The organism is Arthrobacter sp. SLBN-112 (genome assembly GCF_030944625.1).
GTDB lineage: Bacteria > Actinomycetota > Actinomycetes > Actinomycetales > Micrococcaceae > Arthrobacter.
This window is the reverse complement of record NZ_JAUSXY010000001.1, coordinates 1534893-1592563: the sequence shown is the minus strand read 5'-3', so window position 1 is coordinate 1592563 and position 57671 is coordinate 1534893. Positions and strand designations below refer to the sequence as shown.

Genomic DNA, 57671 nt, shown 5'->3' with positions numbered 1-57671 from the left:
GTCCCGCACCTTGACGCTGAGCCTGGGAAAGTCCTCCGCGCCGCCGTCGGACCACTTCACGTCAATGCCACGGAATCCGGGGTACTCGCGGGTGGTCTTGACGTATTGCTTGACGGCGCCGATTTCCCCGCCCACCGTGGCGTTGATCCCGTCCTTGGAAATGAGGATGCGGCCGGTCAGGCCGAGCTTCTCGCAGAGGGCGCGCTGCCAAAGCCGCACAGCGTCCGGATCCGCGATCGGGGTAAAGCCGTAAAAAAGCACAATTCGGTTCAAAGCCACGTATTTAAGGGTACCGCCGGGCTGGAGGCGGGCGCGTATCACAATTCCATAAGCACTTGGCCACCCCCTGTTGCTGGCGATCGGGCTGGAATAGTCTTCATGCCATGAGTCAGGAAACCCTGGTTGAAGACATCACTGGCCTGTTTCAAGTGTGGGTTGCGGGCTGGGCCGGATGTCGCGGCTACCGGACCTCAACGGAGGGCCGGTTCCCTGCCGTGCTCCGGGCTGATACCAGCGGGGACTGGGAAGTTTTTGCGTCCGAACCGACCCCCGAAGAATTCGCCGAGCTGGCCGCCAAGACGGCAGAAGCCCCCGCGCGGGTACTGACCGTCCTCACGCACGATCCCGCCCGGTTCACTGCTTTGGCGGCCAAGCACGGGCTGAACGTCACCTCGGATTCGCAGACGATGATGATCGTGGACATGGAGACCCAGGACGCCGAGGATCCCTGGCTTTCCGACGACGACCTGAGCCTGTCCACATTCGAGCAGGATGGTGTGCACTACGCAGAGGTCCGCTCCGGGGATGACATCGCGGCCAGCGGCAGGGTGTTCGTCGTGGGCGACACCGCGGTCTTCGACAAGATCATCACAGAGCCTGCATTCCAGCGCAGGGGCCTGGGCAGCTTCATCATGCGCGCCCTGGCGGCTCAGGCCTTCGGCCATGATGTGCGCACCGGACTCCTGCTGGCGTCCGCGGACGGGCAAAAACTGTACTCGCACCTTGGCTGGACCACGGTTGCCCGTGTCCTGATGATCTCGGCGTCCCATGACGGGGCGGATCTTTCGCTCAGCTGAATTGCCGCGGGCCCGGTTGTGCGTTTGGCGAACCGCGGCGGTCCGGCTTGGTCCCGGGTGAAAGAATGGTGGGGTGACCCCCCATGACTCCCTGATTCCCCTGCTGGGCCGCGGCCCGGAACCGGAACAGCTCCGTCATGTCCGCACCATCCCGGCGCGCGAGGCGGTTCACGAGCCCTGGCCGGAGTGGATGCACCCGGACCTGGTTGAGGCGTACGGGTCGCTGGGCATCCGGGAGCCGTACCGGCACCAGGTGGACGCGGCCAATGCAGCCCATGCGGGACAGCACGTTGTGGTGGCCACCGGAACAGCGTCCGGGAAATCGCTGGCGTACCAGTTGCCGGCGCTGGACGCGATCCACCGGTCCGAGTTGAGGGTGCTGGCGGATCCCGGAAAGATCCACGACGATGGCGCCGTGACGCTGTATCTCTCCCCCACCAAGGCGCTGGCCGCGGACCAGTTGAATGCCATCCGCGCCTTGAAACTGCCCACGGTCCGGGCGGAAACCTATGACGGGGATACAGATCCATCTGCCCGCCGCTGGATCCGGGACCACGCGAATTTCATCCTTGCCAACCCCGACATGCTGCACTTCGGCATCCTCCCCAACCATGCGTGGTGGGCTGCGTTCTTCCGCCGGTTGCGCTATGTCATCGTGGATGAGGCCCACAGTTACCGCGGCGTGTTCGGGTCCCATGTGGCCAACCTGATGCGGCGGCTGCGCCGGATCTGCGCCTACTACGGGGCGGGAACGTCGTTCCCGGAGCCGGTGTTCATTGCAGCGTCCGCCACGGCTTCGGAGCCCGACGTCTCCTTCTCGCGCCTGATTGGCGCCCCCGTCACGGCGGTGTCCCGCGACTGTTCGCCCCACGGTGCTACGACGGTGGCCCTCTGGGAACCGGCGCTGACGGACGTCCGCGGCGAGAACGGTGCCAAGGAGCGGCGGACGGCCGTGGCCGAGACCTCTGACCTCCTGGCCAACCTGGTCTCCGCGCAGGTGCGCACCATCGCGTTCATCAAGTCACGACGCGGCGCGGAGACCATCTCCGCCATTACCAAACGGCTCCTCGACGAAGTGGATCCCAGCCTCCCGCAGCGGGTGGCTGCGTACCGTTCGGGGTACCTGCCGGAGGAACGCCGGGCGGTCGAGAGGTCCCTGCGTTCCGGCCAGTTGCTGGGTGTTTCCAGTACGTCGGCCCTGGAGCTTGGAATCGACATTTCCGGCCTCGATGCCGTCCTGGTGGCCGGATGGCCCGGGACGCGGGCCTCCCTGTTCCAGCAGATTGGCAGGGCGGGCCGGGCCGGCCAGGACGCGATCGCCGCCTTCGTGGCAAGTGATGATCCCTTGGATACGTACCTGGTGAACCACCCCGAGGCTATCTTCGACGTATCGGTGGAAGCAACGGTCTTTGACCCGTCCAATCCCTATGTCCTGGGACCGCACCTGTGTGCTGCGGCGGCGGAACTTCCACTGGGACCGGCCGAACTCGATCTCTTCGGCGATACCGCGGAAATGCTCCTGGACCGGCTGGTAGCCCAAGGCTACCTCCGGCGACGACCTGCCGGCTGGTTCTGGACCCATTCGCAGAGCGCCGCCGCCATGGTCAACCTCCGGGCCGACGGAGGGGGCCCGGTCAGCATCGTTGACGCCGAAACCGGTTCGCTCCTGGGAACCATGGATTCACCCCAGACCCACTACCAGGCCCACACCGGCGCGGTGTACGTCCACCAGGGCGATACCTACGTGGTGGAGGACCTGAATGAAGACGACCACTGCGTCATGGTGCGGCGGGCCAACCCGGACTACTACACGACCGCCCGGGACGTAACACAGATTGAGGTGCTGGAGACCCAGAGAACCATGCAGTGGGGTGACGTGACGGTCCACTTCGGCGACGTGAAGGTCACCACCCAGGTTGTCTCCTTCCAGCGCAAGGCACTGATTTCCAACGAGGTGCTGGGCGAGGAACCGCTTGAGCTGGGCGCCCGGGACCTTTTCACCAAAGCGGTGTGGTTCGTGGTGGAAAACCGTTCCCTGACGGGGGCCGGCCTGATCGAGGCGCAGTTCCCGGGCGCCCTCCATGCGGCCGAACACGCGGCGATTGGGCTCCTGCCCCTGGTGGCGTCCAGCGACCGGTGGGACATCGGCGGAGTCTCAACGGCACTGCACGCCGACACCGGGGTGCCCACCATTTTCGTGTATGACGGGCACCCCGGGGGCGCCGGGTTCGCCGAACGGGGGTTCGACAAGGCCATGGTGTGGCTGTCGGCCACCCGGGGTGCCATCCAGGCCTGCGAGTGTGACACCGGTTGCCCATCGTGTGTCCAGTCGCCCAAGTGTGGCAACAAGAACAACCCGTTGGATAAGGCCGCGGCGGTAACCCTGCTGGACGTCCTGCTCAAAGACGCCACCGAAGCCACCCGAGTGGAGCAGCACGCCAAGAGCTGACCGGGACGTGCCGGGCTGAAGGATTGTGCTGGGAGGGTCTGGACCGACACGCCACGCGCCGGCGTCCCAAGGACGGCATCTTACGGAGGAGGGCCGGCCCGTGCATGGCCGGTGGCGGCGCCCAAGAGCGACCGTTCGTTAAGCTCGGTCCGCACGTCAACCGTCTGCCCCACACCCTCCACGCAACTGATCAGCGTTGCCGCATGGCGGGCCGACACGTCCGACGCAATGGTGCAGGGCTCCCCCGTGGTGATGCCGCGGAGGGCGTCGGCCGCGGCCAGGGCCGCCAAGTCCGCGGCCGTAGCTGCCCTGCTGGCCAACACGGCTGACTGGGCCAGCAACAGCATGACGGCCATGGCTGTCATGACCACCAGCGCCAGCCCTGCAGCCAGGACCGTCCCTGAACCACGCTCGCGGCCATCGTGCACACCCCGCCAGCAGGACGCGCTTCGCCAGTTCCCCGGACCGGCAGCTGGGTGGCGCTGCCCTACGGCCCAGCGGCACGCTCCGGCGGCAGCTGGGTGGCCCGTTCCCACCCCCGTCACCGGTTGCCCTTGCCATCGGTCAGGCCGCTGCCGTGAGCGGTCCCGCCTGCGGCTCCGGTTCCCGGCGCCTCACTCCGCGTGGATGCTCGGGCGGTGAGAGTCCACGGAATGGACGCTCCGAGGGGCCCCGACACGCGGTCGGTGACGGTGATGCTGAACCACTCGCCGTCAGCCGCAATGGACGCGGCTGCCGATCCGCCGGCAAGGGTCCTGACCGTCCGTTCCACAGCGCCGGGGTCTTCGCCCCGGGCCAGGGCCCGGGCACCGGCGCGGGCTCCTTCTTCGATCCGCAGTTGCGTCATGCCTGCGGCGGCCCCTGCCAGCAGCATGGCAAGCAGTGCCAGGACGGCCGGCAGAGCCACGGCGAACTCGGCTGTAACCGCGCCCCTGGCACTCCCCAGGGCCAGCGCATCGGCCGTGTCCGGCTTTCTCCAACTCACCACCGGGTTGGCCATCGGGGCTGGCTCGGTCCTCCGTGGGCTGCGACGGCGCCGCGCCCGCAGCAGACGTGTCACGGCAAGGCCAGCGCGGTCCGGATCAGGTTCAGCAGGAAGCCGCGTACTTCATCGCTGCGAAGGATGAACACGAGCAGCCCCGCGAAGCCGACGGCCGCCAGGGTGGCGATGGCATATTCCGCCGTTGCCATGCCTGCTTCAGAGCCCAGCAGCCTGGCCCGGCGCCTGCTCCCCTGGCGGGTGCGGCCCGATCCCGGGTAGAGCTCCACGACATTGCCTGGTGCGGCCGGGGAGCCGTGCCGGACAGAACCGGCTGGCGCAGAAGCGTGCTCGGTGCCGTCGGTGGCGAATCCTTGTCCGCCAGGTCCGGTGCCGGCCTTCGCGGATTCGGCGAGCGCAGACGTTCCGGCGGAGTAGTGGCGGTGCTGGGTGACTGACATGTTTTTCCTTTCGTTGGTGCCGGTGATTCCCGGCTGCCTCGACTCTTCCCGGCGGCGCTGCAGCCGGTAAGGGATGGGGTCTGCTAAGTGGAAAAGCCGGGCCGCCGCCCCCTTGTGGAGGAAAGGACCACGGCTTGTGGAATCCAGGAGCACGGCGCCGGTAATGTCGGCTGCGGCCTAGGATCCCGACGGAACCAAGGCGAGCAGCACCGGCACGACGCCCAGGCAGATGAATGCCGGGAGCGAGCACAGGCCCAGCGGGACCACCAGCTTCACGCCGAGCGAAGCGGCCCGTTTTTCGGCGGCACGGAACCGCTCCCGCCGGAGTCTTGCCGCCTGCGCGTAAAGGATCGCGGATGAGGGTGCGCCGGTCAGCGCGGCAAACCCCAATGCGTCCCGGAGCTCCAGGACCTCAGGGAGCCGAACGGCAGAGCTGCGCCACGCCGTCTCCCAGTCGGCGCCGATGGCCAGTGCGGAGACCACCGGGCGCAGTGAGTCCCTGTACTGGGGTGCGGCCGAAGCGGCCACCAGTTCCAGGGAGCGACCAATTCCGGCCCCGGCATCCAGCATCGCCGCCACAAGTTCGAGCATCATGGCCGTGTCCTTCAACCCGGTACCGCGGCGGACCTCGGTCCCCGCAGCCACAACACTGCGCTTCTCCCCCGCGGCGTCCAGGCGCAGGTGCCGCAGGCGTTGGCGCGACCGTTCGCTGCCGGAACATGCCAGCCATGCAGCCACCGTGAGGAGCAGGAACAGCGCCAGCCCCGGGGTCCATCCCGGCGTCACGGCCCGGCCTCCGCGGCCGCCGAAACGAGCCGGGCGGACCACGCCCGACCCGCCACGGTGAGGACTACGCCGCCCACCAGTGCTGCCAGTCCCAGGGGAGTGCCCAGCAGTGTGGCCAACGGATCAACGCCCAGGGCTGCACCCAGTCCAAGTCCCATCAATGGAAGCCAGGTCAGCAGGCGGACCGTGGCTTTGGGACCCGCGAGGGCCGTTTGCCTGGCGGCATCGGCGTCGTCCGCTGCCTCCAGCTGTGCCGCGAACCTGGTCAGCACGTCAGCGAGCGGGCATCCGCTGGCTTCAGCGATATCAAGGCAGGCCGCCAGCTCAGTCCATGTTCCGGCCTCACGATCACGGACCGGGAATGCCGTGGGAAGCACCCGCCGGATAGCCGCCGACACCGGAGCTCCGGTAGCCGCAGCTGCACGCGCTGACGCCAGGATTGTGGTTGACCCCGTCGACAGCACGGGCCCGGAGGGACGTGCGGCATCCTGGAGCCGCTGCGCCTGTTCGCCGGGGACGCCGTACACGGTCCACAGTTCGTCCCACAGCCGCCCGGGCGTCCGTCCGCCCCTGAGCAGCGCCGCCAACTGCTGCACCACCAGGGTCAGGCCCAACCCGCCCTTACCGCCCGAACCGCGGGCCGCCCGCCGAAGCCACGGCAACATTCGGCGCCGTGGGGAACGTTGTGTTCCCGGGGAATTGCGCACCACGGAGCGCAGCCTCGTCGCCGCATGCCGCGGCGGCCTGAGGAGCAGCACAGCGGCGCCCAGGACCACCGCAAGGATGAGCGTCACAGGGCTTCCCCGGGGTCCATCCCCAACCGGATGGCCAACGCAAGCCACGCCGGGCCTGGCTTTCCGGCTTCCTCGATGGCCGGCACAACGCGGAAGCCCTCGGGGCCGTCGCTGAGAAGTCCCACGCAGAGGACTTCCCTGCCCCGGGGCGTCCGGCCGAGATGGATGACCACGTCCAGGGCGCTGGCCGCCTGGAGCCGCACGGCCTCGGGTCCCAATCCGGCGAGGGCACCGAGTGCCGTGAGCCTGGCCGGGACCGCTGTTGCGGTGTTGGCGTGGATGGTTCCGCCGCCACCGCTGTGGCCGGTGTTCATCGCGGTGAGGAGCTCGCGCACTTCGGAACCCCGGCACTCACCCACCACCAGCCGGTCCGGGCGCATGCGCAGCGCCTGCCGGACGAGTTCCCCCAGGTCCACCGCCCCACCGCCCTCAAGGTTTCCGTGGCGCGATTCAAGGGCCACCACGTGCGGGTGGACGGGGTTCAGCTCGGACGCATCCTCGATCAGGACGAGGCGTTCAACCGGCGCACACAGCCCCAACAGGGTGGACAGCAGCGTCGTCTTGCCGGAACCGGTGGCCCCGCTGACCAGGAAGCTCAACCTCCTGGCCACCACTGCCTCCAGCACTGCCTGCACCTGCGGGCCGAACATTCCGGCGGAACGCAGCTCGCCCATGGTGAAGACCCGCTCCCGGCGGATGCGGATGCTCAACAGCGTCCCGGACGTGGAAACCGGCGGCAACACGGCGTGGACACGGTAGCCGCCGGCAAGCCTTACATCAACGCACGGTGAGCCGTCGTCCAGGCGCCGGCCCCCGGCAGCCACGAGCCTGCCGGCCAGTGCCCGCAGTTGGGCTTCACCGTCGAACCGGACGGAAACGCGCTCGATGCCCCGTCCCCGGTCCACCCAGACGGAGCCGGGCGCGTTGACGAAGATATCCGTGACGGCCGGGTCCCGGGTGAGCTCCTGAAGCGGCCCCAGACCGTTGAGCTCGGCGCTGATCCGCTCCACGGCGGCCAGCGAACCGGCGGTCCCCAGCAGTTTGCCGGTGGCCTGGACCGCTGCAGCCACCCGTGAGGGCGTCACGGCCCCTGCCTCGGCCATCATCGACTCGCGGACCGATTCCAGCAGCCCGGCGTCTACTGGCCTTCCCCCGCCTGCCTCCTTCGCCCGCGCGGTGCGGCCGGCCTGGTTGGCTTCCAGGATCCGGGCGCTCCGCCGTGCGCCGACGCTTCCTGCCACTGGCGCGCTGCCCGTTTCCCGGGCCGGGAATCCGGGAGTTCCCGGCGGCCGCATCATGCCACCTCCCCCGCCTGCAGGTCGTCGCCGAGCCAATCGAGGACCGCAGCGGCGAAGCGGCGGATGTTCCGCCGTTTCCCCAGGTCCAGGAGGCGCCCCGTTTCCGTGGCACCTGGTACGGCGCTCAGTTCGGGGATCCGGCCCTGCACCGGCAGCCCGACGGCGTCGGCGATCAGCGAACTGTCCAACGCGGCGCCGGGACGCCCGCGGACCAGCAGTGCTGCCTCCACCGGCGGAAGCTCCTGCAGCAGGCGTACGGCTGCCACTGTTGCCTTGAGTTGTGCCGGGACCACCACCATGATCCGGTCGCAGTCCCAGGCCACAGTGTGCAGCGGCCCGGTACCCCGACCCACGTCGATGACCACCAGTTCGTAGCCACGGCGGGCGGCGTCGAGGACACCCGCGGTGGCAACGGCGGGGACCGGGAGCGGTTGATCCCGGGTGGCAGGCCACGAGAGGAAGGAGAGGCCGCCCGCCGTTGGCAGGGAATCCACCAGTTGCAGGGGGTCGATGCTGCCCCTGGCCTCGGCGAGGTCCGGCCAGCGGAGACCCGGGGTATCCTCCGCGGCGAGCGCAAGCTCCAGTCCCCCGCCCCAGGGATCCCCATCGACCAGCAGGACGCGCACCCCCAGCCGCGCAGCTGCCTGTGCAATCCATACGGCTGCCGTGGTGGCCCCGGCCCCGCCGCAACCACCCGTGATCCCCAGGGTCACGCCGCCCGGGCCGGGCGAACGGGACCGGCTGAGGTGGTCTGCCAGCCAGGCGGCGGCGTCCGGAAGCACGGCAACCCGTTCGGCACCGAGGGCAGCAGCGAGGTGCCAGAGGCTGTCCCCCTCGCCGTCCAAGCCAACCATGACCGCCGGCGTGCGCCGGCGCGGTGGCAGTTCGTGCACGTCACTGCCCACCAGAACGGCTGCCGCAGCGTCCCAATACCGCCCAGCCTCGACGGCGTCCGGGACAACACGCAAGTGCGCACCGGCGGCCGCCACAATGCGCTCCACCTCGGAACGGAGAACATCGGAGGAGGTGACCAGCAGCACCTCACCGGACCCGTCCGGCAACCAGGCAGCACCTCGTAACCCAGCGCCATCAGCCGCAGGCCCTGCGGCGGCTGATGCCACGTCCGGCGGGCGCCACGAAGGTGTCCCGGAATGTCCCGGCCCGGATTGGGATGCGTTCAGCTGGTGCCTGCTCATGGAGCCACTCTGCCCACGTCCCGCGTCCCGGATAAGGGAGCACATCCTCTATGTGGACAACCCGCGTCGGGGCCAGCCCGGCAGACAAGGCAGAATTGGAGCATGTACCTGCTGCTCGCCGCCCATCCTCGCGGAGCGGCCCTCCAGCAAGTGAACCAGGCGGGACATCCGGAGCCGGCCAACCCCGAACCCCGGCCGGTGGCACTGACGGACCTTGCCGCCGTCGTCCGCGACATGGAAGCCCGGCGCCCCGGCGGGCAGCCGCCCCGCTGGATCTGGCACCGCACGCAGGACTGGTACCCCGCCCTGCTCGCATCCGGAGTGGAGGTGGAGCGCTGCTACGACGTCAGCCTCTGCGGCAACATCCTGGCCTTCTCGCAGTTCAGTGCGCACACGGAGTACGCCCGGCACACGGACAGGGTCCCCGTTGAGGATCCGCTGCTGCCCCCGAAAACGCTGCAGCCGCCGCGTCCCCCGGCGGACCAGGGTGCGTTGTTCGATGACCCCGGCGTCGGGGCCGCGTCCGGCTGGTCGCTGGAGGAACTCCGTGCCGAATACGCCGCGCAGCAGGCCGCAGTGACTGCCGTGGACGCGGCGGAAAACCGCCGGAACCGGCTCCAGCTGCTGCTCGCGGCGGAGTCCGCGGGCGCCATGGTGGCAGCTGAGATGCAGCACGCAGGCGTTCCGTGGCGGGAAGACCTGCACGAACAAATACTGGCAAAGCATTTGGGTCCCCGACCCGCCACCGGACAGCGTCCGCAAAGGCTGGAGACGCTGGCCGCGGAACTGCGTACCCTGCTCAATTCCCCGGGGCTGAATCCGGACTCGCCGCAGGACCTGATGCGCGCCCTGCACCGCAACGGGATCGAGGTGAAGAGCACGCGGAAGTGGGAGCTGAGGGAGTCCAGCCACCCGGTCATTGAGCCTCTGCTGGAGTACAAGAGCCTTTCCCGGCTGCACACCGCCAACGGCTGGTCATGGCTGGATGCCTGGGTGGACGGCGGCCGGTTCCGCCCCGAGTACGTAGTGGGCGGCGTGGTCTCGGGCCGCTGGGCTTCCCGCGGCGGCGGCGCACTGCAGATTCCGCGCCAGGTCCGCGGTGCCGTGCATGCCGATCCCGGCCACAAACTGATCGTCGCGGACGCGTCCCAGCTCGAACCCCGGGTCCTCGTGGCCCTCGCGCAGGATTCTTCCATGGCGGAAGCGGCCCGGGACCAGGACCTCTACGCCGGCATCGCCGCCAAGGGCTTCGGCGGGGACCGGGCCAAGGCGAAGATGGCGCTGCTGGGCGCGATGTACGGGGCAACATCCGGTGAAGCAGGCCGGCTGATGCCACAGCTGGCGCGTACCTATCCACGCGCCGTCGACTTCGTTGAGCGGGCGGCACGGGCAGGCGAAGCCGGTGGAACGGTAACTACCAGGCTGGGCCGCAGCAGTCCTCCCCCGTCCGAGCACTGGTTCCTGAGCCAGCGCTCGGCAACGGCTGAGGAGCAGCGGCGGGCGGAGTCGATCGCCCGGTCACGGGGCCGCTTCACGCGGAACTTCGTGGTCCAGGGCTCGGCGGCGGACTGGGCGGCATGCTGGCTGGCGGAATTACGACGACGGCTGCGCACCCTTCGGGCGGCAGGTGCGGCAGGTGCGGCAGGCAGGCCGGAACTTGTCTTCTTCCTGCACGACGAAGTGATGGTGCACGCACCGGTTGAGGGGGTGCCGGCGTGCATCGCCGCAATCGAGGAGGCGGCCAGCGCGGCCAAGGAGCTGTTGTTCGGCCCGATTCCGGTGGAGTTTCCGGTAAGCGTTGCCGTTGTCGACTCTTATGACCTCGCCAAATAAGCATGCCGGAGGGTCGGCAAGAAAACACGCCTTCGAGACGCAAAGTAATCTACCCAGCAGTAGGTCGACGGGTGCCGTGACGGCGGCTACAGTCAAAAAGGCTGAAGCAGATCCGGTCACTGATGCAACGACGCATACCAGGGAGGTCCCCGTCCATGGCGGGAAGATTTGAAATACACCGTGTTGGGGACGAGTCCTACCGGCTTCAGCTCACCGACGCCGAAGGGAACATCGTTGCGGTTTCTCCGACCTTCCCGTCCTTGACCATGCTGCGCGACGGAATCAAGGCCGTGCGGGAAAATGCCGCCACGGGCATCGTGGTGGACTTGCGCCGGCAGGCCTGACGCCTAAACCCGCACCGGGTGCAGCCGGTTCCGGTCCCAGGGGACGGACCAGCCGAGCTGGTCGAACAGCCCGCTCAGCACGATGCCGGTGAAACCCCACACCACCACGCCGTTGACGGTGAAGGCCGGGCTGTCGAAGGTGCGGCCTGCCCGGTGGACGGTGGCCATCACCCGGTTGTCCGGGTCCAGCAGGTCCCGGACCGGGACACGGAACACCTGGGCCGATTCTCCGTAGTCCACCACCCTGACCGGTGACGGTGCGTGCCACCACCCAAGGACCGGCGTCACCAGGAAGTTGCTGTGCGCCAGGCCCAGCTCCTGGAGGGTGCCCAGGACCTCGACACCGGCCGAATCCAGTCCGGTTTCCTCCTCGGCTTCCCGGAGCGCGGCCGCCACGGCGGTCTCGTCCCGGTCGATGCTGCCGCCCGGGAACGCCACCTGCCCCGGGTGCGACCCCAGGGTGTGGGCCCGTTCCAGAAGCAGGACGTCCAGGTCTGCCGGGGCCAGCGGTTTACCGGACGCGGCCGGGACGTCGTCGAGCACGCCGAAAAGCATGAGGACCGCGGCCCTGCGGGCGCGCTCAATATCCACGGTCAGCGCGGCCCAGCGCGGGTCAGGGGGGCCGTCCGTCCCCGACTCGGCCCCCCGGACCAGCCGGGCCAGGTCTTCGCGCGCGCTCACGGTGCCCTCAGCTGGGAAGCCATCCGGATCTCCGCAGCCCGGTGCTGCTCGGACAGATACTGCTCCAGGAGGGCTTCACTGCCGGGTGCAAGCTCATATTTCAGGAGCCTGGCGGCCTTGTCCGGATCCGTCTCCCCCAGGCCGTAGGAGGGGCACCAGTTGGCTAGGGGGCAGGCACCGCAGGCGGGCTTGCGGGCATGGCACACGCGGCGGCCATGGAAGATGACGCGGTGGGACAGCATGGTCCAGTCCCTGCGCTCAAAGAGCCCGGCTACGTCCTGTTCGATCTGTACGGGGTCCTCGGACTGTGTCCAGCCGAACCGCTTTGCCAGCCGGGCGAAGTGGGTGTCCACGGAGATGCCCGGGACGCCAAAGGCGTTGCCCAGCACCACGTTGGCTGTCTTGCGCCCGACGCCGGGCAACGTGACCAGGTCCTTCATCCGGCCCGGAACCTCGCCGTCGAAGTCGTCCACGAGCCGCGTGCACAGCGCGAGGACATTCCTGGCTTTGGCCCGGAAGAATCCCGTGGGCTTGAGGATGGTTTCAAGCTCGACCGGGTCCGCTTCCGCCAGCGAGCGGGCGTCAGGCCAGCGAGCAAACAGCACTTTGCTGACCTGGTTGACGGTGACGTCGGTGGTCTGGGCGGACAGCACGGTTGCCACGAGCAATTCGAAAGGGTTGCGGAAGTCGAGCTCCGCGTGGGCGTAGGGGTATTTATCGGCCAGCGCTTTGTTGATGCGCCGCGCCCGGCGCTTCAGCGCCAGCACGGATTCGGATGAGACCACCGGCATGCCGGGAGCCTGGCCGACGTTCGCGGCTTGCCCGGCGGGGTCATTCCCGCCGGGCTTGGCCGCCCGGAGCCCGGCCATGGACGTCAGCCGCGCTCGATGTTGCTGAGGTCCCGCAGGATGCCCAGCCGGCCGTCAGTGTGCTGGACCAGGAATTCGTGTCCCCGGTCCTCAAGTGCCAGGACCCACCCGCCGGGTTCAATCACGAAGGCGGGTGCCCCGGTGCGCGGATCAAAGGCGGTGCGGTGCTGTGCGACGGCGAACCAGAAGGCCTCGTGGGCCGGCTGTCCGTCAGTCTCTTCATGGCGGGCAGCGGGGTCCACGGTTGCGCCAATGGCCTCTTCCGTTCGGACCTGCTGGTGCACGGCGGTGGCGGCCGGCGGCTCCCATGCCGGCTGCGGGGCACCCGCTGCCGGCACATCGCCATGCTGGGTTTCCTCCGCCGCGGGCGTAGGTGCCGGGCGGACGACGTCGGCTGCCTGGGTTTCCTCCGCCGCGGGCGTAGGTGCCGGGCGGACGACGTCGGCGGCCTGGGTTGGCGGGCCGGCCTCCACCTCAGGGGTCCGGTCCGAGACCTCGGGGGCGGTGGAAACGGGAGTGGACGGTGCGGCCGCGGACGGTGCCGCGGTGGAAGAAACAGGGGCGGGCGCCGCGGCGGAGGGTGCAGGCGCTGCGGGGGAGGCTGCAGGCACAGCGGCCGTGGCGGGTGAGTGGGCGGAGCGGACCGGCTCGTGGCTGGCGGATCCCGGCTGGACCACGGAAGACCCGGCACCTCCGCCGCCAAAGACGCCTGCGCCCTTGATACCGAAACCGGACTTGGACTGGCCGGAGCCGGACTCCGGCTTGGGCGCCTTGGGGGCGCGGGGCTTCCGCGCCGGCACTGCGGCTTCTCGTGCCACGATATGGGCCGGAGCATCGGCACGGCCCTTGAAATCACCGGCGAGATAGGGGATGAAGCGGCCCAGGACCGTTGCGGCGAAAAGGACCAGCGAGCCGATCAGGCCCACCAGCAGGCTGGTGACATAGCCGCCCGCAATCGACAGGAAGAAAAAGGCAACGGCGAAGGAGGCCACCACCGAGGCGAACTGGTCGATCGACAGCGACCCCACCCGGATTTTGGTGCCGGGCGCCAGGCGGCGTGCGGCGAACAGTGCGCTGGCGATCAGCGGCAGGATGATACCCAGTCCCAGGAAGAACAGGTTGTTGAGGTTCCACAGGTTGTACCGGGCGCCGAACAGGGGCAGCAGGGACGCGACGAAGAGGATCAGGGTGCCGGCAAAAACCGCGAGGTCGCGCACGGTAAACGGACCGAGCACGGCCTGGTTGGCGTTCGGGTCAATCTTTCCCGAGCCTGCCTTCTGCCCTGGAGCGGCACTGCCGGCAGGGGTTTGGTGGCCTGGCCCCCCGGCCGGTTCGGAGCCGCCAGGTCCCGCTTGCGTTTGCGGGGCCGTTCGCTGGCCGAAGCTCTGCTGGTTCATTCTGCTCTCCTTAGCGTGGCGGCACCGGGACCGTACGGACCCGAAAACTGTGCCGTCTTGACATGCGGTCCGGCGCCGGCCGGGCGCGGTTCATGCCTGGCCGGCGACGGTCCGAAGTGAAGTCACAATTCCATCTCAGCCTAGTCAACAGCCAAGCTGATCACTAGCTGGCACGGGGCCGCCGGAGTGGCTGGAAGGTGACCGGCGGACCATTCACCGCTTAACAAATGCCGTTCGCTGCCGCATCTGTGACGGCGGGCACATCGGATGCACGGCAAGCATTAGGCTTGGATGCGGAACAGCTCTTTGCGGTATGACCGTCCCGGCTGGAGCCCAGTGCCGCGCGAACGGCGGGCCCTGCGGTGATGGCGTCCCGCGCGGCGACGATCGATGAATGATGAGGTTCATATGTCCCAGGACACCCCCAGCACCACGGCCACGGTTCCGTCCGATTCCGCCCCGGCCGCAGGTCAGCACGGCCAGCAGGGCGACGCCTTCGCGAACCTGTTGCATGAGACCCGGGCTTTTCCTCCCAGCGCCGAGTTTGCGGCGGGTGCCGTCGCCACGGCGGCCGAGTACGACGATGCGAACGCTGACCGGCCGGCCTTTTGGGCCAAGAAGGCCCGGGAGCTGCTGACGTGGTCCAAGGACTTTACGCAGGCGTTGGACTGGTCTGATCCGCCGTTCGCGAAATGGTTTGTTGGCGGTGAAGTCAACGCAGCGTACAACGCGCTGGACCGTCACGTGGAGGCCGGCAACGGCGACCGTGTGGCGATCTATTTCGAGGGCGAGCCCGGTGACACCCGCACCTTCACCTATGCGCAGTTGACCGAAGAGGTCAAGAAGGCGGCCAACGCGTTCGAGTCCCTGGGCGTGGCCAAGGGTGACCGGGTAGCCGTGTACCTGCCGATGATCCCGGAGGCCGTGATCACGTTGCTGGCCTGTGCCCGGATCGGCGCGGTCCACTCCGTGGTGTTCGGCGGGTTCTCCGCGGAGGCGCTCCGGTCCCGGATCGACGACGCCGAGGCAAAGCTGGTGGTGACCGCGGACGGCACCTACCGGCGCGGCAAGCCGAGCCCGTTGAAGCCGGCCGTGGACGACGCCCTGGCCCACGACGGCCACACCGTACAGAACGTGGTGGTGGTCAAGCGCAACGGGCAGGACGTTGACTGGCACGAGGGCCGGGACCACTGGTGGGCGGACACCGTGGGCGCTGCGTCCGCGGAACACACCGCGGTGGGCCACGATTCCGAGCACCCGCTGTTCATCCTCTACACCTCCGGGACCACCGGCAAGCCCAAGGGGATCCTGCACACGACCGGCGGGTACCTCACCCAGGGCGCATACACGCACAAGGCGGTCTTCGACCTGCACCCGGAAACGGACGTCTACTGGTGCACGGCCGACGTCGGCTGGGTCACCGGCCACTCCTACGTCGCCTACGCCCCGCTCATCAACGGCGCCACCCAGGTCATGTACGAGGGCACCCCGGACTCCCCGCACCAGGGCCGTTGGTGGGAGATCGTGGAGAAATACAAAGTCTCCATCCTCTACACCGCCCCCACCGCCATCCGCACCTTCATGAAGTGGGGCCGGGAGATCCCGGACAAGTACGACCTCACCTCCCTCCGCGTCCTTGGCTCCGTGGGCGAATCCATCAACCCCGAAGCCTGGATGTGGTACCGGGACGTCATCGGCGGCAACAAGACCCCCATCGTGGACACCTGGTGGCAGACCGAAACCGGCGCCCAGATGATCGCGCCGCTGCCGGGCGTCACCGCCACCAAGCCGGGCTCGGCCCAGGTTCCGCTGCCCGGCATCGCCGTGGACGTGGTGGACGAAACGGGCCAGTCCGTTCCCGACGGCCACGGCGGCTTCCTGGTGATCCGCGAGCCCTGGCCGGCCATGCTGCGCGGCATCTGGGGCGACCCCGAACGGTTTAAGGACACCTACTGGTCCCGGTTCGAAAACATGTACTTCGCCGGCGACGGTGCCAAGAAGGACGAAGACGGTGACATCTGGCTCCTGGGCCGGGTGGACGACGTCATGAACGTCTCCGGGCACCGGCTCTCCACCACGGAGATCGAATCCGCCCTGGTGTCCCACCCCGCCGTGGCGGAGGCCGCCGTCGTGGGCGCCTCGGATGAGACCACGGGCCAGGCCGTCGTCGCTTTCGTCATCCTCCGCGGCGATGCCGTGAACAACGGCGACGCCACCGTCCAGGAACTGCGCAACCATGTGGGCAAGGAAATCGGCCCGATCGCCAAGCCCAAGAACATCCTGGTGGTCCCGGAGCTGCCCAAGACCCGCTCCGGGAAGATCATGCGCCGCCTCCTCAAGGACGTCGCGGAAGGACGCGACCCCGGCGACGCCACCACGCTCTCCGATCCCACGATCATGCAGCAGATCGCCCAGTCGCTCAGAAAGTAACACTGGCTTAGTATCAGGTCTTCAACCGCCGAATGGCCCCGTATCTCCCGTCATCACGGGGAATACGGGGTCATTCCCGTTTGTGACGATTCAAAAAAATCAACACGCAAAATGTTATTTAGCGTTCTTCCCTGTTCGCTTTTGCGAGGTTATAGTCAACATATGTGAGGTGCCTCACACGCGGCTATTTTTCAAGGGAGAGAACATGGCTTCACAGTTTGATGCGTCTGCCAACGCATTTCCGAGCAGGCGGACCATCCTCAAGACGGTCGGCGTAGGAGCGGTTGGCCTGGCCGGCATCCCGTTCCTCGCGGCCTGCACCGGCGGCAGCGCACCGTCGGCAACGGGGTCGGAATCCTCCGGCCTCACCTTCGGTTCCGGGGCCTCGGACGACGTGCCCAAGCGCGCCTACCAGGCCGTTACGGACGCTTTCACCGCCAAGACAGGCAAGACCGTCACCACCAACGTGGTACCCCACAACGATTTCCAGAACAAGATCAACTCCTACCTCCAAGGCTCCCCCGACGATACGTTCACCTGGTTCGCCGGATACCGGATGCAGTACTACGCGGGCAAGGGACTGCTGGCACCTATTGACGACGTCTGGCAGACAGTGGGCGCCAACTATTCGGATGCGCTGAAGAAGGCGTCCACCGGTCCTGACGGGAAGATGTACTTCATTCCCAACTACAACTACCCGTGGGGGTTCTTCTACCGGAAGAGCCTTTGGACGGAAAAGGGCTACCAGGTCCCCGCAACGTTCGATGACCTCAAGGCCCTGGCCACGAAGATGAAGGCTGACGGCCTGATTCCCATCGGTTTTGCCGACAAGGACGGCTGGCCGGCCATGGGCACGTTCGACTACATCAACATGCGGCTCAACGGCTACCAGTTCCACGTGGACCTCTGCGCCCACAAGGAGTCTTGGGACCAGCAGAAAGTCAGCGCCGTCTTCGACACCTGGAAGGCACTCCTGCCCTTCCAGGACCCGGCAGCCCTGGGCCAGACCTGGCAGGACGCCGCGAAGGCCCTGGAGGCGAAGAAGACTGGAATGTACCTGCTTGGTTCGTTCGTCACCCAACAGTTCACCGACCCCACCGTCCTGGCCGACATCGACTTCTTCGCCTTCCCCGAGATCGCCATGGAGGGCAGGGACTCGGTAGAAGCCCCCATCGACGGACTGCTGCTGTCCAAGAAGGGCGGAGACAACAAGGCCGCCCGCGACTTCCTGGCGTTCCTCGGCACACCGGAGGCGCAGAATGCCTACGCCAAGGTGGACTCATCAAACATCGCCACCGCCAAGGGCGCGGACACCTCGTCGTTCACGCCCCTGAACAAGAAATGCGCTGACACCATCGCGGGCGCGAAGAACATCAGCCAGTTCTTTGACCGCGATGCGCTGCCGGCCATGGCGAACAACGTGATGATTCCGGCGCTGCAGACCTTCATCAAGGACGGCACCATGGACGTCAAGAACCTTGAGGCCCAGGCCAAGACCCTGTACGCAGCACAGTAGCTCCGCCCAAGGAACGACGACGGCGGCACTTGGCGTGCGCCGTCGTCGTTCCCCTCCTGCATCCGGACCAAGCAAGGGGAAGAATCCCATGAGCAGCACCGCACAAGAATTGATCCCGCCGGAGTCCAGGGACCCGGCCGGCGCGCCCTCGAAGAGGCGGCCCGGACGTGGCCGGGTACGCCGCCTGTCCAGCCGGGACAAGCTGGTCCTGGCCCTCATGGTGGGGATCCCCACCCTGATAGAACTGATGCTGGTCTGGCTGCCCATGCTGATGTCCGTCGGGCTGAGCTTCAGCCGCTGGAATGGCCTGGACCTGGCTGACCTCCGCCCGGCCGGCACCGACAACTACCAGTTCATCACGCAGGACTACCCGCCATTCTGGCCCGCGGTACAGCACAACATGCTGTGGCTGTTGTTCCTCGCCCTCATCGCCACCCCGCTGGGCCTGCTCCTTGCCGTACTCCTGGACCAGAACATCCGCGGCAGCAAGATCTACCAAAGCATCTTCTTCGCCCCCGTCATGCTGTCCCTCGCCCTGATCGGCATCATCTGGCAGCTGTTCTACCAGCGTGACAATGGCCTGCTGAACTTCATCCTGGGAACGGCCGGGACGCCGCAGGCAGTGGACTGGTTCGGCGATTCGTCCATCAACATCTGGGCTGCCATGATCGCTGCCACCTGGCGCCATGCCGGCTACGTCATGCTGCTCTACCTGGCCGGCCTCAAGGGCGTGGACCCCAGCCTGAAGGAAGCGGCCGCCATCGACGGCGCCTCCGCGACGCAGACCTTCTTCCGGGTGGTCTTCCCGGCCATGCGGCCGATCAACATCGTCATCGTAGTCATCACCATCATCGAGTCCCTGCGCGCGTTCGACGTTGTCTACGTGATCAACCGCGGCACCAACGGCCTGGAGATGCTCAGCGCACTGGTCATCCAGAACCTCGTGGGCGAAGGCCAGGTGATCGGCGTCGGCTCCGCGCTGGCCGTGGTGCTCCTGGTGATTTCCCTTGTCCCCATCGTTTTCTACCTCAGCCGCACCTTTGGCAAGGAGAACAGAGCATGAGCAATGTTGCAGCCCGCCCCCGGCAGGTTTCCGCAGACGCCGGAACCCGGTCCGGGAGCCGCCCCAAGCGGCACTACGGAACCCACATCTTCCTCACCATCATGGCCATCGTGTGGCTGGTACCGCTCGGCTGGTCCGTTTTCACCGCGCTCAGGCCGGTGGCCTCCACCAACCAGTACGGGTACTTCAGCCTGGCCGGCGCGTTCAACTTCGACAACTTCATCCAGGCCTGGACCCAAGGCGGGTTTTCCACGTACTTCTGGAATTCGGTGATCATCACCGTCCCGGCCGTGCTGCTGACGCTGCTCCTGGCCTCACTCATGGCCTTCGCAGTGAGCCGGGTCAACTGGAAGTTCAACATCACGCTGCTCATCATGTTTACGGCGGGCAACCTCCTTCCACCGCAGGTCCTCGCCGCGCCCCTGTTCGAGATGGCCAAGCACCTCACGGTGCCCTACTCGTTCAGCGATTCCGGGAACATGCTCAACACCTACATCATCGTGATCGCGGTGGACACGGCCTTCCAGATGGGGTTCTGCACCTTCGTGCTGTCCAACTACATGAAAGCGCTGTCCGCAGACCTGACCGAAGCAGCCCTGGTGGACGGGGCGGGCATCTGGCGGCAATACCGGGAAATCATCCTGCCGCTGTGCCGGCCGGCGTTCGCCGCCTTGGGCACGCTGGAAGTCATCTTCATCTACAACGACTACTTCTGGCCCCTGCTCTTCATCCAGAGCGGCAACCGGCTCCCCATCACCACCGCCATCAACAACCTCCAGGGACAGTTCCTGAACAACTACAACCTCCTGGCGGCGGGTGCCGTCATCACCGTCATCCCCACCCTGATCATCTACCTGCTCCTGCAGCGCCAGTTTGTGGCGGGGCTGACTCTTGGTTCCAGCAAGGGGTAGGCAAAGATGGAACCTGAACGGGACACTCCTCCCTTAGCCGCCCGAAAGGAACTCCATGCTCCCCGCAGCACGTCACCAGGCCATCGTGGACGCCGTCCAGCGGGAAAGGGTGGTCCGTGTGTCGGACCTCGCCCACCAGCTGGGTGTCTCGCTCATGACGGTCCGGCGGGACATTGAGCTGCTGGAGGAGGGCGGCCGGGTGGAGCGGATCCACGGCGGCGCCAAGCTCCCCGGCGGGGCAACCACCCATGAGCCCGGCTTTGAACTGAAGTCAACCCAACTGCCGGCCGAGAAGCGCGCCATCGCCGCCGAGGCAGCGAGGATGGTGCATGAAGGCATGGCGGTGGGCCTCAGCGCAGGAACCACCACCTGGGCGTTGGCCCAGGAGCTGGCCAAGGGTCCCCGGATCACGGTGGTGACCAATTCCGTGCGCATCGCGGACCTGTTCCACCACGGGGCGGCGTCCGGGGCTGCCCGCTATGGTTCCACCGTGATCCTGATCGGCGGCGAACGCACGCCGTCGGACGCCCTGGTGGGGCCAATCGCCACCGCGGCGCTGAAGCAGCTGCACCTGGACCTGCTGTTCCTGGGAGTGCACGGCATGGATCCCGAAGCCGGGTTCACCACCCCCAACTTGTTGGAGGCGGAGACTGACCGCGCATTCGTGGCGGCATCCCGCAAGCTGGTGGTGGTGGCGGACCACACCAAATGGGGCACGCAGGGCATGAGCACCATCGCCGCGCTCGAGGAAGCGGACGAGGTCATCAGCGATGCCGGCCTCAGCGCGGATGCCCGCCGGATCCTGCAGGAGAGCGTCAGCCGGCTGCGGATCGCAGCCCCGGCCTGAGTCCTACGGGCAGCCGCAGGACTGGCGGACGTGCAGCGTGGTGGGGAAGATCCGGTGCCGCGGCTTTTCGCCTCGACCGGCTCCCACCAGCGCCCCGACGGCGGCTTCCGCCATGGCGACCACCGGCTGCTCCACGGTGGTCAGCGGAGGCCAGGAGTATTCCGAGTCCGCTGATCCGTCAAAGGACGCGACTGCGATATCGCCCGGCACCGAAAGGCCCGCCTCGTGGATGGCGCGGAGTAGTCCGATGCCCTGCATGTCGGAGGTTGCAAAGACAGCCGTGGGACGGTTCACCGATGCCAGCAGGCGCTGCCCGGCGGCGTAACCGCCGGGCCTGGTGAAGGCGCTGTAGGCGATGGGCCCCTCCGGCAGGCCCGCCTCCTGGAGCGCCTCGCGCCAGCCCAACTCGCGGCCATCGGTGGAGCCGGAGACGTTGGTGCCCATCGCCAGCCCGATATTGGTGTGCCCGTGGCCGATGAGGTGCTCCACCGCGATCCTGGCTCCCGTTGCCAGATCCACGCCAACACTGTTGAAGCCGGGCGCATCGCGTTCCTGGTTCAACAGCACCGCTGGAATGTCTGCCGTCTCCAGGACCTCCAGGTCCGGTTCGAACAGGACGCTGGCGAGCAGCACCCCGTCCACCTGCCGGGCTGCGAGGTTGCGGACGTTCCGGCGCTCCTTGGCAAGGTTCCCGTCCGAGTTGCTCAGGACCAGGGCGTAGCCAAGGGCGGCGGCCGCGTCCTCCACTGCGTGGGAGAACAGTGAGAAGAAGGGGTTGGAGATGTCCGGGACAATGAGCCCCAGCGTCTCGCTTGACCCCAGCTTGAGCGCCCGGGCAGCGGCGTTGGGCCGGTAGCCGAGCACGCGGATGGCGTCCTGGACTTTAGCTTCGGTGGCAGGGGCCACCTTCTTGGGACCTCCGTTGACCACATAGCTGACGACGGCGGTGCTGACGCCCGCGAAGCGGGCAACATCCTTGCGCGTCACCGGCCCGCGCGGGGACGGCACAGCCGAAGTGGTCATGGAGTACATGCTAGCTACCAGGTGGCGGGCGCGTCGCCGAAGTCACGGATGGGCAGCCGCGCGCCGTTTTGCTGTGCCGATTCGTGGGCCACGATCCCGGGAAGCGTGAACCGGGCTGCAACCCAGGCATTGACGGGCGGCAGCGTGCGGTTGTTCACCGCGGTGACGAAGTCGTCCACCAGGAAATGGTGGCTGCCTTCATGCCCGTTGGGTGCGCCGTGGAACTCCGCGGGCAGCCGCGCTGCGTCGTGCACCGGGGCGAGTCCTGACACGAAGGCGTCCCGGAGTTCGGGGGCGACGTTGGCCAGCGACGGATCGTCCAGGGGAATGCTGGGCCGGGTTTCCATCTGTTCGGAGATGTCGTGGACGTCCTGCTTGTCCTGCCACACCGTGACCTTGGCGAGTTGTTCAAAGCTGGCCTCGGTACCGAAGAACCGGAACCGGGATTCGCGGATGTGGGACGGGTAGCCCACCCGCCGCATTTCGTTGGTGCGCATGGCGCCGCCGTCGTTCAGTTCGAAGAGCGCGGTGGCGTTGGAAAGGTCGTTGCCGAACATGCTGACGTCCTTGTCGAAGACGCCGTCGCTCCGCTGGTCCCTGACCCCGACGCAGCTGACGCTGACGGCGTGTGCCGGAAGGGCCCCGAGCACGCCGCCAATCGCGTGCGTGGGGTAGAGCATGGGCGGGTAGCTGGCGGTCTCTTTCCACCGCTCGCCGCCGCTGTACTGGTAGGCGTCGTAGAACCCCAGGTCCATGTCATGGACGTAATCACCCTCGGAGTAGAAGACCCTGCCGAATTTGCCGGCAGCGTGCTGCTCCCGGGCATAGACCGTGGCGGGATTGTAGTAGCTGGTCTCGCCCATCATGTAGACGTTTCCGGTCTCCCGGACGGCGTCGATGATGCGGGCGATTTCAGCCTCCGAGACGGCCATGGGAACAGCGGAGTAGACGTGCTTGCCGGCGCGGAGCGCCCGTTCCACCAGGGGGCCGTGGGTCCAGCGCTGGGTGAAGATGGCAACGGCGTCGACGTCGGAGGCCAGCAGGGCGTCGAAGTCCGGTTCCTGCCCCGCCAGGTTGTACCGTTCGACGGCCTCGGCCGCCCGCTCGGGGCGCTCATCGGCCACGTAGACGGCGTGGACACCGGGGTGCAGGTTGAACAGGTGCGCGAACTGGGAGCCGAACTGGCCCGCGCCCACGATGCCGATCGAGAACGTCATTGTCATGCCTTTCGTCAGGAGGATACCTGAGTCTTGCATCCGTTTCTACTCGAGTCAATATCTCACAAATGGATGAAAAGCTTGCGAATCAAGCAGAAATTAACCTCTTGCACCCCTCTTATCTACTCGTGTAGATTGTTCCGCAGCTTGTTACTTCCATCACAATCAGGAAAGGGTCGACGATGACCACCCTTACCAGGAACGCCAGCCCGGCAGAGCACGCAGTGCGCCGGCCACTGAAGCGCCGGGGACAAAGTGACCTGAAGATCGCACTGTTCTTCATCGCTCCCGCAATGATCGGATTTATCGTCTTCTACCTGGTGCCAACGCTTCGCGGCATCTACCTCAGCTTCACCGAATACAGCATCCTCGGGGACCCGACGTGGATCGGCACCGCCAACTACGAGGCAATCGCCAAGGACCCCCTGTTCTGGAACGCCCTGGCGGTCACCTCGCAGTACGTCCTGATCAACATCGTCCTGCAGACGGCACTCGCCCTGGGGCTGGCCCTGCTGATGCACCGGGTGGCCAAGTCAACCTGGATCCGCGGCGCACTCCTGCTGCCGTACCTGATGGCCAACGTGATCGCCGCCCTCCTGTGGTTCTGGCTGCTGGACTACCAGATCGGCATCGTCAACTACTTCATCGAGTCCATCGGCCTGCCCAAGGTGGCATTTTTCGGCAGCGAAGAATGGGCCATCCCCACCCAGGCGCTCATCAACACGTGGCGGCACATGGGATACACCGCGCTCCTGCTCTTCGCCGGCCTGCAGTCCATCCCCCACCACGTCTACGAGGTGGCCAACCTGGACGGCGCCTCCCCCTGGCAGACCTTCCGCAAAATCACCGTGCCGCTCCTGCGTCCCGTGCTGGTCCTGGTCCTGATCGTCACCGTCATCGGCTCATTCCAGGTGTTCGACACCGTGGCCGTGACCACCCTTGGCGGCCCGGTAAACGCCAGCCGGGTTCTGCAGTTCTACATCTACCAAAAGGCCTTCACGGAATCGGACTTCGGATATGGCTCCGCACTGGCAGTCATCCTCTTCGTCATCCTCGCCCTGGTGGCCTTCATCCAGATGAAGTTCCTCAAGGGCAACGAATCGGACCTGGACTAAGGACACTTCCATGACCACCGCAAAAGTTCCCGCCCCTGCCCGCGCCGCCGCCCGCCGTCGTCCGTTCAACTGGCGCCGTGCCGGCGCCTGGGCCCTCGTCGTCCTCGCCGTCGCCGTCTCAGTCCTCCCGTTCTACTGGATCCTGCGGACGGCGCTGTCCACCAACGGATCCCTTGCCGGGAACGCCACCAACCTGCTCCCGGCAGACTTCAACCTGGGCGCCTTTAAGCGCGTCTTCGGCCTGCAGTCACCGGAGGAAGCCGTCGCCGAGGGCGGCTCCGGCGCCCAGATCGACTTCTGGATCTACCTCCGCAACTCCGCACTCTTCGCCACCATCACCACCATCGGGGCCGTGTTCTTCAGCGCCATGGCAGCCTACGCGTTCGCCCGGCTGCGGTGGCGGGGACGGAACCTGGTGTTCAGCCTGTTCCTGGCCACCATGATGGTGCCGCCGATCTTCACCGCACTGCCCAACTTCCTGCTCATCAAGAACCTGGGCCTGCTCAACACCCTGGCGGGCCTGGTGCTCCCCTACATCTTCATGACGCCGTTCGCCATCTTCTTCCTCCGCCAGTTCTTCCTGAACATGTCCCGCGAGGTGGAGGAAGCGGCCATGCTCGACGGCGCCAAGCACGTCCGGATCTTCTTCCAGATCATCCTGCCCAACGCCGCAGCCCCCATCGCCACGCTTGCCCTGCTCACCTTCATCGGGCAGTGGAACGAGTACTTCTGGCCCTTGCTGGTGGGCCAGGAAGAATCCATCCGCGTCCTCACGGTAGGCCTGGGCGTCTTCAAATCCCAGTCTCCGCAGGGCGCGCCGGACTGGTCGGGGCTGATGGCAGCCACCCTGGTCTCGGCCCTGCCGGTCCTGATCCTGTTCGCCGTCTTCGGCAAGAAAATCGTCAACTCCATCGGCTTCTCCGGCATCAAGTAACACACCTTCCCGCGTAACCCACCCGTCCCATCCCCGGCGCCGGGCCATGGCGGCCTGCCCGGAAGCACTGTGAAAGGAACACCCATGAAAAAGAAAGCACTCACCTCCCTCGCCGCAGCGGCGGCCGCAGTCCTGGCACTCTCGGCCTGCGGAGGCGGCGGATCCGCCGAGGCCGGCAAGGGCGAAATCAACTACTGGCTGTGGGACGCCAACCAGCTCCCCGCGTACAAGCAGTGCGCCGACGACTTCCACAAGGCCAACCCGGATATCACCGTCACGGTCACCCAGCGCGGCTGGGACGACTACTGGGGCACCCTCACCAACGGCTTCGTGGCCGGCACCGCCCCGGACGTCTTCACGGACCACCTGGGCAAATACCCCGAATTCATCAAGAACAAGCAGCTGCTCGCCCTCGATGACGCCGTAAAGAAGGACAACATCGACACCAGCGCCTACAACTCCGGGCTCGCGGACCTCTGGGTGGGCCAGGACGGCAAGCGCTACGGCCTCCCCAAGGACTGGGACACCATCGCCCTGTTCTACAACACCAAGCTCGCCGCCGACGCCGGCGTCACCCCCGAACAGATGGCCAACCTGACCTGGAATCCACAGGACGGCGGCACGTACGAAAAGACGATCGCACACCTGACCGTGGACAAGAACGGCAAGCGCGGCGACGAGCCAGGCTTCGACAAGAACAACGTGGCCGTCTACGGGCTCGGCCTCAACGGCTCCGGCTCCGGCCAGGGCCAGACCGAGTGGAGCTACCTGACCGGCACCACCGGCTGGACGCACACGGACAAGAACCCGTGGGGCAAGCACTTCAACTACGACGACCCCAAGTTCCAGGAAAGCATCGACTGGTTCGCCGGGCTGGTGGACAAGGGATACATGCCGAAACTTGAAACCACGGTGGGCGCCAGCATGGCGGACACCTTTGCCGCCGGCAAGTCCGTGATCAACGCCAACGGTTCGTGGATGATCGGCCAGTACACCGGCTACAAGGACGTCAAGGTGGGGATCGCCCCGACGCCCACGGGAGTCGACGGCAAGCGCGCCAGCATGTACAACGGCCTGGCGGACTCCATCTACGCCGGCACCAAGAAGCCGGAGGCCGCCATCAAGTGGGTGGAATACCTGGGCTCGGCGGCATGCCAGGACGTGGTGGCTGCCAAGGCAATCGTCTTCCCGGCCATCAAGACCTCGGCGGACAAAGCTGTGGAAGCGTTCAAGGCCAAGGGCGTGGATGTGACCCCGTTCAGCCAGCAGGTCAAGGACGGGACCACTTTCCTGTACCCGATCGCGGACAATGCCGCCAAGGTTGACGGCATCATGAAGCCGGCCATGGACGCCGTGGTGTCCGGCAAGGCCAAGGCCAGCTCGCTGACCCAGGCCAACGACCAGGTCAACGCCCTGTTCAAGTAAGCCCCCGAGCGTGGCTGCGTATGTGGTCGCAGCCACCGGCCGGGCGCCGCCGTCCTCCTCCTCGCGGCGGCGGCTCCCGGCCACCCCTTCCCGGATTTCCCTCCTGTGCGTAACTTAAGACGCAACGCTGAACACTGAAAGAGACCTCCTATGGATCCCCTGTATCTCCGTTCCGCCGGCACCAGCCTGCTGATCAGCTTCGACAGCGGGGAGGCCGAGGTCATCCATTGGGGCGCCGACCTGGGCGCGGGGCTGCCGGACCTGGGCTTCCTGGCCGGACCCATCGGGCCCTCTTCGGTCGACGCCCGCGTACCCGCAAGCCTCCTCCCCCAGGCATCCTCCTCGTGGCGGGGCCGTCCGGCCCTGCGCGGGCACCGCATCACCGGCGACGGCTCCGGCTTCGACTTCTCGACCCGCCTCCGCGTCATGTCCGTCAGCGCTGAGGGCCGCACGGCCACGATTGGCCAGTCCGACGCCGACGCCGGCATCAGCGTCTCCACCTCCCTCACGCTCCACGACGGCGGCCTGCTGGAACTGCGCCACACCGTCACCAATGACGGCACCACCCCGTTCCAGGTGGACGAACTGGCCACCGTCCTCCCCGTGGCCCCGGACGCCGTCGAACTCCTGGACCTCACCGGCCGCTGGTGCCGGGAACGCCACCCGCAACGGCAACGCATCCAGCAGGGCACCTGGGTCCGCACCGGCCGGCACGGCCGCACCGGACACGACGCGTCATTGATCTTCGCCGCAGGCACCGAGGGCTTCGGCAACCGCCACGGCAAGGTGTGGGCGACGCACCTGGCCTGGAGCGGCAACCACGAACAGTTCGCGGACACCATTGGCGATGGCCGCACCGTGATCGGCGGCTCGGAGCTGCTGGGGCCGGCCGAGATCATCCTCGAACCGGGTGCCGGCTACACCACCCCGGCTTTCTTCGCCGCGTACTCGGACCGCGGCCTGGACGGCATCAGCGAGGCCTTCTACAGCTGGTTCCGTTCCCGGCCGCACCATGTGCTGCCCGCCGCCTCTACCGGACTGCCGGCCGGAAAGCCGCGCCCGGTGGTGCTGAACACCTGGGAGGCCGTCTATTTCGACCACAACCTGGACACGCTGATCGAGTTGGCTGATTCCGCGGCGGACCTTGGCGTGGAGCGCTTCGTGCTCGACGACGGCTGGTTCCGCGGGCGCCGCGACGATCACGCCGGACTGGGCGACTGGTACGTCGACGAGACCGTGTGGCCGGACGGCCTGACCCCACTGATCGACGCCGTGACCTCCCGTGGCATGGAGTTCGGCCTGTGGGTGGAGCCGGAAATGGTCAACCTGGATTCGGACGCGGCCCGCGCGCACCCGGACTGGATCGTGGGACCGTCCGCCGCGGCGCACAAGGACGGCGGCCGGCTGCCCCTTGAGTGGCGCAACCAGCATGTCATCGACCTGGTGAACCCGGAGGCCTGGCAGTACGTGTTCGACCGGATTTCCGCGCTCCTGTCCGGCAACAACATCAGCTACCTGAAATGGGACCAGAACCGGGACCTGCTGGAACACGGTCACGCCGGAGGCTCCTCCGTCCATGCGCAGACCCTGGCCGCGTACCGGCTGTTCGATGAACTCCGCAAAGCCCATCCCGGAGTCGAAATCGAGAGCTGCTCCTCCGGGGGCGCCCGCGTGGACCTGGGCATCCTGGAGCGGACCGACCGCATCTGGGCGTCCGACTGCAACGACGCACTGGAGCGGCAGACCATCCAGCGCTGGACCGGCCTCGTGGTGCCGCCCGAGCTGGTGGGCAGCCACATCGGCCCCACCGCCTCGCACACCACGGCCCGCACCCACGACCTCTCTTTCCGGGCCATCACCGCCCTCTTCGGCCACTTCGGGATGGAATGGGACGTCCGCGGCGTCCAGGGCACGGAGCGGGAAGAGCTTCGGCGCCTGGTGGGGTTGTACAAGGAGCACCGGGACCTGATCCACAGCGGCAGCCCGGTCCACGCGGACATCGCCGACGACACGTTCCAGCTTTACGGCGTACTCGATCCCACGCCCGTTGCAGGCACGACGGCGGCCCTGTTCGCGGTCGTGAGCATGCGCACCTCGGCGTCCGAGACGCCGGGCCGGATGGGCATTCCCGGGTTGGACGCGGAGCGCAGCTACCGGGTCGAAGCCGTCTTCCCCACACCGGTGGACGCCGACTACGCCCATACCTTCATGCAGGTCCAGCCCCCGGCCTGGCTTGCAGGCGGGGCGGTTGCCAACGGCCGGTTCCTCGCTGAAGTGGGGCTGCCCATGCCTATGTTGAACCCCGAGCACGCGTTGCTGCTCAAGGTCACGGCCCTCTAAACACCCATCGATTGCTCCCCACCGGCTCCCAGCCTTCGCAAGCTCAGGCCGGGGCCCTCGCCAGCGTGGGCCCCCACCTGTCGTTTAGACCGCCCAAAACGACAAGTACGGAGCAGTCGATGGGTTGGGGAATGTAAGAATGCGCGGCGGGCAGCGCCAACCGATAGATTTGCAGGCATGACTGAAGCCTCCTCCACCGTCGAAGCCGGCCGCGGCACCATCCTCGTTATCAACGGCCCCAATCTGAACTTGCTGGGCACGCGGGAGCCGGAGAAGTACGGCACGTCAACCCTTGCCGATGTGGAGCAGTTGGCAGCCTCCGCCGCTGCCAAGCACGGTTTCGCGGTGGAGTGCGTCCAGTCCAACCACGAAGGCGTCCTGCTGGACACCATCCACGCCGCCCGGCAGAACGCCGTCGGCATTGTCCTCAACGCCGGCGCCTTCACGCACACCTCCGTGGCGATCCGTGACGCCCTGGCGGCGGTGCAGCTGCCCGCCGTCGAGGTGCACATCACCAACGTGCACCAGCGGGAGGAATTCCGGCACCATTCTTACCTGTCGCCGGTGTGCGCAGCGGTGATCGTGGGCGCCGGCGTGTTCGGTTACAAGCTCGCCATCGACTACCTGGCCGAGGTCCTGTAGCCCGCAGCCCCTACTTCTGGATGCACTGCCCGGAGGAGACGGGTGTGGACAGGGCGGGCGCCTGCTGCGCCACCGGGTTCAGATCGCTCATGGTGATGGCGAATCCCACTTCCGCGTCCGAGGTTGCCTTGGCGAAGATCACGCCGGCCACCTGGCCGTCGGTGGTCAGCAGCGGGCCACCCGAGTTCCCCGGCTGCACATCCCCCGCAAGGCGGTAGATGTCTTCCGGCGACGGATTGTTTCCGTAGATGTCCGGCACCAGCACGGTGGCGATGTCCTGCACGGTGGCCGGTTTCGACTGGAACGGCCCGCCGTGGGGGTACCCGGCGAAGGCGGCCTGGCTGCCGCCGGGCAGGTCGCGGCTCAGCGGCAGCGGCTGGGACGGCAGGTTGTCCACCGCCAGGACTGCCAGGTCCCGCTTGGTGTCGAAGTAGACCACGCGCCCCGGCATCGCGGCGCCGTCGGGCATCTCCACGACCGGCTGCGACACGCCCGCCACCACATGCGCGTTGGTGACCACGCGGCCCTGGGACACCACGAATCCGGTGCCGGTCTGGTTCTGGCCGCATTCGTAGGCCGTGCCGGCAATCCTCAGGACTGACTGGGCGGCCTTGTTCAAGGCGGGAGTATTGGTACTGGCATTGGGCACCTGGACCGGCTGACCCTGGTCGAGGCCTTCGAACAACGTCGGTATTCCGTTGCCGATCACCGTCGAACGCAGCTCCGCCATGGTCGTCTTGACCGGGGTGGGGGTGAGGCCGTCGATGAACCGGATCACCTTGGATTCGGCCAACTGCTGCGACACGACGGGCACGCCGAGGGAGCTGACACTGAAGGCCAGCATGGACATCACCAGCGCGGACACCACCAGGTTCAGCGCACCGCCCACCAGCCGGTCCACGACGCGTAGTGGCCGGATCCGCATGGCGCCGCGGATTTGCCGGCCCACCATGGTGCCTAGCCCATGTCCCAGGGCCATAAGCACGACGGCGGCGGCGATGATGGCGGTCAGCCTCCACCCGGAGTCCGCAACGAAGGTGCTGACCAGGGGAACGGCAAAGAACGCCGCGACGGCGCCGGCCGCGAAACCGGCCAGGCCGCCGACGGTGACCAGGAACCCATTGCGAAGGCCGTAAATCAGGTACGACAGCAACGCCAGGATCAGGACGAGGTCCAGGACAGTCAAGCCGACCACAAAGGCTCCTTATTAAACAGTTGAATCCCCATTCTAGTAGCGGACACTGACAAACTTCTGTGGGGTTCAACGCCCACCGGCGGACCCGGATCCGGGTGTTGCGGGGCGTTTCGGCTGCCAAGTTCGTCACAGAACCTTGAAAATTCTGAAACAATGGCACAAGCGCCACAGCCGATACTTTTACTCAGGAGATTTCATGGACATCGAGGTACTGCGCCGAGCACCCCTTTTCGCCACGCTAGACGACGACGCATTCCGTCTGCTGACGGACGAGCTCACCGAGGTGGACCTTTCCCGCGGCGCATCCGTGTTCCGCGAGGGTGACCAGGGCGACCAGCTCTACTTCATCGTCTCCGGCAAGGTGAAGCTCGGCCGCACCTCCCCCGATGGCCGCGAATCCCTCCTCGCCATCCTCGGCCCGGGCGAACTCTTCGGCGAAATGGCCCTGTTCGATCCCAGCCCCCGCACCGCCACCGCCACGGCCGTCTCCGAAACCCGGCTTGCCGGGCTGAAGAACGAGAGCCTGAACGCCCTGCTGCGCACCCGCCCCGAGGTCTCCGCCCAGCTGCTGCAGGCCCTGGCCCGCCGCCTGCGCCGCACCAACGACTCCCTCTCCGACCTGGTCTTCTCCGATGTTCCGGGCCGCGTGGCCAAGGCCCTGCTGGACCTCGCGGACCGCTTCGGCCGGCCGGCAACCGACGGCGTCCTGGTGGCCCACGAGCTGACGCAGGAGGAACTGGCCCAGCTGGTGGGCGCTTCCCGCGAGACGGTCAACAAGGCCCTCGCCGAGTTCGTCCAGCGTGGTTGGCTCCGCCTCGAAGCCCGTGCCGTGGTCATCCTGGACATGCAGCGCCTGCGTCAGCGTTCCCGCTAGGACACACGAAAAAGGCCGCCCCGAGGGGCGGCCTTTTTCGTGCCCGGAAGCAGAGCCCGGTGGTTGAGCCTGTCGAAACCCAGCCGGGATCGACGGGCTCAACCATTGGGCTTCAGCGTTCGCGCTGGTGGTCCCCTGCCACGGTCTTGGCGGCCTCGACCTCAAGCATGAGCTTGCCGTCTTCTTCGACCAGGACCGGCTGGTAAACGTGCGGTTTGCGCTTATAGCTCAGGTAGGCGATGCAGCCGTTGGCCGCTGCCATCTTTTCGATCATGATCACCGAGCCGGGAACCAGCAGCTCACCCAGGGGCCGGCCCACGGTGTTTTCCTGGCCGGCTTCGTCGCCAAGCGCTGTGCTGCTCCGTTCCTGCACCACCTGCGCCGCGTTGACCCATCTTCCCCACACGCCCTTGCCCTCAAGCAGCGAGGGTTCCTGGCCCAGCGGCACAGTGGCGGCAAAGTACCGGGTGTCGAACCGGCGGTGGGCAAAGTCGGGGCTGCGCCAGTTCACGAGGGATTTGAGCAGATCGGTTCGCAGGGAAAGGCCACGCTTACCCAGGACCTGCGCCAGCGTCTTCTCCTGGTCCGCGACGGCGATGCGGGCACGCATCCACTCAATTGAGGACGTGGCTTCCACGGTGTTGGACATGTCCGGACCGGCCAGCAGGATGCCCGTCTCTTCGAAGAGCTCCCGGATGGCACCCACCACGTGGCGACGCGCCAGCCCGACGTCGGCCGTTCCCATCTGCTCAGCCCAATGCTGCGGTGAGGGGCCCAGCCAACCCATGGCGTCGTCGTCGGCCGGGTCAAGGGAACCGCCGGGGAAGGCGAGGACACCCAACGGGGAGGAGCCGGGCCGGTAACCCAGCCACGTTTCCAGGCCGGTGGGGGAATCACGCAGGAGGACAACAGAAGAGGCGTAGCGCGCGGCCCGGGGAGTCCGCTCGCCGTGTTCGAGCCAGCTCTGAGCCGCCCCTTCAAGGTCCTGGGGAAGCGCAAAAAGGCGTCGTGCGAGGTGAGGCAAGGGAAGCGACCGGTCCTAGCTGAATTCGGCGATCAGTTCGACTTCTACGGGAGAGTCGAGCGGAAGAACGGAAACGCCGACGGCGGAACGCGCGTGCTGCCCGGCGTCTCCCAGGACGCGGCCCAGCAGTTCCGAAGCACCGTTGATGACGGCGGGCTGGCCCGTGAACGACGGATCGGAGGAAACGAATCCCACCACCTTGACGATGCGGGTGATCCGGTCCAGGTCGCCGATGACGCTCTTGACCGCGGCCAAGGCGTTCACGGCACACACGGCGGCATACTTCTGCGCGTCTTCGGGGGACACCGTGGGCTCGTCGGCGAACCCTTCGGTACCGGCGGATACCTTGCCCGTAGCTTCGAGTTTGCCGTTAATAAACGGCAGCTGGCCTGAAGTGTAGACATGGTTGCCGGAGACAATGGCGGGGACGTAGGACGCCACGGGAGCGGCGACCTCCGGAAGGGTGATGCCAAGTTCCGCCAGGCGCTGTTCGACGGCGGATGCGGGCGCCGTTGCGGCGCCGGACAGGGCTTCTGCGGGGATGCACATGCTACTGCTTCTCCCTCTTCAGGTAGGCGACAAGGCCGTTCCCGTCAGGTCCGGGCACCACCTGGACAAGCTCCCAGCCGTCCTCCCCCCACTGGTCGAGGATCTGTTTGGTGGCGTGAATAATGAGCGGAATCGTCGCGTACTCCCATTTGGTCATGACAGAAAGCGTAGCCCTTGACGGTAAAGTGGAAAACATGGCGACTCGCAACAACCCCTTATTCGACACTGCCACCACACTGGGTAAGATCCTTCTTTTCCTCGGTGTGAGCGCGATTTGCGGTGTCCTGGTGGCGGGCCTTCTGGTCCCTGCCGCTGCCGTCTCCGGCAGCGCGGCAAGCGGTTCCATCAACTTCTTCGATTCCCTCCCTGCGGAACTGAAGGTTGATCCGCCCAACCAGACCACCAGGATTCTGGCTGCGGACGGCAGTGAGATCGCCAGCGTGTTCACGGAGAACCGCACCAAGGTTCCGCTGGACCAGATTTCCCCGAACATGAAGAACGCCATCATCGCGGTGGAGGACAGCAGGTTCTACGAGCACGGCGGTGTGGACACCACCGGCATCCTGCGCGCGCTGGTCGCCACCGCCCGCGGCAACAAGCAGGGTGCGTCCACCATCACCCAGCAGTACGTCAACAACGTGCTCAATGCGAACCTCGCAGCGGCCGGCGAAGAGGAGCAAATCAAGCTCAACGGCGTCAACAAGGGCGTGGGCGACAAGCTCCGCGAGATGAAGCTCTCCATCGCCCTCGAGAAGGAGTTCACCAAGGACCAGATCCTTGAGGGCTACCTGAACATCGTCTTCTTCAACCGGGATGCGTACGGCATCGAGGCCGCCTCCCGCTACTTCTTCAGCACCACGGCCAAGGACCTGACCCTGCCGCAGGCAGCGCTCCTGGCCGGCCTGGTGAACAGCCCGTCCGCCTTCGATCCCATCACCAACCCGGAGAAGTCCAAGCAGCGCCGCGACCTGGTGCTGGGACTGATGAAGGACCAGGGCAAGATCACCGCGGACGAATACCAGGCCGCCGTTGCCACTCCGGTTGAACCGAAGGTAACCCAGCCCAAGCAGGGCTGCGCCTATGCGGTCACCGCGCCGTATTTCTGCGACTACGTCCTGCACCTGCTGGAGAACAACCCGGCCTATGGTGCGGAAGTCAAGGACCGCCAGCGACTCATTTACGGTGGCGGCCTGACGATCACCACAACCCTGGACCCCAAGGCGCAGGCCACGGCCCAGGAACAGTCCGATGCCGCTGCCGGCGCCAACCCTGATAAATGGGGCGCGTCGATGGTGTCGGTGCAGCCCGGCACGGGCAAGATCATTTCCATGGCCCAGAACACGTCGTTCCTGGCCGGCGCGGGAGGCTTTAACTCGCAGTTGAACTTCAACGTCGATCAGCTGGACAAGGACGGAAACGACCTCAACGGCGTCGGCGGGTTCCAGCCGGGATCCACCATGAAGCCGTTCACCTTTGCCGAGTGGCTCAATGAGGGCAAAACCATGAACACCGTGGTTAATGCCGCCCAGCGCGTCTACCCCATCGGCTACCCGTGGAAGAACACTTGCGGGAAGGTCCAGGGCGCCTACAGCACGGCGCAGAAGAACGCAGGCCTGGATGCGACTGATGACCTCCAGAACGCCGAGCCCCAGTGGTACCGCCCGCTCACCGTCCTCGAGGGGCTCTACAACTCCATCAACACGGTGACGTTTGCGTCCGCCGCACAGCTGGACTTCTGCGGCATCCAAAAGATGGTCGACGCCGTTGGCCTGCACAGCGGCCTCCCGTCAACGGATGGCAGCGAGCCGAACCCCAAGGTGAACATGATGACACTGGGCAACCTGCTGGGGTCCACGCAGACGTCGCCGCTCACCATGGCCAGCGCGTTCGCCACGTTCGCGAACGACGGCAAGTACTGCGAACCGATCGCGATCACCTCGGTCACCGATGCCACGGGCAAGCAGCTGCCGGCCCAGTCGAGCAACTGCCGCGACGCTGTCAAGCCCGAGGTTGCCCGCGGTGTGAACTATGCACTGCAGGAAGTCATGAACAGGGGTTCGGGCTCGTTGATCCAGCCGCGCCTTTCGACCAAGACAAGCTTCCCGATCGGCGCCAAGACCGGTACGTCGAACAACAACGGTTCCACCTGGGTTGTGGGCCACACCACGGGCCTGGCTACGGCTGCATGGTTCGGTGACCCCTTGGGTAACCAGGGCCGTGCCGGCCAGAACATCACCGTCAACGGAAAGTTCTACCCAGGCATTGACGGTTACATGATTGCCGGTCCCATGTTCTCGAACTTCATGACGAAGATCGCGCCGGGCTACGGCACCAACCCGTTCCCGGCACCGCCGAGCAACATGGTCAACGGAACAACTCCCAACTCGGCCCCCGCCCAGAGCAGCCCGCAGGCCACGCAGGCGCCTACAGCCCCTGCAACCCAGGCTCCCGCCACCCCGGCACCGGCCCCGGCCCCGAGCAAGAACGGCAACAATGGCAAGGGCTAGCACGCATGAGCATCGATAGCCTGGCAAGCCGGGCCCGTTCTATCGGGCGCGGCTTTGCCGTTGCTGCAGGTGCCGGAACGGCGGCCGGGATGGCGGCCTTCGGCTACGGTTTGTGGGAGAAGAACCAGTTCGTCGTCCGCGAGGAGAGCTTGGCCATCCTCCCGCCCGGGCGCAACCCGTTCCGCGTCCTGCACGTGAGCGACATCCACTTTGTGCCGGGGCAGCAGAAGAAGGCCCAGTGGCTCGCCTCCTTGGCAGACCTGGAGCCCGACCTGGTGGTGAATACCGGCGACAACCTCAGCCATGTGAAAGCCGTGGACCCGCTCCTTTCTGCGTTGAAGCCGCTGCTGCAGTTTCCGGGCGTCTTTGTTCCGGGCTCCAACGACTACTTCGCTCCCACGCTCAAGAACCCCGCGTCCTACCTGCTGGGACCCTCCAAGGCCGCGCCGAAGCCGACGGCACTGGATTGGCCGCGTCTCCGGTCCGGGTTCGGCATGGGCGGCTGGGTGGACCTGACCAACCGCCACCAGTCCCTGATCCTGAACGGCATGCGCTTCGACTTCTCCGGCGTTGACGATCCGCACCTGAACCGCGAGCGGTACGCCGGCTGGCCCCGCGGAACGGTCAACCAGGACGCCAACGACCACCTCAAGGTCGCGGTCATCCACGCCCCGTACCAGCGGGTGCTGGACCACTTCACGGAAGCCGGCGCGGACCTCCTGCTCGCGGGCCACACGCATGGCGGCCAGTTGTGCATCCCGGGGTACGGCGCCGTCGTCGCCAACTGCGACCTGCCCACCTGGCGCGCGAAAGGCCTCAACGACTGGTCAAACAACGGGCGCACGACGCCGGTCAACGTCTCCGGCGGCATCGGCACCTCGCGCTTCGCCCCGGTAAGGATCGCCTGCAAGCCGGAGGCAGTCCTGCTGACGTTGACCTCCCGAGGCTGACCAGCCCATTACGGACTGCAATAACTGGGCAAGCCGGCCGGCCGGGCGGCGACCCCTGTGAATCGTCTCACCCCATGGCATAGGGTAGTTGCTAGAGGAAACTACATTCGTTTTAGAGCTTGAGAAGCGGGCATGGCCAAGCAGACTCCATTTTTCAGATCAATCAGCCGTCTTTATCCGCACGTCCGGCCCATCATCCCCCGGCTTTTGCTGGGGCTTCTCTGTGCGCTGGCGGCAAGTATCGTTGCCCTGACCATCCCCCAGGTACTGCGGGTCCTGGTCAATACGGCATTGCAGCCGGGGGCTACCACGGACGGGGTGTGGATTTCCGCCGGCGTCATCCTGCTGCTGGGCATCGCCGAGGCCGGGCTGGTGGCGCTCCGCCGGCAGTTTGTCATCAACCCCGCCACCACGGTGGAAACCAGGATGCGGGTCTCGCTCTACGACCACCTGCAGGAATTGACCGTCTCCTTCCACGACCGCTGGGGTTCGGGCCAGCTGCTGTCCAGGGCCATGACGGACTTGAACTTCCTCCGCCGGTGGATGGCCTTCGGCGCCATCATGCTGGTGGTCACTACCCTCACCGTGATTATCGGGATCGTGGCCATGTTCGCCATGAGCTGGCAGCTGGCGCTGATTTTCCTGGCCGCCGCCGTGCCCATCACGATCAACAGCTTCCGGTTCCGCACCCGGTTCAGCAAAGTGGCGCGGCGCAGCCAGGACCAGGCAGGCGACCTCGCCACCACGGTGGAGGAATCGGTCCACGGCATCCGCGTGCTCAAGGCGTTTGGCCGCAGCCGTGAAGCCCTCGAGAATTTCAACGAACAAGCCGAGGAACTGCGCCAGACGGAAATCGAGAAGGCACGCCACCAGGCCACGTTCACCATGGTGGTCACCCTGCTCCCCGAACTCGCGCTGGGATCCGGCCTGGTGGTGGGCGTCATGCTGTGCGCCAGCGGCCAGCTGAGCATCGGCTCCCTGGTGGCGTTCTTCGCAACGGCCGCCGTCATCGCCTCGCCCGTGGAATTCTCCGGCATGCTGCTCGCCATGGCACTCACGGCCAAGACCGCCGTCGACCGCCACTACGAAGTGATGGATACGCAGAACACCATCGCCAGCCCCGCCGAACCCCGCCGCCCGGGCGAACTGGCAGGCGCGCTGCGCTTCGAAAACGCAACGTTCGCCTTTGAGGACGCGCCGGACAAACCGATCCTCAAGGACATCAACCTTGAGGTGCGGCCCGGCGAAACCATGGCCCTGGTGGGCATCACCGGCAGCGGCAAGAGCGCGCTCATCCAGCTGGTCCCCCGCCTCTACGACGTCACGGACGGTACCATCAGCATCGATGGAGTGGACATCCGCGACTTCGACGTCGAGGAACTGCGCAGGATCGTCGGGGTGGCGTTCGAGGACACTACGCTCTTCTCCAATTCCGTGCGGGACAACGTCCTGCTCGGCGCGCCGGTACGCAGCGACGAGGTCCTGGAGGAGGCCTTGGACGTGGCGCAGGCGCATTTCTCCCATTCCCTGCCACAGGGCGTGGACACGCTGATCGGCGAGGAAGGCCTGAGCTTGTCCGGCGGCCAGCGCCAGCGCATTGCCCTGGCACGCGCCATCGCCGCCCGTCCACGTGTCCTGGTCCTGGATGATCCCCTCTCCGCCCTGGACGTCCACACCGAGGAACTGGTGGAAGCCCGCCTCCGCGAGGTGCTCAAGGACACCACCACCCTGATCGTGGCCCACCGGCCGTCCACGGTGGCCCTGGCCGACCGGGTGGCACTGCTGGAGGACGGCCGTATCACCGCCGTCGGCACGCACACGGAACTGCTGGCCCGCAACCAGCACTACCGGTACGTCATCGCCAGCCTGGACCGTGAGCCGCGGGACCTTGACTCCGAACTGTCCGCGCTTGAGGACCAGGCAGAGGAAGTGACCCGATGAGCACGGCAACGTTCGGCACCGCCAACGAGGACAACGCCCACCTGAGCAAGAGTGACAGCAGGGCGGTTCGACGACGGTCGCTCGCCTTGCTGGGGTCGCTGATCCGGCCGGTGCGGGTACGGTTCTGGCTGACCATCGCCATGGTGGTCCTTTCCCAGGCAGCCCGGGTGGCCGGCCCGGCACTGATCGCTTTCGGGATCGACCATGCACTCCCGGCCCTCCGGTCCGGGGACAACCTCCCGCTGGTGTTTACCGGCGTCGCCTACCTTCTGGCGGCCATCGCGACGGCAGGCCTCACCGCCCTGTATGTCACCTCCACGGCGCGGCTGAGCCAGGCCATGCTGCTGGACCTGCGCGTCCGTGTCTTCCGGCATACCCAGCGGCTCAGCCTGGAGTTCCACGAGAAGTACACGTCCGGCCGGATCATTGCCCGCCAGACCTCGGACCTGGAGGCGTTGCGCGAGCTCCTCGATTCCGGCGTCAGTTCGCTGGCCTCGGGGATGCTCTTCATGGCGTTCACCGCCGCCACCATCTTTGCCCTGGACTGGCGCAGCGGCCTGCTGGTCCTGGCCGCCGGCGTGCCCATGTTCTTCCTGGCCCGCTGGTACCAGAAGCATTCCCAGATCGCCTTCCGCGAATCAAGGGTGGTTTCGGCACGGCTGATCGTGCACTTCGTGGAAACCATGACCGGCATCCGCGCGGTCAAGGCCTTCCGCAAGGAGAAGGAAAACTCCCAGACCTACGGAGACCTCGCCGAAAACTACCGCCTGGTCACCGTCCGGTCCATCAACCTCAACGGCATCTTCCAGCCGGGCCTGGTGCTGATCGGCAACGTTTGCGTGGCTGTGGTGCTGCTGTTCGGCGGATTCCGGGTACTGGGCGGAGACCTGGCAGTGGGCGTGCTCCTAGGCCTCATCCTCTCCACCAAGCGGTTCTTCCAGCCCGTGGACCAGATGGCCATGTTCTACAACTCGTTCCAGAGCGCGCAGGCCGCCCTTGAAAAGGTGTCCGGGCTCCTCGAAGAGGTACCCACGGTCCGGCCGCCGAAGAACCCGGTCCCGCTTCCCGAAGCCACCGGGCGCATCGACTTCAAGGACGTGGAATTCCGCTACGGCGACGGGCCCGTGGTGGTACCCCTGCTGAACCTGCGTATCCCGGCCGGGCAAACAGTTGCCCTGGTGGGACAGACCGGTGCCGGCAAGTCCACCCTGGCCAAACTCATCGCCCGGTTCTACGACGTCACGTCGGGAAACCTGACCTTGGACGGCGTGGACCTCCGCGACCTGGCCACCACCGACCTGCGCAGGAACATCGTCATGGTCACCCAGGAAGCTTTCCTGTTCAGCGGCTCGGTGGCCGACAACATCGCACTCGGCCGGCCGGAAGCAACGCGTGCCGAGATCGAGGAAGCCGCGAAGGCCGTCGGGGCGCACGACTTCATCCTGGAACTCCCCGAAGGCTACGACACCGACGTCAACAAACGCGGCGGCAGGGTTTCCTCCGGGCAGCGGCAGCTGATCAGCTTCGCCCGGGCGTTCCTGGCGCGGCCGGCTGTGCTGATCCTGGACGAGGCCACGTCGTCCCTGGACATCCCGTCGGAACGGCTGGTGCAGGCCGGGCTGGCCCGCCTGCTCGCCGGGACGGAGGCTGCGCGCAGGACGGCGCTGATCATCGCGCACCGGTTGTCCACGGTTGAAACGGCCGACAGGGTGCTGGTGGTGCACGACGGCCGGATCGTGGAGGACGGCACGCCCGAGGAACTGATCGGCGGCGGCGGCCGCTTCGCGGACCTGCACGGGGCATGGAAGGATTCCCTGGTCTAAGCCCCCGGCCACGCCCGGGGCATCCGGATTTCGCATCGGGCCCCGCCATCGGCTATCCTTGTAAAGTTGCTTTTGCAGCGGATCGGGATGTAGCGCAGCTTGGTAGCGCGCTTCGTTCGGGACGAAGAGGTCGCAGGTTCAAATCCTGTCATCCCGACCATAACGAAAAGAGGGTCTCCATTGGAGGCCCTCTTTCCGTATCTCTATTTGGTTACGGCCCCCACCGGAAACCGCCACCAGAAAGGTACCGTTCCTTAAAAGGAATGGCCCCGGAGCAACTGCTCCGGGGCCATCCTCGCCTCCTGGTGAGGAAGCTGTTTATGCAGGATCAGGCCAGTTGCCCACGTACGTGGTGACAGTAGTAGTAGTAGTCGTGCTGGTGCTCTTGTCCTTCTTCACCTTTGCGGAGGCGGGGTCAGGCCAGTTGCCTACTGCTACCGACACACTCGAATTATCGGCGACGGAGCCTGAGGCCAGGACAGCCGGAGCTGCCGCGGAAAAAGCCAGGGCCCCGGCCAGGACGGCCGCGGTTGCGATCTTCTTGAACATATAAGTTCCTCAATACGAGTCGGATTCGTTACAAAGCCAGCACTGTCCTTGTTGACACACATTGTAAAATATTTTCCACAGGGGCTGTCAAGCATCCAGCAGCCCCACTTGTCCAAAAGGAGGATACGCGTGGGCAACGGGTTCGGAGAAAAGCTCCGCGCGGAGCGCCTTGAGCGCGGACTGACACAGGCCGAACTGGGCAAGGACCTGTACTCACCAAGCTATATTTCGCTGCTGGAAACCGGCCGGCGCGAACCGACCGCGGAAGTTATCGAGGAACTGGCGCGCAGGCTGGAGCTGGCGCCGAAGGCCTTGGAGGCCTGGAGCCAACCCATTTCCGTCAGCGACGCCGAATACGTACTGGCCGGCCTCTACGCCCGGCAGGCGTGGGACCTGCGCGATTACCCCTTGGCGGCAAGCCACGCGGCCACGGCCGCGAAGATCGCCCTCGAGGGGCGGAACACCAGTGCGTGGTGGAACATGACGTACATGCAGGCCGAGTGCCTTATCAAGCAGGGCAACTGGCGGGAAGCCCAAAAGATCATGCAGCACCTGCTGGAGCATCCGATGGCCAGGGAATCGGCAGGGCTTGCCGTCCGGGCACACCAGATGCTCGCTGGAATCTACCAGGGGCAAGGCCAGCTGAGCCTCGCCGTGGACCAGGGAATCCAGGCGGTGGACCTGTGCAGGCAGCTGCCCAAGGGATCAACCCTGATCATCAACGCCCACCACGCCCTGATCGGTGCGCTGGCCGAAAGCGGACGGCTTGATGAAGCCTGGGGGTATTGCCAGGCCATGATCGAGCATGTGGACGAATTCTCGATGAGCCAGCTCGCCGGCGAGGTGGCCTGGGTGGTGGGAAACGTCGCCTTCATGCGGCACGACTACACGGAGGGCGTGAAGCACCACGAACGGGCAGCCCGGCTGCTCTCCCCCGCCAATGACATCGGGCTGTGGGCCCGGTTCAACAAGGCATCAGCAGCGGTGCGGCTGTCCTCCGGAATCGTCGAGCCGGAAACCCTGTCCGCGATCGAACGTGCCGAGTTGGCATTGTCGATCGTGGGTGGAAACAAGTCCGACGAGCTGGAGGTGGCGTTCATCCGCGCCCGCTGGCTGTACCTGACCGGGGACATTGTGGCCGCCGTCGAGAAACTCCGCGAAATCCACGCCGAGCGTGCAAGCCTCGCCAAGCACACAGCCGGTGAGGTCTCACTCCTCCTGGGCAAGTCACTCAAGGCCGCCGGTGACACCGACGAAGCCCTGGTGCACCTGGAGGAAGCCCAGAAGGCCTTCGCCGCGGCAGGCGCCCAGGATCGGGTCCAGCAGGCTTTGGACGCGATCCTTGAAATCAAGCTGGCCCAGAAACGCGCGGCAGCGGCGGCGAAAGCCAGCTGACCAAACCAGGTGGAACCCGCCTTGGCGGGTCCACCTGGCTTAGCCTCGGGTCAGGAGAATTTCTTTCCGGTGATCATCTCGTACGCTTCGACGTACCGGCTGCGGGTGCGTTCCACCACGTCAGCGGGCAGCGCCGGAGGCGGGGTGTCGGATGACCTGTCCCAACCGGACTCGGCAGAGGTCAGCCAGTCCCGCACGTACTGCTTGTCGTACGAAGGCTGGGCCTGGCCCGGCTTGTAGGTTGCCGCATCCCAGAAACGGGAAGAATCAGGGGTCAGCACCTCGTCGCCCAGGGTGATGGACCCGGAGACGGCGTCGTAGCCGAACTCCACCTTGGTGTCCGCCAGGATGATGCCGCGTTCCCGCGCCACCTTCTCCGCCGTCGTGTAGATCTTCAGGGTCAGCTCGCTCAGGCGGGCAGCGATGTCATCCCCCACCAGCGCCACCACGGCGTCATAGGTGATGTTCTCGTCGTGCTCGCCGATCAGTGCCTTGGCCGACGGCGTGAAGATGGCGTGCTCCAGCCGGGATCCATCCACCAGCCCCTCCGGAAGCGGGATATCGCACACCGTCCCGGACGCCCTATACTCCAGCAGCCCGGAACCCGTGAGGTAGCCGCGGGCAATGCACTCCACCGGGAACATGTCCAGCTTCTTGCAGATCATGGCCCGGCCTTCCACGGCGGCAGGCACGCCATCGTCCACCGTGGACCCGAGCACATGGTGCTCAACGCCCAACTGGTCGAACCACCAGAGGCTCAGCTGGGTGAGGATGCGGCCCTTGTCCGGGATCTCGCTGGAGAGCACGTGGTCATAGGCGCTGATGCGGTCGCTGGCCACCACCAGGACGCAGTCCTGGCCCAGTCGCTGAACAATCGATTCGTCGGCCGGTTCGTAGAGGTCTCGCACCTTGCCGGAGTAGACGTGCGCCCATCCCGGCAGGTCCAGGGTGTCGGCGGCGTAGCCGCGGTTCTCTGAAGTTCCACTCATGTCAGGCCTTCGCTTTCACTACGGGCAGCGATCCGGTGGCGCCGTACGGCACTTTGATTTCCCCGCGGGCGGCCTTGCGGCCAATGTCGCTGCGGTACTGGGAGCCTTCCAGCTGGACCAGCTCGACGCCGTCGTACGCTCGTTCCCGAGCCTCCACCAGGTCGCTGCCGAGGGCGACGACGGCCAGGACGCGGCCGCCGGCTGAGACCACCTTGCCCTCGTCGTCCAGAGCAGTTCCGGCGTGGATGACGTGCACACCCTCGAGGGCGTCCACTTTCTTCAGCCCGCGGATGCGGTCACCGGTGCGGGGAGTGCCAGGGTAGTTTTCGGAGGCCACGACGACGGCGACGGCGGAGTCCTTGGACCAGCGCAGCTCCTCTGCCTTGTCCAGTTCGCCCTTGGCGGCGGCCATGAGCAGCGCACCCAGGGGGGTCTTGAGCCGGGCGAGGACCGCCTGCGTTTCGGGATCGCCGAAGCGGACGTTGAATTCGATAACGCGGGTTCCGCGGGAGGTGAGCGCCAACCCCACGAAGAGCACGCCCACGAACGGCGTGCCGCGGCGCGCCATTTCGTTCACGGTGGGCTGCGCCACCCGGTCAAGGACTTCCTGCACGAGGCCCTCGGGGGCCCAATCGAGCGGGGTGTAGGCGCCCATGCCTCCTGTGTTGGGGCCGTCGTCGTTGTCGAAGATCCGCTTGAAATCCTGGGCAGGTGAAAGGGCTACCGTGTTCTGCCCGTCGCAGAGGACAAAGAGGGAAACCTCCGGTCCGTCCAGGAACTCCTCGATCACCACGGATCCGCCGGCGTCGAAGCAGGACTGGGCGTGGGCGAGGGCTTCGTCCCGGTTGCTGGTGACCACCACGCCCTTTCCGGCCGCCAGGCCATCGTCTTTTACGACGTAGGGCGCCCCGAAGGTGTCCAGCGCGGACCCAGCTTCCTCGGAGTTGGTGGCCACCATGGCCATGGCCGTGGGAACGCCTGCCTCCGCCATGACCTCCTTGGCGAACGCTTTCGACGCCTCAAGTTGCGCTGCTGCCTTGCTGGGGCCGAAAACGGGAATGCCGGCGGCCCGCACGGCGTCGGACACGCCGGCGGCCAGCGGAGCCTCGGGACCCACCACCACGAGGTCAACGGTTAGCCGGGCAGCCAGTTCGGCAACAGCCTGGGGATCATTGCCGTTGATGTCGTAGGTGGGCACCAGCTTGCTGATACCGGCATTGCCGGGCGCCGCGTGGACTTCGGACACGTTGGGGTCGGCAAGCAGGGAGCGGACAATGGCGTGTTCGCGGCCTCCGGGGCCAATGACGAGTACCTTCACAGTCTCCAAGGGTACTTTGTGCACCCTTCCCGCTCCTAAGCTGTGACCTTCCCGGCCCGCCCCGTCAATCCGGATTCCCCGCCGCTCCGAACAACCACCATGACAAAGCTTCGGAACCGCATGACAGGACCCTCCGCACTGGCCGCGCTGGCAGGTGTGGTGGCAGCCGCCGTCGTACTTGCCGTTGCGGAGCTGATCGGCGCATTCTTCACCGCCAGGGCAACCCCGCTGTTCGCGCTGGGGTCGACCTTTATTGACTTCACTCCGCCCCGGCTGAAGGACTTTGCAGTCACCACGTTCGGCACGAACGACAAGGCGGCGCTGTTCGTGGGCATGGGCGTGACCATCGCGCTGCTCGCCTGCGTCCTGGGCATCGTGGCCTACCGGAAATGGGTGCTGGGCGTCCTCGGCGTCCTGTTCATGGGCGCCGTGATAGTTGCGTGCGTCGTGACCCGCGCGGGCGTCAGCGGGGTGGACGCCATCCCGTCCGTGCTGGGAACAGTCGCGGGCCTGGTGGTCCTTCGCCTGCTCATGGCGCCCCTGTGGCGGCTGAAGGAGAGCAAGCCCTGGCCGGAAGCGCCGGCGGACCAGGCAGCCGACGCCTATGCCCGGCTTGGGCACGAAGGATCCAGCCGTCGTCGTTTCTTCGCTGCGGCCGGGATCACCGCCGTGGCAGCCGGCATCGCCGCCACGGGCGGCCGGTTGCTGGGGGCGGCGCGCAACAACGTCGCCAAGGCGCGCGAAGCGCTCACGCTGCCCGCACCTGCCAAGGCCGCAGCCGCTGTTCCCGCCGGCGTGCAGTCGCCCGTCCCGGGGGTAACGCCGTGGCTGACGGACAACGCCGATTTTTACCGGATCGACACGGCGCTGAGTGTCCCGGAAATCAACGTCAACGATTGGGAACTGCGCGTGCACGGTCTGGTGGAGCAGGAAGTCACCCTCACGTTCCAGGACCTGCTGGACGCCAGCCTGATCGAATCGCACGTCACGCTTACCTGCGTCTCCAACCCGGTGGGCGGCAACCTCGCCGGAAATGCCAAGTGGCTGGGCATGCCCATCCGAGACGTCCTGGCCCGGGCCAAGCCCAAGGACGGGGCGGACATGGTGCTCTCCAAGTCCATCGACGGGTTCAGCGCCTCCACTCCCCTGGAGGTCCTGCAGGACGGGCGGGATGCCATGCTGGCCATCGGCATGAACGGCGAGCCGCTGCCGTTGGAGCACGGCTACCCGGTGCGGATGGTGGTCCCCGGGCTCTACGGATTCGTCTCCGCCACCAAGTGGGTGGTGGACCTGGAGGTCACCCGGTTCGCGGACAGCAAGGCCTACTGGACTGAGCGGGGCTGGTCCGAACGCGGCCCAATCAAGACGATGGCGCGCGTGGAGGTTCCCAAGTCCTTCGCCAAGGTTCCCGCCGGAAAGGTTGCCGTGGGCGGCACGGCCTGGGCCCAGACCCGGGGAATCACTAAAGTGGAAATCCAGATCGACAACGGGGAATGGACAGAGACGGTCCTCTCCACGGAAGCCTCCACCGTTACCTGGCGGCAGTGGTCCTACGAGTGGGATGCCACGCCTGGCCCGCACTACATCAAGGTCCGGGCCACCGACGGCACCGGGCAGGTGCAGACGGACCAGCGCGCCGATCCCGTCCCTGACGGTGCGTCCGGCTGGCAGTCCGTGATGGTGACCGTCCAGTAGGGCGGCAGCCGGCTCCGCCCATGGGTGCCGGCCGGAGGCCCGCCAGTGGCCAGCCATCCGGGGGCTGGCCCATAGACTGGCACTATGCCGCACAATCCGCATGCCACCTTCACCGTTGACTCCGCCGTCGAACTGGCCGTGATCGAACGCAGCGGCTTCGTGGAGTCGCGGCACATCGGATCCGCCGTGCTCATTGCCGCCGACGGTTCGGTTGTCACTGAGCTCGGCGACATCCACACGCCCATCTACGCCCGGTCCACCCTCAAGCCGTTCCAGGCGCTGGCGTCCATGCAGTCAGGCGTACCGCTGCGGGGCGCCCAGGTGGCCATCGCGTGCGGCAGCCACACCGGCTCGCTGGACCACATGGATGTGGTGGCGGGCATGCTCAAGGCGGCGGGCGTGCGTGAAGACCAGTTGCAGTGCCCGGAAGCGTGGCCGGAAGACGAAACGGCCCGGAACTGGCTGGTCCGTTCAGAGAAGGGTAAGTCGCGGCTGGCGTACAACTGTTCCGGCAAGCACGCTGCCTTCCTTTGGGCGTGCACCGAGAACGGCTGGGACACGCACAGCTACCTGGAGCCCAACCATCCCTTGCAGCAGCGCGTCCGCAGCGTCGTCGAGGAATACACGGGCGAGCGGATCGCCCACCTGGGCATCGACGGCTGCGGGGCACCGGTAGCCGCGGTTTCGTTGAAAGGGCTGGCACGCGCCTACTCCCAGCTGGCCAAAGCTCCCGGCGACCACAGCTTCAGCGCCCGGGCCGCCACGATTGCAACGTCAATGCTCGACTACCCCTGGGCGGTGCAGGGCCGGGGAGAGGCCAACACCCTGGTGATGGACGAGCTGGAAATCATCGCCAAAATCGGTGCCGAAGGCGTCCTGGCGATGGCCACACCCCAAGGCGTCTCAGTGGCCGTCAAGATCCTTGATGGAAACGTCCGGGCAACCTCGCTGGTGGCCCTCACCCTGCTCGCGGCCGCCGGTGCCGTGGAGATTCCCGGAGTCGCCAGCGCCCTGGAAAAAGTGGTGGCACCGGTGCTTGGGGGCGGCCGTCCGGTAGGGAAGATCCGGCTGGGTCCGGCGGTTTCCGCGCTCCTGGACTAGTGGCAAAACCCCAACCCACGCCAAAGGAAGAATGAAAGCATGGCCACAGCCCGCCGTCGTATTGATGTCCACGAAGGCAAAGCAGCAGTGAAGGCATGGCTGGAAGGCGCCGGTTCGCCGTCGGGCGCTCCCCTGCCGCGGACCGTCCTGGCCACGGCCGTGCGGTATTCCCTGGAGGAAGTCACCGCCCGGGCGCCGGGAAACTCCGTGGAGGTGCGCGTGCCGCCGTTTGGCGTCACCCAGTGCGTGGAGGGCCCGCGGCATACCCGCGGCACCCCGCCGAACGTGATTGAGTGCGACGCCGCCACCTGGCTGGCGATGGTCACCGGCCAGCTGGCGTGGGCAGACGCAGTCGCTGCGGGCAAGGTGGCAGCCTCGGGCCTGCGCGCTGACTTATCGGCCCTGCTGCCCCTCTAGTCCTGCTTCAATGCCCGCGTGCCTGCCCCGGGTGGTGACGCGGGGCTCAGCGGAGGACTCCGCCGCGGAGATCCGGGCCGGGTGCGGGACCGAATTCTGCAGTTTCGTGGACAGGGCCGCCATTACGGCGAAAGCAAACGCGGCTACGGCAATCAGGACCGACATCCCCGCAAGTCATGAGCCGATCCTGGGCCCCGGAACGGACGGCCGCCTCGGCACGGCTGTCCGGCGTGCCTACCCGCGGCCGATGAAGGGCATGCCGGCAGCGGTGACCACCACGGAGCCGACGCTGGCCGAGGCAGGCATGTTAGCCATCATCAGTACTGCGCGTGCCGCGTCCGCCACCGGGAACATCGGTTCCACCTTGCGGCTGCCGTCCGCCTGCAGGGCCCCGGAACCGACGCCGATGGTGTCCATGATCTCGGTGGCCGTGTTGCCGATATCGATCTGTCCGCACGTGATTCCGTAGTCGCGGCCGTCCAGATCGATGCTTTTGGTCAGCCCGGTCATCGCGTGCTTGGTGACCGTGTAGGCCACGGTCCGCGGCCGCGGCGAGTGGGCGGAGATCGATCCGTTGTTGATAATCCGGCCGCCTTGCGGTTTCTGCGCCTTCATGGCCCGGACCGCGGCGGCCGCGCACAGCATTGACCCGGTCAGGTTCACGGCCACCGTGGCGTTCCAGTCAGCCAGGCTGATTTCGTCCACACCGGCGGACGGGCCGAACACCCCGGCGTTGTTGAACAGGACGTCCACGCGCCCCCACTCTTGGCGGACGGCCTCGAAAAGCCGCTCGACGTCGTCGGGCCGGGTGACGTCGCAGGGCACCACCAGGGCGTCCGGGCTGCCGTCCGCCGTCTCCTTCAACTGCGCCTCGCGACGGCCTGCAAGCGCCACGCGGTAGCCGTCGGCCAGCATCTGCCGGGCGACCTCCCGGCCGATGCCGGACCCGGCCCCGGTGACGACGGCGACGCGGACGGCAGGGTGGGGAGTGTTCATGCGGTTATCCATGGGGCTGCCAATCACGTTCGCTTCGCCTGATCCGGTCATAATTGCATACTACTTCCGCGGTGCCATAATCTCGAATAGCAAAATTGTTTTCTCACGATATGAAAACAAGCCTGATGCATTTCGACGATGAAAAGAGGCTGCCGTGGCTGCAGGAGAAGATACCTCCCATATCCTCAGCGGGTTGACTAACCAGCTGCCTGATCGTGATCCGGAAGAGACTGCCGAGTGGGTTGAGTCCCTGGATGCGTTGATCAGGGAACAGGGCACCGAGCGTGCCCAATACATCATGCGGAGCCTGCTGCAGCGTGCCGGCGCGCAGAGTGTCGGGGTGCCGATGGTGACCACCACCGATTACGTGAACACCATCCCGGTGGACCAGGAAGCCGAGTTCCCGGGCAACGAGGAGTTCGAGCGCCGGTACCGGGCGTACATGCGCTGGAACGCCGCGGTGATGGTGCACCGGGCGCAGCGTCCCGAGATCGGGGTGGGCGGGCATATCTCCACCTATGCCGGGGCCGCGACCCTGTACGAGGTCGGGTTCAACCACTTCTTCCGCGGCAAGGACCACCCCGGCGGCGGGGACCAGGTCTTCTTCCAGGGCCACGCCTCCCCCGGCATGTACGCCAGGGCATTCATGGAAGGCCGGCTCTCCGAGGAAGACCTCGACGGGTTCCGGCAGGAAAAGTCCCGCGCCGGGCACGCCCTGTCCTCCTACCCGCACCCGCGGCTGATGCCGGGCTTCTGGGAATTCCCCACCGTGTCCATGGGCATCGGGCCGATGAACGCGATCTACCAGGCCCAAAACAACCGGTACCTGCACAACCGGGGCCTGAAAGACACCTCGGACCAGCAGGTCTGGGCGTTCCTGGGCGACGGGGAAATGGACGAACCCGAATCCCGCGGCCTGCTCCAGCTCGCCGCGAACGAGAACCTGGACAACCTGAACTTCGTGATCAACTGCAACCTCCAGCGCCTGGACGGCCCGGTCCGGGGCAACGGGAAAATCATGCAGGAACTCGAAGCGTTCTTCCGCGGCGCGGGCTGGAACGTCATCAAGGTCGTCTGGGGCCGGGAATGGGATGACCTGCTCACCCGCGACACCGACGGCTCGCTCGTGAAAATCATGAACGAAACCGTCGACGGCGACTACCAGACCTACAAAGCCGAATCCGGCGGATTCGTCCGCGAACACTTCTTCGGCAAAACCCCGCAAACCAAAGACCTCGTCGCGGACCTCACCGACGACCAGATCTGGAACCTCAAACGCGGCGGCCACGACTACCGCAAGGTCTACGCCGCCTACAAAGCCGCCACCGAATTCAAGGGCAAACCCACCGTCATCCTCGCCCACACCGTCAAAGGCTACGGACTTGGACCGCGGTTTGAAGGCAGGAATGCCACGCACCAAATGAAGAAACTGACGGTCGAGGATCTCAAGGACTTCAGGGACTACCTGCGTATTCCCATTTCGGATGAACAACTGGACGCCGATCCCTACCGCCCTCCCTACTACCACCCAGGCCCGGATGCCCCGGAGATCGCCTACCTGATGGAGCGGCGCCGGGCATTGGGCGGGTCCGTTCCGGAGCGCCGATCCACGCATCAGGCTGTTGAACTGCCTGAGGCGAAGTCTTACGAGGTGGCCAAGCGCGGGTCCGGGAAGCAGCAGGCCGCCACCACCATGTCCTTCGTGCGCCTGCTTAAGGATTTGCTCCGCGACAAGAAGTTCGGCGACAGGATTGTGCCCATCGTGCCAGATGAGTCCCGGACGTTCGGGATGGACGCGTTCTTCCCGACCGCGAAGATCTACAACCCCAAGGGCCAGAACTACCTCTCCGTGGACCGGGACCTCGTCCTGGCCTACAAAGAGTCCCCCGCAGGCCAACTGATCCACCCCGGCATCAACGAAGCCGGCGCCGTCGCAGCCTTCACCGCCGCCGGAACCTCCTACGCCACCCACGGCGTCCCCCTGGTCCCGGTCTACGTGTTCTACTCCATGTTCGGCTTCCAACGCACCGGCGACGCCTTCTGGGCAGCAGCAGACCAAATGACCCGCGGCTTCATCATCGGCGCCACCGCAGGCCGGACCACCCTCACCGGCGAAGGCCTCCAACACGCCGACGGCCACTCCCCCCTCCTGGCCTCCACCAACCCCGCCGTCCTCACCTACGACCCCGCCTACGGCTACGAAATCGGACACATCATCCACTCCGGCCTGGAACGGATGTACGGGCCGGACTCAACGGACAAGAACCTCATGTACTACCTCACCGTGTACAACGAACCCATCATCCAACCCGCCGAACCCGAAAACCTCGACGTCGAAGGCCTCATCAAGGGCATCTACCTCCTCGCCCCCGCAAAGATCGACGGCCCCCGCACCCAGATCCTCGCCTCCGGCGTCTCCGTGCCCTGGGCCCTCGAAGCCCAACGCGTCCTCGCCGATGACTGGAACGTCTCCGCCGACGTCTGGTCCGTGACCTCCTGGAACGAACTGCGCCGCGACGGCCTCGCCGCCGAAGAGGAAGCCTTCCTCAACCCCGGCCAACCCGCCCGCACCCCGTTCGTCACCCAGCAACTCGAAGGCGCCACCGGCCCCATCGTCGCCGTCACCGACTACATGAAAGCCATCCCCGACCAAATCCGCCAATTCATCCCCAACGAATTCGCCACCCTCGGCGCCGACGGCTTCGGCTTCTCCGACACCCGCGCAGCAGCCCGCCGCTACTTCAAAAACGACACCCACTCCATCGTGGTCAAAGCGCTTCAGATGCTCGCGGCGCGCGGAGAGGTTGAGGAGGGCGCGCCGTCGTACGCCATGGACCGGTACAAGCTCCTGGACGTCACTGCCGGCACCACCGGCGGGGCGGGCGGAGACGCCTGAGTCCAGGTTCGAGCGGCAGTCGGGGCAGTTTCCGGGGGGAGGCTGCCCCGGCTGCTTTGTCGTTGGCTAGTGTGCAGATATGGAGAACGTCGAGGAATCCGGGGCGCCGGGCGTGCGTGTAACCGGGGTGCTGCTTGCCGCGGGCGCGGGCACTCGTTTGGGGCTGGGTCCGAAGGCCTTGTTGCCGTACCGCGGGAGGCCCCTGGTGGAGGTGGTGGCCGGCAAACTGCTTGAGGGCGGCTGCCGCGAAGTGGTGGTGGTCCTTGGCGCCGGAGCCGCAGATGTTACCGCGGCGGCGGACCTGGACGCCTTCCGCGTGGTGGCAAATCCGGAATGGCAGTCCGGCATGGGCAGCTCGTTCCTGCTCGGCAACAGCACCGCGGATCCCAAAGACCACCTGCTGATCGCCTTGGTGGACCAGCCCGGTCTGACCCGGGAAACGGTGGAGCGGCTCCTGGCCGCCCATCGCCCGGGGCGCATCACCGCCGCCGCGTACCGGCGCAAGGAGAGCCCCACCGAGGGCCAGTCTGAACTACGCCGGGGCCATCCCCTGCTCATCGACGCCTCCTTGCGGGTGGAGGTGTGCGCAACGGCAGCGGGCGACGCCGGTGCCCGCGGCTTCCTGCGCAGGCACCCGGAACTGGTGGACGAGGTGGATTGCAGCGACCAGTCCACCGGTGAGGACGTGGATACCCCCGGACCAGTTGGGCCTGCTCCACTAGTACCGGAGGCGGTCAGGCTTGCGCGCGCAGGAACTTCTCAATGGCATGCTCACCGGGGGATCCTCCATGGCGAACGATGTCTACACTGCCCGGCCGTATTCCGTCCGGCCATGTTGTGGGTTCCGAGTCTTGGTGTTCGCTGGTGTAGTGGCGGCCGGCCGGTGAGGTCCAGCCGGGTGGTTCGGTTTTGCTGGCGGGTGTGGGTTTCCAGCCTGTGGTGTGCCGGAGGCGGTGGTGTTTGGGGCAGGGCTGTCCCAGGTTGCTGATTCCGGTGGTGCCGCCCTCTGCCCAGGCAAGGATGTGGTCGGCCTCGGTGTCCAGGGAGTTGTTGCTGCAGCCGGGGAACGGGCATTTACCGTCCCTGAGCCGGAGCCAGTTCCGCATGGCTTTACCCACCCGGTAGCTGGTCCGCCCGATCTCCAGCGGCGCCCCGTCCCGCGGGTCCACCAGCACCCGGTAGAACGAGCCCGCCCCCATCAGCGACCAACCGGCGGGCCATCGACGCCGGGATCGGCCCGTACCCGTCCAGCACCGCCGGCTCATCGGTCAGACCCAGCAGGGAGAACACCGGCACGGTCACCAACACCTGCGCCCGGATCGAAGATGACAAGCCAGCCCCCGCCCCGTCCCCGGTCCCGGCGTCGAACCCCTCGCTCAGGCCCTCCCCACCTCCGCCGGTACCGCTCCCGCTGCTGGCGGGGGTAAGTCCGTTGGTGAGGATCACGTCAGCGAAGTTGTCCGCACGGAGCTGTGTCATGGTCCGGGGTTCCTCAGGTCCCTGCTGGGACCGGGCGATCGCGGTGAGCCGGTTCAACCCAGCCAACGCCTGGTCCGCAGGCAGGTACGCGCCCAGCCACGCCATCCCGTCCCGGTCCGGCCGGTACTCCACCCGCCGATCCGAAATTCCCTTGGCATGGCGCTTCTCAATCGACCCGGCATGATGGCGCTCCCGCCACGTCCGCGCCTTGGCACGGAACCGGTGCGCCGGCAACTCCCCCACCGGACAACCGCGCGCCCGATCCGGTTCGCCCGGGTCCAGGAAATGCGCCTCCAACGCCGCCGCCCCGGCAACATCCAGGCCGGCTGTCTCATCAGCCATGGCCACCGCATGCCCCCACGACAGAGTCCCCGCCTGCAACGCGGCCAGGGTCAACGGCAACTCCTTGACCACCGCGTGCGACGCGGCAAGGAACGACGACGCCGCCCGCGGACCAAGAGCCAGCACACAGCCGATCTCCGCCGCGACCGCCATCTCCTGCGCCACCACCGGCACACCCGGCCCCGCAACAACACCGGCAGCATCCGCATACCCCACCGCAGCCCGGGCTTTCAGACCAGCAACCCTGGCCTCCACCTCACGGACACCGGCCAGGACATCCAGGCACCCATCCGCCAACCCCGCCAACGGATCAGCAACCGAGAACAGCTCCACACCGCACCCATCCACCTCCGCAACAAGCACGGCAAGGGCAGCACGGATATCCTCAAACGCCCCCACCACCGCCGCTTTCCCCATACACCAATCATCACCAGAGGGTCTGACATTTAAGGCCGCCACAACAACGGACACCAAAACGCGTAGTTGGGTCTCGACAAGCTCAACCACCAGAGGCGAGCAATTGCTCCAGACCCTGTTTGAAGCCGGAGCGGCCGCCGTGGGCGGGATGCCGGATTTTGGGCACCTCCAGTCCGCTGCGCTGCAGGCTGTGCAGGGCAACGTTACCCACCGCCACGATGGAGCTGATGCCGAACAATTCAGCGAGCTCCTGCCAGAACGGCGTGCCGAGCTTCGTTTCCGAGGGCTTCGGCGTGCGATTGGACAACGGCCTGCCCGGTTGGTGGGGGTGCCAGGGAAAAGCACTCCACAGCAGCGGGAGGAAGTCCACTTCTTCCAGGACCTGCCACAGCACCGTTGCAGTGGGTTCGGCGGGCACTCCTGCAGCTTCCGGCGGCAGCACATAGCCTTTACCCGGCCCAAAAAGTCCGAACCTGTTGGCCGGGCCTTCCAGGATGGTCCGGTTGGTGAACGGCACCCCGGTGATCCGCATGCCCCTGAAACCTGGTGCCTCTCCCACGAGCAGAACGCTGGGCCGGCGGTCCAGCATCTCCTGCAGGTAGATCAGCAGGTTCTGGCGCCGCAGCGCATTCTCCGGAACTGCATGGGAGAAGAAGTTGTTGCAGGCAGGCCCCATTTCCACGGCTGCCAGCCCCTCAACAAAAGCAGCGATGGCGGGAGCGCTCATTCACCGCGCTCTTCCAGTCGGGCGGCCAGACGCTCTGCAGCAGCCGGATCGGCCCTGGCAAGGCGAGCCTTCTTGAGGTTCTCGCGCAGTATCCATCGCAGGTCCTTGTCCCGGCTCGAAGCCCACCGTTCCAGGTGCGCAATACCCAGCACCGGAGAAGCAGCGACCGCAACACTCCAGCAATATCCAAGTGCCTGGCGCAGCACGCGGAACTGGTCGGCCTGCCGCCGCTGCGGCTCAGTTCCCTCAATGGCCGCGGTGATCGTGTCCAGTACCTCGACCGCCTTGGCGGCGTCTTCCGGCCGGCGGAGCAGGCGCGGTTCGCAGATCCCGGCCGCCACGGCACGCTGCACCAGGGGTCCATCGGCGAGCCAATCCGAGGCCAGTTTCCACAACCCCGGCATGTCCCTGTCTCCCAGGCGTTGCAACGCCATCGCCACGCCCTCGCGCACGCGCCATCGGCCGTCTTCGGCCAGCAACCTCAGGGTTTGGGCGGCCTCGGGATCGCCTTCGACAAGGAGCCGGCCGTAGCCGACGGCACCACACACGGCAAAGTATTCATCCAGGCTCCGGGCGTACAGGCGGATCAGGGCGGGATCCGCCACATCGGCGAACGCTTCCGCCAGTTCGATGTTGCCGCGCGGCCCGGGCAGCCCGGACTCGGCGGCGAGGTAGGCCTCCCATTGTTCCGGTGGCAGCGATTCCAGCACCCCCCTGTAGTTCGCCCGCTTGGTCACTGGTGAACTCCTTGCCGCCGACGTGCCACAAAGTGGAGTTGATAAGAGAGCCGCCCGGGGTCCCCGTGGCGAGCGAAGCGAGGCATGGGGGCAGGCGGCGCACGCTACCAGCGCGGATGGACGGCCTCGCGGAAGTAGTGGTCGTAAATCCAGCGGACGCCGTCGTCGAACTCTTTGCCGACGCTTACCCCTGCTGCCGCGGCGTTGCCCTGGGCCTGCTCCACGTTGCGCGCGCCGGGGATTACGGAGGTGACGCCGTCCTGCGCCGCGATCCAGGCGATGGCGGCCTGCGCCGTGGTGGCCCCGGCGGGCACCAGCTGCTCGAACTCCGCCACCGCCTTCAGGCCCAGCTCAAAGTCCACGCCGGAGAAGGTCTCCCCCACGTCAAAGGCTTCGCCGTGGCGGTTGTAGTTCCGGTGGTCGTTCTCCGCGAAGGTGGTGTCCTTCGAGTACTTTCCGGACAGCAGCCCGGACGCCAGCGGCACCCGGGCAATGATGCCTACACCGGCGGCCTTCGCGGTGGGGAGGACTTCATCCAGCGGTTTGAGCCGGAAGGCGTTCAGGATGATTTGGACCGATGCGGTCCCTTCGTGGCGGATGGCTTCCAGGGCCTCGTCCGTTCGTTCCACGCTGACACCGTAGTTGCGGATGGCGCCTTCGGCGACGAGCGTGTCCAAGGCGTCATACACCTCATTGTTGCTGTAGACGGCGGTGGGCGGGCAGTGCAGCTGGACCAGGTCCAAGGTGTCGGTGCCCAGGTTCTTCCGTGAGCGGTCCACCCACTGGCGAAAGTTGGCCAACGAATAGTTTTCCGCCCGCTGTTCCATCCGGCGGCCCATCTTGGTGGCCACGGTGACGCCGTGCCCCGGGTTGTCGGCGAGGAATTTCCCGATGGCCTGCTCGCTCTTTCCGTCGCCATAGACATCGGCGGTATCAAAGAAGGTGACGCCGGCCTCCACGGAGGCTGCGAGAATGGCCTGCGCCTGTGCCGGGTCCACGGTGCCCCAGTCCGCGCCAAGCTGCCAGGTGCCCAGCCCCACGATGGAGACGTTCCGTCCGGTCTTGCCTAAAATCCGCTGTTCCATCCCCTGACTATATGCAACGATGCAACGCCGGGTCAGTTCCGGCCCGCGGAAGGCCTCCCGTGACCCCGCGTTGATTTCAGGAAAGAACCTGCTCCCGCGCCGGGACGAGCCCGGCCTCCTTCAGCCCCAGGTAGATCCGGTCCCGGGCGATGGGGAGCTGTGCGAAGCGGACTCCGGTGGCGTTCCTGATGGCGTTGGCGAGCGCCGGGGCTACCGGGTTGAACGGACTCTCGCTCATCGATTTCGCACCCAGCGGCCCCAGCTTGTCATTCGTGTCCGCGAAGTACACCTCGCTGCGCGGCACGTCCGCAAAGGTCGGAATGTGGTACTGCCGCAGGATGTCCGTGGTGACCTTGCCGTCGTCATTCACCACCACTTCCTCGTACAGCGTGGCACCAATGGCCTGGGCGATCCCGCCTTCGATCTGTCCCCGGCACTGGCGCGGGTTGACCACCACGCCGGCGTCGGCGGCCTGCACGCTCTGCAGGATCTTCAGCTCGCCGGTGCCGCGGTTCACCGCCACCCGGAAGCCGTGAACGTTGAACGCGACAGAGCGCGGCGTTCCGCCCCAGCGGCCCTCAGCAGCGAGTTCGACGCCGGCATCCGCGGCGGCCTGGGCCAGTTCAGCCAGTGCCACGCGTGTCCCGTCGACCACCACGGCGTCGCCGTCGAGGACGCACGCGGAAGCCTGCGTTTGGCGGATGCCCGCCGCGAACCCGCGGATCCGGACAGCCAGCTCTTCGGCTGCTTCAAGGGTGGCCTTGCCGGCCACCACGGTGCCGGCCGAACCGAACGCGCCGGTATCGTGCTCCACCAGGTCCGTGTCCGATTGTCGCACCGCCACCCGTGACGCTTCCGTGGACAATGCCGTGGCGGCGAGCTGGCTGTGGACGGTAGTGGTGCCGTTGCCGAACTCGGCGGTCCCGACGTCGGCCTGGTACGTTCCGTCAGGCAGGAGCCGGAGCCGGGAATGGGCAAAGTGGCCGCGTGGCGGCACGGTGTCGATCATGGAGAGGGCGGTGCCCTGGCCCACCATCCA

The 57671-nt window shown here is 66.6% G+C and carries 49 protein-coding genes, 1 tRNA gene and 2 pseudogenes (2 of these 52 cut by a window edge); 26 read left to right on the top strand and 26 right to left on the bottom strand.

Going from position 1 to position 57671, the window contains the following annotated elements; genetic code table 11:
- Positions 1 to 279, bottom strand: the beginning of a protein-coding gene (locus tag QF050_RS07470) for a rhodanese-related sulfurtransferase (protein WP_308929868.1). 618 nt of this gene lie to the left of the window's left edge; only the first 279 of its 897 coding nucleotides appear in the window; its start codon is at positions 277 to 279; its stop codon lies beyond the left edge, outside the window.
- Between the two features lie 104 nt (positions 280 to 383).
- Here QF050_RS07470 and QF050_RS07465 point away from each other — a divergent pair, with 104 nt between their 5' ends.
- Positions 384 to 1076, top strand: a complete 693-nt coding sequence (locus QF050_RS07465; RefSeq protein ID WP_308929867.1) for a GNAT family N-acetyltransferase — start codon at positions 384 to 386, stop codon at positions 1074 to 1076.
- A 73-nt stretch (positions 1077 to 1149) separates the two neighbouring features.
- The gene (locus tag QF050_RS07460) at positions 1150 to 3525 is read left to right on the top strand and encodes a DEAD/DEAH box helicase (protein WP_308929866.1); all 2376 of its coding nucleotides are present in this window, start codon (positions 1150 to 1152) and stop codon (positions 3523 to 3525) included.
- Positions 3526 to 3605: 80 nt separating this feature from the next.
- Here the strand turns inward: QF050_RS07460 and QF050_RS07455 are convergent, their stop codons facing one another.
- From QF050_RS07455 to ssd, 7 genes are all read right to left on the bottom strand, one after another.
- Entirely contained in the window at positions 3606 to 3953 is a 348-nt protein-coding gene (locus tag QF050_RS07455) for an Rv3654c family TadE-like protein (RefSeq protein WP_308929865.1), read from the bottom strand.
- Positions 3954 to 4066: 113 nt separating this feature from the next.
- Positions 4067 to 4510, bottom strand: coding sequence for a TadE family type IV pilus minor pilin (locus QF050_RS07450; protein ID WP_308929864.1), 444 nt, complete (start codon positions 4508 to 4510; stop codon positions 4067 to 4069).
- Positions 4511 to 4581: 71 nt separating this feature from the next.
- The gene (locus QF050_RS07445) at positions 4582 to 4965 is read right to left on the bottom strand and encodes a DUF4244 domain-containing protein (RefSeq protein WP_308929863.1); all 384 of its coding nucleotides are present in this window, start codon (positions 4963 to 4965) and stop codon (positions 4582 to 4584) included.
- Positions 4966 to 5142: 177 nt separating this feature from the next.
- Positions 5143 to 5751 (bottom strand): type II secretion system F family protein, encoded by a 609-nt coding sequence (locus QF050_RS07440; RefSeq protein WP_308929862.1) that lies wholly within the window; start codon positions 5749 to 5751, stop codon positions 5143 to 5145.
- Positions 5748 to 6545, bottom strand: a complete 798-nt coding sequence (locus QF050_RS07435; RefSeq protein ID WP_308929861.1) for a hypothetical protein — start codon at positions 6543 to 6545, stop codon at positions 5748 to 5750. The genes QF050_RS07440 and QF050_RS07435 overlap by 4 nt, the downstream gene beginning before the upstream one ends.
- A complete protein-coding gene (locus QF050_RS07430) occupies positions 6542 to 7843 on the bottom strand; it encodes a TadA family conjugal transfer-associated ATPase (RefSeq protein ID WP_308929860.1) in 1302 nt (433 codons plus the stop codon). The genes QF050_RS07435 and QF050_RS07430 overlap by 4 nt, the downstream gene beginning before the upstream one ends.
- Entirely contained in the window at positions 7840 to 8880 is a 1041-nt protein-coding gene (gene ssd, locus QF050_RS07425) for a septum site-determining protein Ssd (protein ID WP_308932123.1), read from the bottom strand. Before ssd ends, QF050_RS07430 begins: the two co-directional genes overlap by 4 nt.
- Before the next feature lie 261 nt (positions 8881 to 9141).
- Between ssd and QF050_RS07420 the strand changes: the two genes are divergently transcribed.
- Together QF050_RS07420 and QF050_RS07415 are read left to right on the top strand one after the other, a co-directional pair.
- Positions 9142 to 10872, top strand: a complete 1731-nt coding sequence (locus tag QF050_RS07420; RefSeq protein WP_308929859.1) for a bifunctional 3'-5' exonuclease/DNA polymerase — start codon at positions 9142 to 9144, stop codon at positions 10870 to 10872.
- A gap of 155 nt (positions 10873 to 11027) precedes the next feature.
- Positions 11028 to 11216, top strand: coding sequence for a DUF1508 domain-containing protein (locus tag QF050_RS07415; RefSeq protein WP_308929858.1), 189 nt, complete (start codon positions 11028 to 11030; stop codon positions 11214 to 11216).
- A gap of 3 nt (positions 11217 to 11219) precedes the next feature.
- Here QF050_RS07415 and QF050_RS07410 read toward each other — a convergent pair whose 3' ends face one another.
- The 3 genes from QF050_RS07410 to QF050_RS07400 form a co-directional block, all read right to left on the bottom strand.
- Positions 11220 to 11897: a CoA pyrophosphatase gene (locus tag QF050_RS07410; protein WP_308929857.1), complete on the bottom strand. Its 678-nt coding sequence runs from the start codon at positions 11895 to 11897 to the stop codon at positions 11220 to 11222.
- On the bottom strand, positions 11894 to 12688 hold the full coding sequence (gene nth / locus QF050_RS07405; RefSeq protein WP_308932122.1) for an endonuclease III: 795 nt from the start codon (positions 12686 to 12688) through the stop codon (positions 11894 to 11896). Before nth ends, QF050_RS07410 begins: the two co-directional genes overlap by 4 nt.
- 83 nt (positions 12689 to 12771) lie before the next feature.
- Complete coding sequence (locus QF050_RS07400; protein ID WP_308929856.1) at positions 12772 to 14163, bottom strand: hypothetical protein; 1392 nt, start codon at positions 14161 to 14163, stop codon at positions 12772 to 12774.
- Between the two features lie 408 nt (positions 14164 to 14571).
- Here QF050_RS07400 and acs point away from each other — a divergent pair, with 408 nt between their 5' ends.
- From acs to QF050_RS07375, 5 genes are all read left to right on the top strand, one after another.
- The gene (gene acs, locus QF050_RS07395) at positions 14572 to 16593 is read left to right on the top strand and encodes an acetate--CoA ligase (protein ID WP_308929855.1); all 2022 of its coding nucleotides are present in this window, start codon (positions 14572 to 14574) and stop codon (positions 16591 to 16593) included.
- A 205-nt stretch (positions 16594 to 16798) separates the two neighbouring features.
- A complete protein-coding gene (locus tag QF050_RS07390; protein ID WP_308929854.1) occupies positions 16799 to 18109 on the top strand; it encodes an ABC transporter substrate-binding protein in 1311 nt (436 codons plus the stop codon).
- An 88-nt stretch (positions 18110 to 18197) separates the two neighbouring features.
- Positions 18198 to 19172, top strand: coding sequence for a sugar ABC transporter permease (locus tag QF050_RS07385; RefSeq protein ID WP_308929853.1), 975 nt, complete (start codon positions 18198 to 18200; stop codon positions 19170 to 19172).
- Positions 19169 to 20083 (top strand): carbohydrate ABC transporter permease, encoded by a 915-nt coding sequence (locus QF050_RS07380; protein WP_308929852.1) that lies wholly within the window; start codon positions 19169 to 19171, stop codon positions 20081 to 20083. The genes QF050_RS07385 and QF050_RS07380 overlap by 4 nt, the downstream gene beginning before the upstream one ends.
- A 55-nt stretch (positions 20084 to 20138) precedes the next feature.
- The gene (locus QF050_RS07375; protein WP_018761849.1) at positions 20139 to 20930 is read left to right on the top strand and encodes a DeoR/GlpR family DNA-binding transcription regulator; all 792 of its coding nucleotides are present in this window, start codon (positions 20139 to 20141) and stop codon (positions 20928 to 20930) included.
- A 3-nt stretch (positions 20931 to 20933) separates the two neighbouring features.
- Here QF050_RS07375 and QF050_RS07370 read toward each other — a convergent pair whose 3' ends face one another.
- Both QF050_RS07370 and QF050_RS07365 read right to left on the bottom strand, forming a co-directional pair.
- Positions 20934 to 21962: a LacI family DNA-binding transcriptional regulator gene (locus QF050_RS07370; RefSeq protein ID WP_374121509.1), complete on the bottom strand. Its 1029-nt coding sequence runs from the start codon at positions 21960 to 21962 to the stop codon at positions 20934 to 20936.
- 5 nt (positions 21963 to 21967) lie between these two features.
- The gene (locus QF050_RS07365; protein WP_308929850.1) at positions 21968 to 23170 is read right to left on the bottom strand and encodes a Gfo/Idh/MocA family oxidoreductase; all 1203 of its coding nucleotides are present in this window, start codon (positions 23168 to 23170) and stop codon (positions 21968 to 21970) included.
- Positions 23171 to 23352: 182 nt separating this feature from the next.
- Between QF050_RS07365 and QF050_RS07360 the strand changes: the two genes are divergently transcribed.
- The 5 genes from QF050_RS07360 (at position 23353) to aroQ (ending at position 29626) form a co-directional block, all read left to right on the top strand.
- On the top strand, positions 23353 to 24285 hold the full coding sequence (locus QF050_RS07360; RefSeq protein WP_308929849.1) for a sugar ABC transporter permease: 933 nt from the start codon (positions 23353 to 23355) through the stop codon (positions 24283 to 24285).
- Between the two features lie 10 nt (positions 24286 to 24295).
- Positions 24296 to 25219 (top strand): carbohydrate ABC transporter permease, encoded by a 924-nt coding sequence (locus tag QF050_RS07355; protein ID WP_308929848.1) that lies wholly within the window; start codon positions 24296 to 24298, stop codon positions 25217 to 25219.
- 84 nt (positions 25220 to 25303) lie between these two features.
- Positions 25304 to 26644, top strand: a complete 1341-nt coding sequence (locus QF050_RS07350) for a sugar ABC transporter substrate-binding protein (protein ID WP_308929847.1) — start codon at positions 25304 to 25306, stop codon at positions 26642 to 26644.
- A gap of 150 nt (positions 26645 to 26794) precedes the next feature.
- Positions 26795 to 28984 carry an alpha-galactosidase gene (locus QF050_RS07345; RefSeq protein WP_308929846.1) on the top strand — a complete coding sequence of 730 codons (2190 nt, stop codon included), beginning with the start codon at positions 26795 to 26797 and terminating at the stop codon, positions 28982 to 28984.
- Between the two features lie 177 nt (positions 28985 to 29161).
- Positions 29162 to 29626: a type II 3-dehydroquinate dehydratase gene (aroQ, locus tag QF050_RS07340; RefSeq protein WP_308929845.1), complete on the top strand. Its 465-nt coding sequence runs from the start codon at positions 29162 to 29164 to the stop codon at positions 29624 to 29626.
- Positions 29627 to 29636: 10 nt separating this feature from the next.
- On the opposite strand, the gene QF050_RS07335 is transcribed toward aroQ, so the two are convergent.
- Positions 29637 to 30821 carry a MarP family serine protease gene (locus QF050_RS07335; protein WP_308929844.1) on the bottom strand — a complete coding sequence of 395 codons (1185 nt, stop codon included), beginning with the start codon at positions 30819 to 30821 and terminating at the stop codon, positions 29637 to 29639.
- 196 nt (positions 30822 to 31017) lie between these two features.
- Between QF050_RS07335 and QF050_RS07330 the strand changes: the two genes are divergently transcribed.
- Complete coding sequence (locus QF050_RS07330; RefSeq protein WP_011775987.1) at positions 31018 to 31695, top strand: Crp/Fnr family transcriptional regulator; 678 nt, start codon at positions 31018 to 31020, stop codon at positions 31693 to 31695.
- A 112-nt stretch (positions 31696 to 31807) separates the two neighbouring features.
- On the opposite strand, the gene QF050_RS07325 is transcribed toward QF050_RS07330, so the two are convergent.
- Genes QF050_RS07325 through QF050_RS07315 form a run of 3 tightly spaced genes read right to left on the bottom strand, consistent with a single transcriptional unit; the run spans position 31808 to position 33425 of the window.
- Positions 31808 to 32719 carry an NUDIX hydrolase gene (locus QF050_RS07325; RefSeq protein ID WP_308929843.1) on the bottom strand — a complete coding sequence of 304 codons (912 nt, stop codon included), beginning with the start codon at positions 32717 to 32719 and terminating at the stop codon, positions 31808 to 31810.
- Between the two features lie 15 nt (positions 32720 to 32734).
- The gene (locus QF050_RS07320; RefSeq protein WP_308929842.1) at positions 32735 to 33268 is read right to left on the bottom strand and encodes a RidA family protein; all 534 of its coding nucleotides are present in this window, start codon (positions 33266 to 33268) and stop codon (positions 32735 to 32737) included.
- Between the two features lies 1 nt (position 33269).
- Positions 33270 to 33425, bottom strand: coding sequence for a DUF4177 domain-containing protein (locus QF050_RS07315; protein WP_009359196.1), 156 nt, complete (start codon positions 33423 to 33425; stop codon positions 33270 to 33272).
- Between QF050_RS07315 and QF050_RS07310 the strand changes: the two genes are divergently transcribed.
- The 5 genes from QF050_RS07310 (at position 33424) to QF050_RS07290 (ending at position 40649) form a co-directional block, all read left to right on the top strand.
- Positions 33424 to 35775, top strand: a complete 2352-nt coding sequence (locus QF050_RS07310) for a transglycosylase domain-containing protein (RefSeq protein WP_308929841.1) — start codon at positions 33424 to 33426, stop codon at positions 35773 to 35775. The genes QF050_RS07315 and QF050_RS07310 overlap by 2 nt on opposite strands.
- A gap of 5 nt (positions 35776 to 35780) precedes the next feature.
- The gene (locus tag QF050_RS07305; protein ID WP_308929840.1) at positions 35781 to 36725 is read left to right on the top strand and encodes a metallophosphoesterase; all 945 of its coding nucleotides are present in this window, start codon (positions 35781 to 35783) and stop codon (positions 36723 to 36725) included.
- Positions 36726 to 36857: 132 nt separating this feature from the next.
- Positions 36858 to 38666 carry an ABC transporter ATP-binding protein gene (locus QF050_RS07300; RefSeq protein ID WP_308929839.1) on the top strand — a complete coding sequence of 603 codons (1809 nt, stop codon included), beginning with the start codon at positions 36858 to 36860 and terminating at the stop codon, positions 38664 to 38666.
- Positions 38663 to 40489 (top strand): ABC transporter ATP-binding protein, encoded by a 1827-nt coding sequence (locus QF050_RS07295; RefSeq protein ID WP_308929838.1) that lies wholly within the window; start codon positions 38663 to 38665, stop codon positions 40487 to 40489. Before QF050_RS07300 ends, QF050_RS07295 begins: the two co-directional genes overlap by 4 nt.
- 83 nt (positions 40490 to 40572) lie before the next feature.
- Positions 40573 to 40649, top strand: a tRNA-Pro gene (locus tag QF050_RS07290).
- A gap of 158 nt (positions 40650 to 40807) precedes the next feature.
- Here the strand turns inward: QF050_RS07290 and QF050_RS07285 are convergent.
- The gene (locus QF050_RS07285; RefSeq protein ID WP_308929837.1) at positions 40808 to 41038 is read right to left on the bottom strand and encodes a hypothetical protein; all 231 of its coding nucleotides are present in this window, start codon (positions 41036 to 41038) and stop codon (positions 40808 to 40810) included.
- A 129-nt stretch (positions 41039 to 41167) separates the two neighbouring features.
- Here QF050_RS07285 and QF050_RS07280 point away from each other — a divergent pair, with 129 nt between their 5' ends.
- A complete protein-coding gene (locus tag QF050_RS07280; protein WP_308929836.1) occupies positions 41168 to 42433 on the top strand; it encodes a helix-turn-helix transcriptional regulator in 1266 nt (421 codons plus the stop codon).
- 50 nt (positions 42434 to 42483) lie between these two features.
- Here QF050_RS07280 and QF050_RS07275 read toward each other — a convergent pair whose 3' ends face one another.
- Positions 42484 to 43422 (bottom strand): phosphoribosylaminoimidazolesuccinocarboxamide synthase, encoded by a 939-nt coding sequence (locus QF050_RS07275; RefSeq protein WP_308929835.1) that lies wholly within the window; start codon positions 43420 to 43422, stop codon positions 42484 to 42486.
- 1 nt (position 43423) lies between these two features.
- The gene (gene purD / locus QF050_RS07270) at positions 43424 to 44740 is read right to left on the bottom strand and encodes a phosphoribosylamine--glycine ligase (RefSeq protein WP_308932121.1); all 1317 of its coding nucleotides are present in this window, start codon (positions 44738 to 44740) and stop codon (positions 43424 to 43426) included.
- 99 nt (positions 44741 to 44839) lie between these two features.
- Between purD and QF050_RS07265 the strand changes: the two genes are divergently transcribed.
- The 3 genes from QF050_RS07265 to QF050_RS07255 all read left to right on the top strand — a co-directional run bounded on the left by QF050_RS07265 (position 44840) and on the right by QF050_RS07255 (position 47953).
- A complete protein-coding gene (locus QF050_RS07265; RefSeq protein WP_308929834.1) occupies positions 44840 to 46435 on the top strand; it encodes a molybdopterin-dependent oxidoreductase in 1596 nt (531 codons plus the stop codon).
- A gap of 84 nt (positions 46436 to 46519) precedes the next feature.
- Positions 46520 to 47536 carry an asparaginase gene (locus QF050_RS07260; protein ID WP_308929833.1) on the top strand — a complete coding sequence of 339 codons (1017 nt, stop codon included), beginning with the start codon at positions 46520 to 46522 and terminating at the stop codon, positions 47534 to 47536.
- 39 nt (positions 47537 to 47575) lie between these two features.
- Complete coding sequence (locus tag QF050_RS07255) at positions 47576 to 47953, top strand: sterol carrier family protein (protein ID WP_308929832.1); 378 nt, start codon at positions 47576 to 47578, stop codon at positions 47951 to 47953.
- A 234-nt stretch (positions 47954 to 48187) separates the two neighbouring features.
- Here the strand turns inward: QF050_RS07255 and QF050_RS07250 are convergent, their stop codons facing one another.
- Positions 48188 to 48949 carry an SDR family oxidoreductase gene (locus tag QF050_RS07250; protein ID WP_308932120.1) on the bottom strand — a complete coding sequence of 254 codons (762 nt, stop codon included), beginning with the start codon at positions 48947 to 48949 and terminating at the stop codon, positions 48188 to 48190.
- A gap of 154 nt (positions 48950 to 49103) precedes the next feature.
- Between QF050_RS07250 and aceE the strand changes: the two genes are divergently transcribed.
- Complete coding sequence (gene aceE / locus QF050_RS07245) at positions 49104 to 51845, top strand: pyruvate dehydrogenase (acetyl-transferring), homodimeric type (protein WP_308929831.1); 2742 nt, start codon at positions 49104 to 49106, stop codon at positions 51843 to 51845.
- A 79-nt stretch (positions 51846 to 51924) separates the two neighbouring features.
- Positions 51925 to 52567, top strand: a pseudogene (gene nboR / locus QF050_RS07240) (nicotine blue oxidoreductase).
- 12 nt (positions 52568 to 52579) lie between these two features.
- On the opposite strand, the pseudogene QF050_RS07235 reads toward nboR, so the two are convergent.
- The 5 genes and pseudogenes from QF050_RS07235 to QF050_RS07215 all read right to left on the bottom strand — a co-directional run.
- Positions 52580 to 54083: pseudogene (locus QF050_RS07235) on the bottom strand (DUF222 domain-containing protein).
- An 82-nt stretch (positions 54084 to 54165) separates the two neighbouring features.
- Positions 54166 to 54810: a uracil-DNA glycosylase gene (locus QF050_RS07230; protein WP_308929830.1), complete on the bottom strand. Its 645-nt coding sequence runs from the start codon at positions 54808 to 54810 to the stop codon at positions 54166 to 54168.
- Positions 54807 to 55547, bottom strand: a complete 741-nt coding sequence (locus tag QF050_RS07225) for a HEAT repeat domain-containing protein (protein ID WP_308929829.1) — start codon at positions 55545 to 55547, stop codon at positions 54807 to 54809. The genes QF050_RS07230 and QF050_RS07225 overlap by 4 nt, the downstream gene beginning before the upstream one ends.
- Positions 55548 to 55651: 104 nt before the next feature.
- The gene (locus tag QF050_RS07220; protein ID WP_308929828.1) at positions 55652 to 56632 is read right to left on the bottom strand and encodes an aldo/keto reductase; all 981 of its coding nucleotides are present in this window, start codon (positions 56630 to 56632) and stop codon (positions 55652 to 55654) included.
- Positions 56633 to 56708: 76 nt separating this feature from the next.
- Positions 56709 to 57671, bottom strand: the 3' end of a protein-coding gene (locus QF050_RS07215; RefSeq protein WP_308929827.1) for a molybdopterin cofactor-binding domain-containing protein. It continues 1863 nt past the right edge of the window; only the last 963 of its 2826 coding nucleotides appear in the window; the start codon falls outside the window, past its right edge; the stop codon is at positions 56709 to 56711.

Excerpts from the sequence above, each read along its gene's own strand:
- QF050_RS07255 (WP_308929832.1), top strand. The coding sequence starts at position 47,576 with ATGGCCACAGCCCGCCGTCGTATTGATGTCCACGAAGGCAAAGCAGCA.
- QF050_RS07385 (WP_308929853.1), top strand. The coding sequence starts at position 18,198 with ATGAGCAGCACCGCACAAGAATTGATCCCGCCGGAGTCCAGGGACCCG.
- QF050_RS07300 (WP_308929839.1), top strand. The coding sequence starts at position 36,858 with ATGGCCAAGCAGACTCCATTTTTCAGATCAATCAGCCGTCTTTATCCG.
- aroQ (WP_308929845.1), top strand. The coding sequence starts at position 29,162 with ATGACTGAAGCCTCCTCCACCGTCGAAGCCGGCCGCGGCACCATCCTC.
- QF050_RS07230 (WP_308929830.1), bottom strand. The coding sequence starts at position 54,810 with ATGAGCGCTCCCGCCATCGCTGCTTTTGTTGAGGGGCTGGCAGCCGTG.
- QF050_RS07390 (WP_308929854.1), top strand. The coding sequence starts at position 16,799 with ATGGCTTCACAGTTTGATGCGTCTGCCAACGCATTTCCGAGCAGGCGG.
- QF050_RS07310 (WP_308929841.1), top strand. The coding sequence starts at position 33,424 with ATGACAGAAAGCGTAGCCCTTGACGGTAAAGTGGAAAACATGGCGACT.
- QF050_RS07350 (WP_308929847.1), top strand. The coding sequence starts at position 25,304 with ATGAAAAAGAAAGCACTCACCTCCCTCGCCGCAGCGGCGGCCGCAGTC.
- QF050_RS07345 (WP_308929846.1), top strand. The coding sequence starts at position 26,795 with ATGGATCCCCTGTATCTCCGTTCCGCCGGCACCAGCCTGCTGATCAGC.
- QF050_RS07370 (WP_374121509.1), bottom strand. The coding sequence starts at position 21,962 with ATGTACTCCATGACCACTTCGGCTGTGCCGTCCCCGCGCGGGCCGGTG.
- QF050_RS07355 (WP_308929848.1), top strand. The coding sequence starts at position 24,296 with ATGACCACCGCAAAAGTTCCCGCCCCTGCCCGCGCCGCCGCCCGCCGT.
- acs (WP_308929855.1), top strand. The coding sequence starts at position 14,572 with ATGTCCCAGGACACCCCCAGCACCACGGCCACGGTTCCGTCCGATTCC.
- QF050_RS07465 (WP_308929867.1), top strand. The coding sequence starts at position 384 with ATGAGTCAGGAAACCCTGGTTGAAGACATCACTGGCCTGTTTCAAGTG.
- QF050_RS07295 (WP_308929838.1), top strand. The coding sequence starts at position 38,663 with ATGAGCACGGCAACGTTCGGCACCGCCAACGAGGACAACGCCCACCTG.
- nth (WP_308932122.1), bottom strand. The coding sequence starts at position 12,688 with ATGCCGGTGGTCTCATCCGAATCCGTGCTGGCGCTGAAGCGCCGGGCG.
- QF050_RS07220 (WP_308929828.1), bottom strand. The coding sequence starts at position 56,632 with ATGGAACAGCGGATTTTAGGCAAGACCGGACGGAACGTCTCCATCGTG.
- QF050_RS07330 (WP_011775987.1), top strand. The coding sequence starts at position 31,018 with ATGGACATCGAGGTACTGCGCCGAGCACCCCTTTTCGCCACGCTAGAC.
- QF050_RS07380 (WP_308929852.1), top strand. The coding sequence starts at position 19,169 with ATGAGCAATGTTGCAGCCCGCCCCCGGCAGGTTTCCGCAGACGCCGGA.
- QF050_RS07275 (WP_308929835.1), bottom strand. The coding sequence starts at position 43,422 with ATGAGTGGAACTTCAGAGAACCGCGGCTACGCCGCCGACACCCTGGAC.
- QF050_RS07365 (WP_308929850.1), bottom strand. The coding sequence starts at position 23,170 with ATGACGTTCTCGATCGGCATCGTGGGCGCGGGCCAGTTCGGCTCCCAG.
- QF050_RS07305 (WP_308929840.1), top strand. The coding sequence starts at position 35,781 with ATGAGCATCGATAGCCTGGCAAGCCGGGCCCGTTCTATCGGGCGCGGC.
- QF050_RS07430 (WP_308929860.1), bottom strand. The coding sequence starts at position 7,843 with ATGATGCGGCCGCCGGGAACTCCCGGATTCCCGGCCCGGGAAACGGGC.
- QF050_RS07250 (WP_308932120.1), bottom strand. The coding sequence starts at position 48,949 with ATGAACACTCCCCACCCTGCCGTCCGCGTCGCCGTCGTCACCGGGGCC.
- QF050_RS07445 (WP_308929863.1), bottom strand. The coding sequence starts at position 4,965 with ATGTCAGTCACCCAGCACCGCCACTACTCCGCCGGAACGTCTGCGCTC.
- QF050_RS07315 (WP_009359196.1), bottom strand. The coding sequence starts at position 33,425 with ATGACCAAATGGGAGTACGCGACGATTCCGCTCATTATTCACGCCACC.
- QF050_RS07415 (WP_308929858.1), top strand. The coding sequence starts at position 11,028 with ATGGCGGGAAGATTTGAAATACACCGTGTTGGGGACGAGTCCTACCGG.
- QF050_RS07265 (WP_308929834.1), top strand. The coding sequence starts at position 44,840 with ATGACAAAGCTTCGGAACCGCATGACAGGACCCTCCGCACTGGCCGCG.
- QF050_RS07360 (WP_308929849.1), top strand. The coding sequence starts at position 23,353 with ATGACCACCCTTACCAGGAACGCCAGCCCGGCAGAGCACGCAGTGCGC.
- QF050_RS07400 (WP_308929856.1), bottom strand. The coding sequence starts at position 14,163 with ATGAACCAGCAGAGCTTCGGCCAGCGAACGGCCCCGCAAACGCAAGCG.
- QF050_RS07420 (WP_308929859.1), top strand. The coding sequence starts at position 9,142 with ATGTACCTGCTGCTCGCCGCCCATCCTCGCGGAGCGGCCCTCCAGCAA.
- QF050_RS07320 (WP_308929842.1), bottom strand. The coding sequence starts at position 33,268 with ATGTGCATCCCCGCAGAAGCCCTGTCCGGCGCCGCAACGGCGCCCGCA.
- QF050_RS07260 (WP_308929833.1), top strand. The coding sequence starts at position 46,520 with ATGCCGCACAATCCGCATGCCACCTTCACCGTTGACTCCGCCGTCGAA.
- QF050_RS07375 (WP_018761849.1), top strand. The coding sequence starts at position 20,139 with ATGCTCCCCGCAGCACGTCACCAGGCCATCGTGGACGCCGTCCAGCGG.
- QF050_RS07285 (WP_308929837.1), bottom strand. The coding sequence starts at position 41,038 with ATGTTCAAGAAGATCGCAACCGCGGCCGTCCTGGCCGGGGCCCTGGCT.